This is a genomic window from Algoriphagus persicinus (assembly GCF_035156415.1).
Lineage (GTDB): Bacteria > Bacteroidota > Bacteroidia > Cytophagales > Cyclobacteriaceae > Algoriphagus > Algoriphagus persicinus.
In genome coordinates this window covers 115,344-173,014 of record NZ_JAYEEY010000004.1, presented here as the reverse complement: position 1 = coordinate 173,014, position 57,671 = coordinate 115,344, and the positions used below count along the sequence as shown (strand labels likewise).

Sequence of the window (57,671 nt, the reverse complement as noted above, 5' to 3'; positions counted from 1 at the left end):
TTTGTTAAGGAATAGTCAATAGTTATTTCTGCTTTTATAATTTTTACTAATTTGCTTAACCATTAAAACGGAAGACGAATAATGTATAAAACCTATGACACCCAAGTAGCCAAGCGCTTCACGATTTACAACAGCTTATTTCTGGATCTTCCCTTCAATGACATTTACCGCACAGGGACCTTGCTTCCGATATTAGGTACGGCTTGTCAGGATGGTTTCCAAAAAGGATTAACCCCCAAGGAAATTATTGCAGGGTTTTTCGATGAATTGATGCCTGACTCTACGGAAGTTCAGCAATCTGATTTGCTTTTTCAGATGATCCAATATGTAGAGCGACAGGTCGTTCTGTTTGACTCAATCGAAGATGCCGCTTATGAAAAGATCCATGACCTGAATGGGAAAGGGACAGTCAAAGCTCTGATTGACCGGACTGACAATGATAACAAGCGAGAAGAGCTTGTGGAGAAATTGAAGACTTTCTCTGTGCGTCTCACGCTAACTGCCCACCCTACTCAGTTCTACCCCGGTAATGTATTGGCCATCATCACCGATCTGGAGCATGCGATTCGTACGGATGACATCGGTAGGATTAATTCACTTTTGCAGCAATTGGGGAAAACTGGTTTTACCAAACGAGAGAAGCCAACGCCCTATGATGAAGCGGTAAGTCTAATCTGGTTTCTGGAAAATATTTTCTATGAAAGTATCTCAGATATCATGGTTCGCCTACTGGGATCTCTTAATATCCCTCTGCACGACTGGGAAAACCCAGGCTTGCTAAAAGTTGGATTTTGGCCAGGTGGAGACAGAGATGGCAATCCATTTGTGACACATACCATTACCGAGCAAGTAGCTGCCCGCCTCAAAAAGTGGGTTTTGAAATGCTACTACAAAGATGTCCGCAAGGTGCGAAGAAGATTGACCTTCAAGCACGTAGAAGAAATCCTGATTACTATTGAGCGTGGTCTTTACGCTACTTTGTTTGAAAATGATCCGGTCTATAAGACCAAAGAGCAATTGCTTGCCGATTTACTATCAGCCAGAGAAGGATTGATCAAGTATCACGAAGGACTTTTCTTGGATATTTTGGATCAGTTTATTCTGAAAGTTAAAATCTTCGGTTTCCATTTCGCATGTATGGACATGCGTCAGGATAGTCGCAAGCACGATACACTGATAGAAGAGATTTTCCAGCTTCAAGGCAAAGAACTTCAGGGTACGGAAGATGAACAGATTGATCAGATCATGAGTCTTACCGAACTCCCTGAGATATCCACTTTTCAAGACGAGTTTAATCAAGAAATACTTCAATCGTTTGGAGTGATAGACTCAATCCAGCAGGAAAGTGGAGAAGAAGTTCTCAACCGCTACATTATTTCAAATTGCCAGTCGCGAAAGCATCTGTTGGAAGTTTTCAAATTGGCAAAGCTGACGCTGGGCGCAGAAAAGGAAAATCTTCCGTTGGATATTGTGCCTCTTTTTGAGACGATCGATGATTTGGCAGAAGCGCCGGGGATCATGAAAAGTCTATACAATCTTCCTGAATACAAAGAGCATTTGGCATTCAGAGGGAATAAGCAAACCATTATGCTTGGCTTCTCCGATGGAACTAAGGATGGTGGATACCTTCAAGCTAACTGGTCTATTCTAAGGGCTAAAGAGGAGATGACCAGAGTCTCAAGAGAGAATGGGATAGAAGTCGTCTTCTTTGACGGTAGAGGTGGGCCTCCTGCACGTGGTGGAGGAAACATGCATAACTTCTACGCTTCTCTAGGAGAAAAAGTAGAAAACTCTGAAATCCAGGTTACTATCCAGGGACAGACTATTTCAGCAAATTACGGCAAGCAAGCTTCTTGTACTTATAATTTTGAGCAACTTCTAAGTGCTGGTTTGGAAAATCATCTTTACGGTGGTGCGGATAAGAATCTAAATACCGAGCAGCGTGCATTGATCGACGAGCTAGCAGGTGAAGCCTATGAATCTTATAAAAAATTCAAAAGCCATCCTAAGTTTGTTCCTTATCTGGAGCATGTGACTCCGCTTAAGTATTTTGGTATGACCAATATAGGTTCAAGACCATTGAAAAGAGGCAAGGGTGAAGGTCTGAAATTTGAGGATCTCCGGGCAATTCCTTTCGTGGGCTCATGGGCGCAGATGAAGCAAAATATACCAGGATTCTACGGCGTAGGAGCTGCCGTGGAGGTATTGGAAAAGAAAGGGAAATTGGGAGAGTTGAAAGAGCTTTACAACAATAGTCTTTTCTTTAGAGCACTTCTTGGCAATTCTATGCAGTCACTTACAAAGTGTTTCTATCCAGCCACTGCTTATTTGAAGCAGGATAAGAACTACGGGGAGTTTTGGGAAATTATGTATGATGAGTACCTCAGATCTATAGAGAAGCTCAAGGAAGTTTCTTCGATGGATGAATTGATGGGCGACAATAAGGTTATTAAAAAATCGATTGAAATCCGTGAGCGAATCGTACTGCCCTTGATTACTGTGCAGCAATATGCTATTCAGAAAATCCTTGAAACTGGTAAGTCCACCGAAGTACTTCAAAAGTTGATCTTAAGAAGTATGTTTGGGATTATAAATGCAGCAAGAAACGCAGCGTAAGCACTAATTATACCTTGTTAAAAAGCCCGGCTGAATTTGATTTCAGTCGGGCTTTTGTTGGTTTTAACCGCAAAGTTCGCAAAGGTTTACGCAGAGTGCGTCCTGCTTCTCCAGAAGCTGGACTTGGCTAATACCTGATATGCGGAATTGCCTCCATTGGTGTCATGACCAACGGCTTAAATCCTCAATGAACTTTCGCCGCTGTTCGTGTCCTCACGAACAGCGTAGATCCCCATTTAACTATGCTTCTTCAGAAACTGGATTTGACTTAAGTCAGTACTATGTGGAATTGCAAATTCCCTTACTACTGGTCGTGATTGCATCCACGATAATTATCAGGACCCGATCAGTGGTGCTCCAATCTTTGAGATTTCAAAACCTCGAAGGTTTTCTTTTGTCCTGATTCTCCAGAAATTGTGTTTCCCAAAATTGCTTTGTGATCCTGAAGGGATCAAACATTTCAATAGCCATGGGTGCAACCCATGGTAAAAGTATTTGAGTTTATTAAAAGAACCCCGAAGGGGGTCCAACTTAAAATTTTTTAGCTGGATCCGCGCAGTCGCTGGTGCCGTCGCTTGTCTTGTTCCATCTTCTCAATTTAAACCAAAAAGTCCCCTTTCTCCAAACAGACACAAAAACCCGGAGCGTATAGGCTCCGGATTTAATAGTATTTTTAATTCTTTCGAGTTTTTTCAAAACTACATGGATATGGAACGCCGTGCTGCTGCGAGAAAGCAAAATCAAACTTTGCGCCATAGCGCCTTTGCGGGATTTACAAAGTGCCAGCCAGCTTCGCCAAACTCTCCTCCAACGCCTTGATCTTGGCTTCTGCGTCTGCTTGCTTTTTACGCTCCATTTCTATCACCTGGGCAGGAGCACCAGCTACAAATCGCTCGTTTCTGAGTTTTTTCATCACCGAATTCAAGAAGCCTCTGGTGTAATCAATCTCCTTCTGGATATTCTCTTTTTCCTCTTCCACATTGATCGAGTCGCCCATGAGGACAAAGCACTCATCAGACTTTACTACAAAGCTGATCGAATTGGCTACTTTCTCTCCAAAGTTCAATGAAGACAGATTTGCCAGCTTATTCAAGACTACTTCGAATCGACCATATAACTCTTCGTTTTTAGCATTAATGGTTAAGTCAAGCGATTCTTTTGGCGACATTCCTTTGGATGCACGTAGGTTTCTTACCTGAGAAACGACTTCAAAGACTTGATTGGCTTCCTCGATGATCCTAGTGTCAAAAGCTTTTGTTTCAGGCCATGAAGCTAAAATCAGAGATTCTTCCACTGATCTTTCTTTGATCTGATGCCAAAGCTCTTCCGAGATAAATGGCATGAATGGATGAAGAATCTTTAGAATATCTTCAAAAAGCTCAATGGTTTTGTCGTACGTCGCCTGATCGATAGGATGTTGATATTCCGGCTTGATCATCTCCAAGTACCAAGAGCAGAAGTCTCCCCAAACCAACTTGTATGTAGTCATCAAGGCATCGGAAATTCTGAATTTCTCAAAGTGCTCATTAATCTCTACCAGCGCTTGGTTGAATCGGTTCTCAAACCATTCTATACTTGAGGTATTGGCGGAACCGTCCAGACTAGGATCAATTTCCCAGCCTTTGACCAGACGGAACGCATTCCAGATTTTGTTGGCAAAGTTTCTTCCTTGCTCCACGAGCTTATCATCGTATGGCAAATCGTTTCCCGCAGGAGAGGAGAAGAGCATTCCTGTACGTACCCCATCAGCACCATTTTGGGCAATTAGATCCAGTGGATCAGGAGAGTTGCCAAGTGATTTGGACATTTTTCTACCAAGTTTATCGCGTACGATTCCGGTTAGATAGACATTTCGGAATGGCTTTTCGCCCATGTACTCGTATCCGGCAATGATCATACGGGCCACCCAGAAGAATAAAATTTCTGGTGCAGTCACCAAGTCATTGGTAGGGTAGTAATATTTCAATTCTTCATTTGGCTTGCCTGTAGTAAAGACCTCAGGGTCAAAAACAGATATTGGCCATAACCAAGAGCTAAACCAAGTATCCAGCACATCCTGGTCCTGCTGTAAATCCGCCAAGGTGAATTTGCCGTCAAACTTCTCATTTGCAATCATCAGGGCTTTCTCAGCAGTTTTTGCAACTACAAATTCTCCATTTGGAAGGTGGTAAGCTGGAATTCTATGTCCCCACCACAGCTGACGGGAGATACACCAATCACGTACATTTTCCATCCAAGAACGGTACATGTTCTTGAACTTCGGCGGGTACAACTGGATCACGTCATCCATTACTGAGCTAAGTGCAGGCTTTGTGATTTCGTCCATTTTCAGGAACCACTGCAAAGAAAGTTTCGGCTCGATTACAGCATCCGTTCTTTCCGAATGGCCCACATTGGATTTATAATCTTCGATTTTCTCCAATTGATCAATTTCCATCAGCCTTTTTCCGATCTTTTTCCTAGCGACAAAACGATCTTCTCCCACCAGAATCTGAGCTTTTTCATTGAGTGTTCCGTCATCATTGAGGATGTCGATCACCTCAAGCTTGTGCTTCAGCCCCAGTTCATAATCATTTATATCGTGGGCAGGTGTTACTTTTAGGCAGCCCGTACCAAACTCCATATCCACATACTCATCCTCGATTATCGGGATGGCGCGGTTGATCAATGGAATAATGGCCTTCTTACCTTTTAAATGAGTAAATCTAGGGTCATTTGGATTCACACAGATCGCCACATCGGCCATAATGGTCTCCGGTCGGGTAGTAGCTATGGTAAGAAATTCAGTTTCCGATCCTTCGATCTTATAGTTGATGTAATATAGTTTTGAAGCGATTTCCTTGGTGATTACCTCGTCATCAGACAGCGCGGTTTTTCCCTTTGGATCCCAGTTGACCATACGGATGCCTCGGTAGATTTTGCCCTTTTTGTGCAAGTCCACAAAAACAGAAATCACCGCATCGCTCATTCCTTCATCCATCGTGAAAGCCGTCCGGTCCCAATCGCAGGAAGCTCCCAGTTTTTTCAGTTGCTCCAGGATAATCCCTCCGTATTTTTCTTTCCATTCCCAGGCATATTTCAGGAATTCTTCACGGGAAATGGATTTCTTATCGATTCCCTGTTCTTTCAGCATGTTTACAACTTTCGCTTCAGTTGCGATTGAAGCATGATCAGTTCCGGGCACCCAAAGTGCATTTTTTCCCTGCATTCTAGCACGACGGATCAATACATCCTGAATGGTATTGTTCAGCATATGTCCCATGTGCAAGACGCCTGTGACGTTAGGTGGAGGGATTACGATGGTATAGGGCTCTTTCGAATGATCGACTTTCGAAGAAAAAAGCTTGTGCTCCATCCAGTAGGCGTACCACTTGGCTTCGGTAGCTGTAGGATCGTATTTGCTGGCAATAGACATAATTGGAAATTAATTGAGGCGCAAAAATAGCGAAAAAGCCAATTTTGGAGGCATGATTGGCGGATCAATTGTGGAATATCATTGATTTGATGATAGACACGATCCCTGAGTGCAGTCGAAGGGTTTAGCCGCGGAGAGCACAGTTGTCTAGCTTCTCCAAAAGCTGGACTAGTCTAAAAATTTTCTTTCCTTACTTGCCATCGGGCACTATAGTTTGATGGATTCAAAACACTGACAATGCTTTGGCTTTTATATGGCTAAGCGTGTAGGTATCAAACGTGCATTTTGGAGACAAAAGAAAATGAAATTAGAAATGGGAATTTCTGGTTGGGTAAAATAGTTTTCCTCAACTTAAAGTTTGAAAACCTACCATTAGGTTTAACTTTAAATCAATGAGGATACTGACTCTAATTTTATGTGCAATAGTCATAATTGCTACAGGTTTGCCCTTGATCAATTCGGCAGAATGGTGGATTAGAATATTTGATTTCCCCAGACTTCAGATTTCAGTTTTGATCTTTCTGGCGATGATACTGGCTTATGCTTATTTAGGTTCCAAATGGACATACAAGTTACCATTGTTGTTGATTCTTGCAGTTACCTTGGTATATCAGTTACATTTCGTGGTAGTATATACCCCATTGTATAAAACTCAGGCAAAGGATAGCAATAAGCAAGATCCAGGTAACAGCTTTACCCTTTTGGTTATTAATATACTCATGGATAATGAGGATAAAGATAGTTTTCATGAGCTTGTAAAAAGAGTTAAACCAGATGTGCTTCTGATTAATGAACCTGATCAAGTTTGGGCAGAATCTATCAACAAGCTTGACGGTGATTTTCCTTACTCTATCAAATATCCACTGGAAAATACCTATGGCATGATCCTGCTATCAAAACTTCAGCTGACTGAAAGTGCTGTAAATTTTTTAGTAAAGGATAGTATCCCATCTATTTTTACAAAGATCACACTCCCATCAGGAATCAAAATTGATTTTTATGGCGTCCACCCCGAGCCACCAATGCCAGGAACCGATACCTATGAAAGAGATACAGAATTGCTTATAATCGGCAAAGAAATCAAAGAATCCAGTTTTCCAACCGTAGTAGCTGGAGATATGAACGATGTAGCCTGGTCTGGTACTTCCAAGCTTTTCAGAAAGTACAGTGAACTCGTCGATCCTCGAGAAGGCAGGGGATTATACAATTCTTTTAATGCATCTATTCCTTTGTTACGATATCCCCTGGACCACATTTTCTACTCAAAAGAATTTGGACTTTTAACCATTGCGAAGCTTGAAGATATAGGATCAGACCATTTCCCGATCTTCATTGGGCTAAATTATGAGCCCGATGGGGATAATACTGATGGTTTGGAAAAAACAGATTCCGGTGAGAAAGAGGAAGTAGAAGAAAAAATTGAAGAGGGTGAAAACGAAGGAGAGAAAGATTGATTTTGAATTGAATAGTAGTATTTTCCTTCAAATTTGGTGAGGAAAGTTGCCTGTCATCTATGGCTGGTTAATCACCAGTATATGTTCAATTTCCCTTTACTTTGCCTTTCAAAACACTAATTGCGAAGTATTTGCCATTTAAGGAATCAGATTAAAAAAGTAGAGCTTTTATCAGTAAATTATCAATACCTGATTTCCATCACTTCAAAAACTCTGTCCTCTTTAGCCAACTTTAAGATTGCCTGTTCTCCGACTTTCTTACCGATCAATATCTTGGCAATGGGAGAGATAAAGGATATTTTGTTTTTGGCGATATCTGCTTCGTCCACACCCACAATCTGGTAGCTTTGAAATTTTGAGCTATTTCCGATTTTGAGTGTCACAGTTGCCCCAAAGCGGACTTCATCCTTGGGTTGTTCGTCCAGTGGTACAAGTTTGCCTGTGGAGATCCGCTCATCCAGCAAGTTGATTTTTGCAGTGATGAAATTAGAAGCAATGCGTTTTTCCTGTTCGGTGGCAGCATCTATAGCGCCCTTCTCATCGATCAGCGCTTGTTTTTCAGCGAGCAATTCCGCCACCCCATTTTCTGTGACATAATTGGTGACACCTTCCGGCAAATCCGCTCTTGGCGGCACAAGAGGAGTCTCTTCCTGATCATCTTCTTTTACAAATCCTCTGCTCATGATTGGTGTTGTATTGTCTAAAATGAATAAGGAAGAGAATGGAAATTAAGTTTCAAAACCTTGAGAAGGTTAATAACCGCGAGGTAACTGGTTTTCAGTTGTGCGGATTCTCTAGTAGCCGGACTTATCAGAATGATAAATTCATGTTGCTAGCTAGGTGTAATTACAAATTACACCTAGCAGTCTCAAAGCTTTATTCTACGCTCAGTGGGGTGAACTCAGTTACTTCAAATTTCATAAAATGTAGTAGAGCAACCACTCTCTGAATTAGTAAGCGTTCTATTGCAACACTAATTTTTAGGTACCAACTTGGGGTATTAACAATTTCAGACGAAGTGAGTTGACCTTATTATTGCCCCAATGGAATACATCCGGAATTTGGGAGGACGGAATACAATGAAAAAAGAGCTATCGCAACCTTTAACCCTCCGTTTTATTTGGCATAAATATCGAAATAAGGCAGGTAATTATTTTTTTCGTTGTAAAGAATTGATGGCTCTTGACAAGAATTGGAATACTGAGAAGCATGATATACCACTACCTCAAAATTACTTACAGAAATCTGTATAAAGGTGTTCACGCTTATCAATATCATAAGCTTGGCGATGGGAATGGGGGTTTGTCTGTTGATTTATTAGTATGTGCACCGTGAAATAAGTTATGATCACTTTCATAACAATGCTCAAAATACCTAACGATTAACACAAACAACTTTAAGGAATGGGGAGGATTTATGCAAAGCTGCCTTTAGCACTGTTGGACTTGGACCGAAAGAGAAGGAAACTATACCGGAGATTAAGGATTTTGCAAGGGTGCATGATCTGGAAATCGACTTGGTCCTTTCAAATGCCGATAAAAATGAACCCTATCCAAGATAATCAGTTTTTTTTGCGGATTTTTGGATAGTTTAAAGGAACCTTACAGAATGGAGGTGATCTGTTTGCCTTGAACCGTTTATGTCCTTTACGATCAATATCCTAGCTGAAAGTAGTTGAGATTGAAATTCTCTTCCCTGATCCCAAAAGTTGTAAGGAAACCTTTTTAATAGAAAACGACAAAGATTAGCATGAAAGCATTTACGAAATTAAACTATGGAGGACCAGAGATCCTTAAATTGGAAGAGGTAGAAATGCCTGTATTGGAAGATAATCATCTTTTAATAAAAGTTAAGGCAAATTCGGCCAACCCGGCTGACTGGCATATTCTTCGGGGAGAACCATTTTTTGCGCGATTCGCTTTCGGGTTGTTCAAGCCTAAAAATAAAACCCTGGGAGCTGATTTTGCAGGCATTGTTGAGGCGACAGGAAATAATGTATCGCAATTTAAGGTTGGAGACAGGGTGTTTGGGGAGAATCTTAAAGGAGGTGCTTTTGCTGAGTATACTTGTGCGTCGTCAAATGTTTGTGCAGTAATGCCGGAGGGTATTGATTTCCCGGAAATGGCTAGCATACCTATAGCAGGATTAACAGCGCTACAAGCACTGATCACGCATGGAAAACTCAAAAAAGGAGAGTCGGTTCTTATAAATGGTTCTTCAGGGGGAGTTGGTCATTTTGCTGTTCAAATAGCCAAGTCCTATGGAGCTAAGGTAACAGGGGTCTGTTCCGGTAAAAATGTTGGTTTTGTTAAGACTTTAGGCGCAGATCATGTCATAGCCTATGACAAAGAAAGCATTCATCATCACAAGGGCAGTTATAATCTTATTGTTGATACACACGGGAATCTTTCCCAAAAGGATTATAAACGAATGGGGGAGCGGGGTGTTATTGTTGGATTTACCACTATCGGGCATATGATTTCTGTACTAGTAAATTCAATTTTCAGTAAAATTCCTCTGAAGCTATTTACAGCTGAAGCCAACACTAAGGATTTGGAAACACTTGCAAAAATGATTCAAGATGGTAGGATTAAAGTCCATATCGACAGAACTTTTCCGTACGATAAAATTCCAGAAGCCATAAGCTATATCGAAAGTATGCGCACCAAAGGAAAAGTTGTAATGGTTTGGGGAGATAATAGCAATAAGTAATTTGACTAACGAAAACACAATTGGGCATCAACCAGTTTTTTTGAGAGCTCACAAAACCACCCCTAAACTTTAGTTGATCGACTCCCTCTTTTCATCTGATTATCATTTAGATTTCTTAGTTAAACGCCTGCGGAATTCGAAAAACACCTGAAGGATTTAGTAATTGTTCTCTTAAGTATCGCTTGCGTCATGTTCAATTTCTTTTGTTCTTTTGCCTTGACGCAATGGGGATGGAGCGTGAATAAAATGTCCGGTGGACATTTTTAGGGAGAGGCCAGATTGCGGGTGGGAAAGTCAAGACGCCAGCAAAGCTTCACCCCGCAGGCCAGCCGCCTGGCTCGCTGCTGCGACAGCCTTACGCGCCCTAAAAACAAGCATATCTGCTGTTGCGTGTATGATGGGATATAATCATCCCCCTGTGTGTTCCCGTAGGTACGGGATCATGTGTTATAATTTGTTTTTTTAAAGGTCATAACCTTTCTCGTGACGAAAGAAACAGGATAGCCTGTCCCGTCCGCCGCGGCGGATCGGGAGAATCTCGCTTGGTTGATAAGCATCCCTTCGTCTGACGCTTTGGTCATGCTCGATTTCATTTGATGGGTTTTTAGTTTCAATCAGAGTTAGCGAAGAGATCGCCTAAGAGGTATGGAAAATGATGATTGGTAGATATTAAGGATTTCCAAATAATTGAAATTTAGATTTTTGGTGTCAAAGATCAAGCAGCCAAAGAGTTATGTGAAGTTTGAATAATTGAAATTCGCAGCCTTTGTATTTTACCCTTTTCATTTCATACATAAAGGCTAAATTTGCGATCACAACGATTTTTACCCATGAGCGACAGCCCAACCAACACCCTGATTACCTGGGTGGAAGTAGCAAATAATTCTGATTTTACCATTTACAATCTTCCATTTGGTGTTTTTCAGAACAAACGACTTAGTTCAAGAATAGGAATTGCAATCGGAGACAAGATTGTGGATTTGAGTATTCTAGATCAGGAAGGGTTTTTTTCGGATATGTTTTTGCCCGAGGGGATCTTCTTAAGTGAGTCTCTGAATGACCTGATAGGATTAGGCAAAGCGATTACCAAAAAAATCAGAGAGCGTGTACAGCAGCTGCTTTCGGTGGATAATGAAAAGCTCAGAGATCATTCGGCAAGAGGAAAGGTAATGGTGAACCGTAAGGAAGCCACGATGCTAATGCCCGTGAAAGTTGGCGATTACACTGATTTTTATAGCAGCATAGAGCATGCTACCAATGTGGGTAAAATGTTTCGTGATCCTGAAAATGCACTTTTGCCAAACTGGAAGCACGTACCGGTAGGCTATCATGGACGTGCATCCTCTATTATTCCTTCGGGAGTGCCGATAACTCGACCAAAAGGGCAAACAAAGGATCCGGAAGCTGATTTACCGGTGTTTGGGCCAAGTAAGAAGCTGGATTTCGAATTGGAATTAGCATTTATTACGGGTAAATCCACCAAACTAGGAGATTCAGTTTCCACCGCTGATGCGGAGGACTATATTTTTGGATTTGTACTTTTCAACGATTGGTCTGCCCGTGATTTTCAGGCATGGGAATATGTGCCTTTAGGCCCATTTTTGGGAAAAAGCTTTGCTTCTTCCATCTCTCCTTGGGTGGTGACTTTGGAAGCTTTGGAACAATTCAAGGTAAATAGTCCTGTGCAAGAACCGGAAGTTTTGGACTATTTGAAATGTGAAAAATCCCATAGTTTCGATATTCAATTGGAAGCCTATATTCAGCCAGAGGATGAGAAGAGCAGCAAAGTCTGCACTTCTAATTTTAAATACATGTACTGGAATGTAGCGCAACAGCTAGCACATCATACCTCGAATGGCTGCAATATCAAGGTAGGAGATTTGATGGCATCTGGGACTATTTCTGGTTCACAACAGGATTCTTTTGGTTCTATGCTGGAGCTTTCTTGGAATGGAAAAGATCCCGTGAAGCTTGATTCGGGAACGGAAAGAAAATTTATTGAAGACGGAGATACAGTGATTATGAAAGGATTTGCGGAGAAAAATGGTATCAGAGTTGGTTTTGGAGAAGTGAAAGCTAAAGTTCTGCCAGCTAAATAATTTGCAAAAAACACTATTTTTAAACCCTGGCTTAGTACAAGTCAGGGTTTTTTATTGCGCTGATTCTTTATTCTTTTTCATAGTAATTCCTAAATTGCTAAGCGTTTGAATATCAATATATTGAAATAGTTCTTATTTCTAAGATATTCTTTGGTTCCCACTTCTTGTATGTTTTTTTCGCAATTAGGTTGGGATAATATTTCTCATGTATGTCTCATTTTTTAGGAGACAAGGGTTTCTTTTCTAATTTCATACTTATCAAAAACAATGGCTAAACTTAGAAATTTATCTATTACAACCCCTATTCTTTTTGCCTTACCTCTTCGGAGTGAATGGGCAGTAAGTCCAGTTGACATCAACAAGCCGATTATGGCCGGAGACTGGGATGGTGCCGGTAGCCTCAAATTCTCAAGAGGCTTCGTTCTGGCCAAAAATGACGCAAATTTCCTTTACCTCACACTCGACGTAGTGCCCGATACAGGAAATGATGCCGGAACTAACGATTATTTTTGGCTCACTTTCGACACGAATCGAGATCGTGCCATCACTTCAGGAGTCGATGTGAATTATGGCCTCTACCCAGGTCAACCCAATAAATTGGGACGACAGAAATACCTTGGGCCGGGGCAATGGACGGGGCTGCTAGCAGATCCTTCAAATTCAGCAGTAGTGCAAGAATTCGGCCCTAGTCCAAACTCAGATGTGTCTCACAGAATCTGGAAGTTTAGGATAGAACTCAGCGAAATCAATGTGGCACTTTCCTGGCCATTGAGTACTCCGTACACCTATTTTGGTTTTAGAGTGAAGTCCAGTAATCCCGGGTTTACGACGGACTTTCCGGGTAATTTCTATAAAGATTTCACCAAACTCCGTCAGTTAGTTCTAAGCAGAAAACCAACAATTCCTTCTAAGGATTTGGGTCCATTAGTAGGTAGTGTGGGGTTGATACCAACGTCTAAAATATCTGCTTCTGGCCGTGCAACCACGGATTCAGGATATTATCACTTTGTAGAGAATGCGGCATTTGGTGGTACACTGAATTTGATAGGTAATCGTACCAAACTTCAGCAACTCTGGACAGCAGGAAATAGAAAGTACAAAGTGGAAATAGCTGCTCCCGGGGGCTCATTTTCGAAATTGATTAGTAATTGGTCAAACTACCGCTGGACAGGATCCACCTATGCGCTGGAATCATTTGCGGCCTCAGCAAATGGTTATTATCAATTGGCAAACCCGGGGACAGATTACTCGATTGATGATTTATTAATTCAGTTCCCGACTACTGCCCTTTTGCCGGGTCTATATAGAATCCAAGTGACATTCTATGTGGGAAGTAGCACAACAAATGTGGCTTCCAGCCAAGAATTGAGGGTATATATTGATAATCATGTACCATCTACTATCATAGAAAGTGTGAAGCATGGTAGCAGCGAAGTGTCTGCCTGTGCGATAGAAACTATAGGAGCAGCTCCAGACGGGTTGAATTTCCGAATCACAGCCAATGATCCAGAAGGGAATCTGCGCTCAGTAAGTTTCTATGCTAGCTATGGTGCCGGTCTCTCTACCTCAATTTATTCCGAAGGCTATACGTCTGCAAAAGGAAATTGGGCCGGATTTGTCAATAAGTTAATTCCAGCCTCTGGGAATTGGAGACCACCGCAATCCTGCGCCTATAGCTTTGTGCTGTCAGTCAGCGCTAGGACCACGAATGGTTACTCGTGGGTAGGATATAACAATACCCATCGCAATTTAACCTTGTTAATAGGGTAAAGAAGTAATAGGTTATAATCGAAAACCACTTCTGCTATGAAGTGGTTTTTTTTATAACCGCAAAGTCACAGAGTTTTTCGCATGGAACGCGGCTTAATAGAAACCCATCGCTGCCGTTGGTGTCTCACGAATGATATTGCTGTTGATTGTTATTCTGCTTCTCCAGATGCTGGATCTCATTTGCACCTTTATCATTATTTGTACAGTCAGGATTTATGAATATTCCGCTACTTAGACAGAGTTGATATTCCTCTCACTCACCACTTTTTACTTTGTCCTTTTTGGGGGATGTTCCCCCAGAGATCTTATAAATCACATAGCCTATTCCTACTATAAAGTGTAAGATTACTAATCCAACTAGGGTGAAAATAGTCATGCTACTCATTGAGAGTTTAAGCTAGTGATGTTAGAAGGACCTGATAAATTTTGGTTCTACAAACGCAGAAAGCCAATCGAATCCTCGAATGGCTTTCTGTGATACTATACAAGTCACTAGATCTTAACTAATAGAAATTGTGTCAATTCTTATTTGAAACCAATCTCTTCCAGTCCCTTATGGCTGATAATGATGGCTTCCATAGGATCTAAACCGAACGTCTGATCCTGTTCCACTAGATAGAATTCCATTCCTGATTTTTCTTTTTGTGCCAAGATTCTCTTAAAATCAATATTTCCGGTTCCCACTGGAGCAAAGTTGCCTTCATCGTTCATGTCTTTCACATGCCAAGCTTTGAAACGACCTGGGTATTTTTCAAAGTAGGCAAGTGGATCTACGCCAGCTTTAGCCACCCAGAAAAGGTCCATTTGGAAATTAACAAATTCAGGATTGCATTTTTCTAGAAGCATATCTTCGATGATTGTTCCATCTTTCATCACTTTGAATTCAAAGTCGTGGTTGTGGTAAAGAAGTTTGATTCCGGCTTGATTACATTTTTCTCCCAAGGTATTCATGATGGTGACCAATTCTTCGGAAGTTCCTTTCATACCCATGCCATCCGGTCCAAAAGTAAACATGCCCATTGGAGGCACTGGAATAACAAAATATTCAATTCCAGCCGCTTTCACGTCAGCAATCAATTGATCTGCATTTTCCATATTCACCATGCCCATGTGCGCACTTTTCACAGTCATACCAAGTGTTTCCACGTAAGATTTAAATGCTGTAGGAGTCATGCCATAGAATTTGCCGTCTTCATAATTTGCTGCTTCCACATAGGCATAACCAGCATTAGCTACAGCCTGTAGCGTGTTTTTTGGGTTGCTTGCCATAGAGTCACGAACAGTATACAGGGCTAAGCCGCCGAAATTGGAAGCTTCGACTTGAGTTGAATCTGCTGTTTCTGAAGCGTCTTCAGATCCTGTTTTACTGCTACATGCGGTAAATCCAAGCGATAGCGCGAGAAGAAAGCTGATACTCAGGTTTAAATGTTTTTTCATTTTAGGTTTGGTTTTTTTATCGCGTTCAAGTTAGCTAAATCATCTAAATATTAAATGCCTAGGCAGGTTTACTGTTTGGGACGTCTGGAGAAAATCTGTTTCTATGTAAACATAATCGCTCATTTTCGTTTGAAACAGTACACCAACTTTATTTATACGATGACGCATATCCTGAAAATTCTCGATATCCAGGCAGTAACACATGATGTGAAGCAATACAAATTGGAAAAGCCGAAGGGTTACTTTTTTATACCGGGACAAGCCACCGAAGTAGCGATCAATAAGGAGAACTGGGAAAGTGAATTCCGCCCCTTTACATTCACCTCTTTGCCTGAAGAGCCCCACTTGGAGTTTGTGATCAAATCCTATCCGGATCACGATGGGGTGACCGATCAGCTTAATAAATTGAACGTGGGAGATGAGTTAATCTTGAATGACTCCTGGGGAGCTATTCAATATAAAGGCAAGGGGGTTTTTATCGCTGGAGGAGCAGGGATTACGCCGTTTATCGGGATTTTCAGGGCTTTGGAAGCAAAGAATAAACTGACAGGGAATACCTTGATTTTTGCCAATAAAACTGCGGAAGATGTGATATTGGAATCTTATTTCCGCAAAGCTTTGGGTAATAACTTTATTTCCATCTTGGCAGAAGAGGAAATGGGGGGGCATCAACATGGAATGATTGACAAGGATTTCATCAAGGCTCATGTCAAAGAGTATAATCAGGAATTCTATGTCTGTGGACCCGACCTAATGGTAAAGGAGATCAGCAAAATTCTGAAGGATCTTGGTGCAAATCCAGAGGCGATTACTTTTGAAAAGTAACGGGTTCATTCTTTACATGCTTTTATTTTGGCCTCAATTTTTGATTTAAATTCATTCGCCAATCCTCTATAAAATTTGGGAGGATTAGATAAAATAAAATCATTTAAGCGTTGGAGTGTGACAGCCTTCGGTTCTTTCCTATAGTCAAGACTAATTTCTGAAAATTGGCGATTTACTTTTAAGTGCACTTCTTTGATAGCTAGGATTTGATCTTTGAAGGTTACTTTTTCTGGATAGTAGCCAAGCCCTTTCATTAGTTTACGTAGTTTGTGCTGATAAAGCCTGAGCTGTGATTCCGCTGGATCTAATGCTTCTACATACCATAATAACATTCCTTCTATTTGATAAAAATTGTTTATACATCGATCATCGATAAATCTCTCAAAGATCTCTTTTGCTTGACCCAATTTCCTAAGTTTAGAAAGACTTTTTAGGATGACTAATAACATGTTTGAAAACTGAAAATCTTCAATTTTCTCTCTTTTACTGACTAGAGGCAGTAAAATATCCATGGATTTTTGATGCATTTCATTATACCAATAAATGAAACCAATTTGATATTGGCATTCCAATCGAAACTCCTCCTCATCTTGATTTTCTACCTGAAAGGTCTTGATCTGATCCACATAGGATAGATCAAATTTATCCATGGCACACTTATTAGTTAGTTGCTTCAGTTCTTCTTTGCGGTTCATTAATTGAAAGTCTTTAGATTAAGAGTGTACTTTTTTATCAGTTTTGTTCATACCCAACACCTTTTTCACCAATGGTCCAATCGTCAGTCCTTGAACTATAATTGAGAAAACAACAATAACATAGGTGACAGTAAGAAATAATTCCCGCTCCATTTGAGGTTCTAGGGATAAAGCTAAGGCAATGGAAATTCCACCTCGGATACCTCCCCAGGTCATCATCAAGCCAGTTTTGGGAATGAAATTCAGTCGCTTTTTGAACATAGCTACTGGTCCTGCCAGTGCTAAATATCGGGCAAGCAATGCTACTGGAATGGCAATTAATCCAAAAATTAAGTATTCTTCCGTGGCCGTGATTACTAGGAGTTCGAGCCCAATCAGGACGAATAGAATGGCATTCAGCTGTACATCTATGAGCTCCCAAAATTTATCCACATAATTATTTGTGGTTTTGGACCAGGCAATTTTCGGCGATTTATTACCAATGAAAATCCCTGCTACCACCACCGCCAATGGGCCTGATACATGGAGGTAATGTGCTATTCCTGAAACTCCCATGACCAATGCCAGCGTAATAATCACCTCCGTTTCATAATGGTCTATCACCTTCATCATCCTGAAAGTCAGCCATCCTGCAACCAATCCAAGTCCCATCCCTCCTACAATTTCCTCAAGAAAAAGTAGCCCAACCTCTCCGGCATCCACTGAACCGACACCTTTCTGGGCAATTTTGAAGATAACGAGAAAAACTACTACACCAACGCCATCATTGAATAGGGATTCACCCACAATTTTAACCTCTAATTTTTTAGGAGCATTTGCATCTTTCAGGATTCCTAAGACCGCAATCGGGTCAGTAGGAGAGATCAATGCTCCAAATAATAAGCAATAGATATAATTGATTTCGTGACCAAAAACTAGGAATACAAAGTACATCATGGTGCCTACCAAAAATGTGGAAACAAGGATTCCGAGGGTTGCAAAAAGTGCGATGGGAAATTTCATTGTCCTTAACGAATCCAACTTGGTATGGAGCGCTCCTGCAAAGAGCAAAAAGCTTAGCATCACGTCCAGAAGTACAGTTTCAAAATCAATTGATCCGATCAGCAACTCCGCCTCCTCAATAAAAAAATAGTTAATTTTACCTAAGGTAATAATCACCAGTGTAAACACGATCGAGATAATCATCAGCCCAATCGTAAATGGCAGCTTCAAAAACTTGGTGTTTATGAAAGCAAATGCTGCCGAAAGAACAATCAGAATGGTGATAATGGTAAAAATGTCCATTGACTAGAATTGATTTTGATGGCTTATGCCAAATTACAACCAAATTATTGATTGCAACATAAAGAGCAGGCATCATTCAAACTAAATGATACCTGCTTGAGCATAATCTTATTTAAAGTTGAAAATAACAGGGAAAATGAAAACTACTAGGACTGCCCACACAAAGTAAACTGGAATATAAAGGACGATTGATTTACCTACTTCAGAACTCTCTGTTTTTCGGGTGATTGTTCTGAAAAGTTTCGAAGCAATCATCACAAGGTGGATCAGCATCAAAATATTACTGCCAAGTACTGCCATTCTATTCGGTGTGATTCCCCATTCGGATATCCTGAAGACAATGGCAGAGAGCGCAATCCCATTTACTATAATGGTGACAATGGAAAGTAGAAGTAAGATCCAGAAATCAGCATCATACTTTTTCTTGCCTGTACTCTCCGCCACGGAGAAAAATATCAAAGCCATCACTCCGATTAAAAGTATGTTGAACAGCAACAGAAATTCGCGGTCATTGTATGGGTCTTTACCCGAATAAATTATAGCTACCAAATAAACCACGAGCATCACCAATACGGCAGGACTGAATAGTTTGGCTATGATAGGAGATACTTTATTTACCAATTGTGGATTGGTCTGTGTCAAAAAAGCCGCCAGAATAGGGATTGCCGGAAGGCCAAACACTACTACATAGTCTTGAAAAAATTGTTCGATATTAATTCCAATAAGCTCAAAAAGCCCGAAAGTAATTCCCGTCAGGATACCGGAAGCAATTCCCAAAATCGCTATCATCACTACAGCATCTCCGTTGAATCGGAGGAAATCCAGACGCTTATTAAAATCACCAAGCTCATTACCAGAAAAGGCAACTCCAAGTAATATCCAAAGTAGAACAGGTAGATGTATGCATGCCAACATCAGGGTGTCACTCTCCAGGTTGTCTGGAAGTACATTGATATAGATCAGGCTGATGCCTGTAATAGCCGCAATGATGGCTAGCATTTTGGTGGATACCTTGTTTTTCCATGCAAAAAAAGCGATGAGAAATGGAAATACTATGAAGCCTATATTTCTTGGGTAAAAATAATCTTCAGAAATTGAAAAGGCTGAAGGTATTTTTGCAATCAAACCGGCAAGAAAGGAGGCGATGACTACGAAGAGTAAGTCGGCTTTGGTACCCCAGGAAATAGAATTCGATTCATAATTCAACCGTTCGTGCCAGAAGCTGGCGGAGGCATGTTCTTCCACTTGAGGATAGATTGATGTGAAAGCTTCTTTAAAATCAGCTTTATTCTTTCTGTAGAGACTTTCAAGAAAAGCGGGATCATCGATGTGATTTAAGATTTCTTCGCGCATAGTTTTAAAGGATAGATAGTTAATCAAATGGTTTTGTATTTCTGTAGGTCTATATTTTTACTTTTTCGAATATGGTCTAGGAGTCATCTAATGGATTTCCATTTCTATGAATACATTCACAGAATTCAAATCCGGTAATTTCGTTTTCAGTGTTTATAAATGTGAAATATAACCTGTGTGATGCAATGCCTCTAAATAAACTCCCATAGGATGGAGGGTAGATAATCCGCTGGCGAATCATTCTCCAAGTATTTTTCACCATTCCAGCCACTATAAAGTCATAGGCTAACAGGAAGCGGCACAGTATAGAATATATCCAGTACCATCTATTCCGTTTAATTCTGAGGTAAAATGATTCCATGGAAGCTGAAATATTGAGCTTATTCATAGTTTAAGTTGGGGCGTTTAGGTATCAGTGTAGTTAGTTAATCCCAATGTCCTGTGACGCTAAATGCCAGAACAGAACTCATCCAGAGGGCGATAAAATACATCAGTACACTGAAAATGATGGCAGCGAGCTTTCTTCCTCCTGTTGGAAACCAAATAAAGCCCATCAGGTAAAAGAAGATACCTCCTAGTATTCCTCCAAACGGAATGAAGGTAAGTGGGACAAGCATCCAGGATTCAAAGAGATCTTCCTTTGTCAAAACAATAAAGCTAAGGCATGACAGGGGGATGCTGGCTCCAATGATTCCTGCTACAATTGCAGATTTGATTTTGATGCCTTCCAGAAATTCGATAGATGTTTTCATAATGATTGTATTTTTAAAAGTACTTTGTATCTCAAAGTAGTAAGATAAATTTTTTTAGTTTTTGTTCTCCTTTATTAAATTTTCAAGGAATTGTAGATGCTCTTGAAATGCTTGTTTACCATTGGTAGTGGCCGAATAGGTGGTCATCGGTTTTCTACCAACAAAGGACTTTGAGACTGATATATATTCCTGTTTTTCCAGATTCTTAAGGTGAGAGGCCAGATTTCCGTCCGTAACCTCAAGTAGCTCTTTGAAGGAATTAAAATCATACTCCTCGTTGACCATCAAGATAGACATGACGCGCAAACGGACCACGTTTTCAAATGCTTTGTCGTAATTACTTTTCACTTTATCGGTCGTATTTGTAATACATCATAGTCCCATAGATGATATGCAGAATCCCAAAGCCAATAGCCCAAAGAATCAGTCCATATCCAGGAAAGAATGCCGATATAATTCCCAACACAATCTGACAATATCCTAAGTACTTGATGTCATTCAGGGTGTAATTCGAGGCATTAAGCAAACCCAAGCCATAGAAAATCAAAGTTGCAGGTGCAATAATTGCTAGATAGCCTTTGGTTATAATAGCGAGACAGAATATTCCTCCTACTGCCACTGGAATGAATAAGGCTAGAATAAATCGCTTACTGGCAGGTGTCCAGAATTTATGGGCTTTTTTCTTGCTTTTACTTTGGCTCATAATCCAGGCGGTCCCTATAGATAGTATCAGTACTACAATAGCGGTGATCACCAGCCGTTCCACTGCCTGCTCCTGACTGATCGAATTAATAGTAGTTCCATAGGGTGCTTGAGGATAATAGATCCATGCATAAGCCATCCCGACAGCTACCAACGCATAGGTACCGGCCAATATCCCAGAAAGCCCACTAAGGGATAGGAATCTGGTACTCCTCTCCATCATGGATTTGATTTCAGCTAACTCTTGCTCTGGTTTTCTCATATTTAAAAGTACTTTGAAATACAAAGTATGATCAAATAATTTTAAATTCTACTTTTTGTGCAAAAATTTTTCAGCAATATTTTGATTTACCTCTATTCAAACTGGGCCAGTCTCTTAAAAACTTCCTCTTTATAAGACCGGCTGATAGTGAGGGCTTTCCCTCCAATTTCCAAATATTCATGAGTATAGGAAGTTATCGCTGAGATACTTGCAATATAGGACCGGTGAAACCGTATAAAATGATTTTCTGGAAGTTTGGTTTCGAAATTCGATATGCTTTCCCGAACTACCAGACTGCAATCATTCGTGTGGATCTTAATGTAATCCGCATAACTTTCTATGTAAAGAATATCTTGAAGCGCAACTTTTTCCATTTTTCGATCTTGACGGACAAATAAGAATCCTGACTTTTCAGGAAGAATAGTGCGGCTTTTTTGGTCATGGGATTCTCTGACTTTTGTCACAGATTTCAAGAATCTTTCAAAGGGAATGGGCTTCAGTAAGTAATCTGTGGCTTCCAAGTTGAATCCTTCTATCGCATATTCCCTGTGAGCGGTGGTGAATATTACATGTATTTCTTTAGGGATGATTTTGGCGAAGGCCATGCCATCAATTCCGGGCATGTTTATGTCCAAAAACACTAAATTTATTTTCTGTTGCTGAATTACATTAAACGCTTCATTTGCATTGCTACAGCAAGCCACCAAGTCTATGAAATCCAGCTTTGCGATATAATCCCTTAGGATATCCTGTGCGATTGGTTCGTCGTCAACAATGATGCAATTCATGGTACCAGTGGTTGATGTAGGGTAGTAAGTATCTGGAGTTCAACTTCGAAATAATCATCCGATTTATGAATAGTCAATGTATGAGAATTAGGGTATACAAGTTGAAGCCGTTTTTTGATGTTTTGAAGTCCTATTCCGGAGGAGGTTAAGTTTCCTTTGCTTACTGAATCATCAAAAGTGTTTTTTAGGAAAAACATCACGTTATCTCCCTGAGTTATTAATCTTAACTCTACAAATGCATCCCTTTTTAGAGATTTACCATGTTTGAAGCTGTTTTCTACCAAAGGCAGAAAAAGCATTGGGGCAATCAAATAATTACTGGTTTCCTTTGGGAAAGTTGAGGTAACCTTTAATTTACTTCCATGTCTCATCTTTTCCAATGCCAGGTAGTCCTCTAAGTGATCAATTTCATCCTGCAAGGGAACCAGCGTTTTTTGGGTTTGATATAAAAGGTAATCCAATAAGCTAGAAAGTTTAAGAATCAACTCGGGTGTTTCAATGCGCTTTGCAATGGCTGATCCATAAATGGTATTCAGCGTGTTAAATAAAAAGTGAGGCTGAATCTGCATTTTAAGGTAAGAAAGTTCCTGCTGTTTCAGCTGTAGTTTGCCATTTAGCAGCGCAAACTGAAGCTCCTGATTGTGTAAATGGATTTTATGACTTTCTGTAAAGGAAGAAAAAAGCGAAGTAAATAAAACCACGATATATACTCCAATGATGATCAAATAAAGATTCTTGCTAAGCATGAAACCAGTATCCATGCTTTCCAATGAATTAATAAAAATGACTCCATAAAAGGAGGACATAGCAATCAGGAATACCGAGATGACAAGTGTATATGCAGTATATAAGGCAAACCAGTAATACCTTTGTCTAAATAGGTATTCCGGAATAAGGTAAAAACTAAAAACATCGACCATTCCAAGGGTGACAGGAAGCAAAAAAGCACCAAATGTAAACGCTGGACCCAAATCTGAAAGGGTGATGCCAAAGTAAAAAGTAAAGAAAAGGAGCGCTCCAATACAGATAGAAACCTGTATCAGCAATTTCTTTGAGAGTTCTATTAGGAGCTTTCTTATTTTCATTGAACTGGTCAAGGTCATTCAAATAATCTTATTTGCAAAGAAAATGCGATGGATGACCCGTTATAGCCGATGGTTAACCTAGTTTTTAAATTAACCCCCTAAATGAGGGCAGTTTAAGTCAAAAGCTTAGCTTTATCGGTCATTGATCGCAAAACTTAAGAACGGAAATATATTCTGGGTACACTTGTTCCATAATCAAAAACTATAAAATATGAATTTACTTGGAACTGTATTAGGACAAACATTCATTGGCACCATTACCGAAAGGTTTGTAGAAGGTGGATTGAATGGTATGCTACTGATTTTAGCATGTTTGCTATTGGCGATATTTTTTTCAGTCAAAGCCTTTGCTAATCTAAAGGGGGATATTGCCACCTTTATGAAGTATAAAAAAATGATCAGCCAAGTGGTACTTCTTGGTTTGGTGATTTCTTTTGCCAACAGTCTATTTGGATTGATTCAGGGATTCGACACACTTGAAGCATCTGGGGCAGCAGATCCGGCCATCATCGCTGGCGGCTTGAAAATCACCTTACTTTCGCCACTTTTTGGTCTGTTCGTATTTATTCTTGGACACACAGCAACATTCATCCTAAGTTGGATGCGAAATGAGAATGCCGAAAAAACCAAGCCTAAGGAGAACGTTTAAACAACTCTTAGGGACGCTCGTTACCTTTAAGCTGAGCGTCTCTTGTTAGAAAAGCAGCTTGAAGGTTGATTATTTTCATGCATTAAGAAAATGCTATAAGTATATCCGTTTTTCTGTCAGTAGGAATTTAAAAGCAGTATTAAGAGATGGTAAACTCTAGAATTAAAGGCCACTTCGGTCACCCGTCTTCGGTCTTCCGTCCACTCTAGCAAAGAAAGTAACATCACTGGCAGAATTGCGGATAATCATAAAATGCTATTCCTCCACAGGAACTGCCATCGTGTGATTGCCCGTCAGAAGACATTTCCCGTCAATTTCTACATAGGTACGCATAAAGTGGTAGGTGGTAGGGACAGGGCCTCTATCCACAATAGTAAATCCTGTAACTATCGCGACATTACCCGTGATTGCAACTTCCAGTTCGCTTTGTATTCGGGATCTTGTGTCGCTGCTTCCCTTTGCCGCTTGGTTTTCTGCTCGCTTTACTACCGCTTCCTTAGTGTCTATCATCGAAGCATGGTTATGCACCCAGACGAAATTTTCTGCTAGTACATTTCTAAAAAAATCAGGATCTGGATTTAGATTATTCTCTTCCCATTGGGCATCTAGGGCTTTGATAGTTTCTAGGGTCATGCAGCTTTGTTGGGCGGAAGCTGAGAAAAAGGTAAACAAACTAATGAGGGTAAATAGAGAGAGTAGTTTCATAGTGAATAGCATGTTTTCGTGTTGAGAGATTAAGGTAAGGAATTTGTCAGTGTGCCCTTCAACAAAAGTAATTATAGCCAATAAATCCTAGTTTTACCTTAAGGGAATTGTATGATTCTGGAGAAGCTCTATCAAGCAGCGGGGAATAATTCTATAATTGATATAGCTAATGAAGGCAAGTTCTTGACGGCTATAGGACTGGGATTGCGATAATGGATATTTACTTTTATATTGAAAGAGGCTTTGTTATTATTTTTATTCTAGATTTTTCTCCGATAAGTGCTGGTTAGAAATCTTAACTTGAAATGAGTAGCTGATCTATTCCTCTGAGCTGTGCTCGAAGGGCATTGGTAAGCGGGAGCTGATTATCATCTAAGGTATTTGACATGCATGACAATATGTTTTTTTGTAGATTTTAAAATAGTTATAGGTTAAAATAATCTATATGAAGCAAAACTCAGTTACTATTCTGGTTCCTGTCATTCCAGATAAGGTTCAAGATTTATTAGACCAATTGAAAGAAATTAAGCGGAATTCCCAGAAAGGGATATCAAAGGAATTTGATGCCCTGTCCATCATTCATTATGCCAGATGGGTGGTGATTGATCATGGGAAATCATGGATAAACGATGACCAAAAAAGGAATCCTAAATTACTTTTTGTTGTGGATTACGATGGAGAAGAAGCAGATATGCTCCAGCTGTTATGTGATAATTCAAGTACCATCTTAGATCTTGTTTATGTTTTTTGTGAAAATTATCCTCCATTGAACACGGTCTCGGCAGACAGTAGAGCCTCATTTTTGAAAAACAATGTCATCAAGGATGCTGCTGTCTTTATAGGAGCTCCAGGTAGAACTGTAGCGCAAATTCGTCAAGAAAAGGCACTGCGAAATTTTATTCGGGACTTTGTGGATTCGATGTCTTGGAATGGTATGCCAGCACAAGCTGTTCATAAGAAAATCAAAGACCATGTTTTAGCGAATTCTGATTTTGGATATTTAAAAGAGGAAAAAGTTTCGATGCCAAAAATCAATTACCCTGTGTTGTTTATAGTAGGTCTCATTGCGCTTTGTTTAATCCCTATTTGGCTCCCGATTTTAACGATTTGGCTTTTGATACTCCATTTTTTCTATGAAATAAAGGATGAGAATTTCACACGTAAAAGAAGTCAGTTAGACAATGAGTTTTTGAATGAATTGGAAGTCTATGAAGATTGGCAAAACCAAAATCAGTTTACTCAATTGGTAGATATGAAAGAAGGGAAGGTTCGTCTGATTTCTATTAAATTCATGTTTTTGCTATCAAATTTTTTGATCAAATTTATCTTCAATCAGGGAAAATTAATGGGGATCCCAACCATACACTTTGCTAAGTGGGTGATGTTTGATAGTAATTCTAGGGTTCTTTTTTTCTCGAATTTTGATGGCAGTTGGCAGCAATATTTGGGGGATTTTATTGACAGTAGCGGCTGGGGGCTTACCGGGATTTTTTCTAACACGAAGGTTTTTCCAAAAACAAATTTTTTAATCACCGGCGGTGCCTATCTGGAAGAATACTTTCTTGCTTGGAGCCGAAATTCGGAGCTAATAACTAATTTTTGGTACACAGCCTATCCTGAGCTTTCCATTAAAAATGTCAATAACAACACCAGAATAAGGGTGCAGTTGATGAAATCACTTTCCGAGCGTCAGGCGGCCAAATTTCTTAAACTCCTATAGATATGACAATGCTAGAACTGGAAAATATCCAAGGTTACCTTATCCGAGGATATGCGCACATGTTATACTCAAGGTTTGTTTACCTGGAGATTTCTGATGCGATTGCTGCCAAAAAATGGCTGTCGAAGTCTTGGATGGAGATGACTTCTGCTCGCCATATCTCTGATAAATCAAAAATCCCATCTACTCACTTGAATATTGCATTTACGCACCATGGACTCGGAGCTCTTGGGCTTAATGAGGAGAATTTAGCTGCATTTTCTCCGGAATTTCGCCAAGGAATGGTCTCTGATCACCGGACCAGACTTCTAGGGGATTTTGGCAGCAGTAGTCCTGAATTATGGGATTGGGGAGGCCCTCGTACTGATCACATTCATGTATGTCTGATGATATTTGGAAATGATAAGACATCAACGGATGATCTGGAAAAAGATAAAGTTGTATGTCTTAATTATTACGATGAGCTAGCGTCGCAGTTTGATGCAAATGGGCTGACTGAATTGTTTTTTATCGATGGTCAAACTCAGCCCGATAATAAAGAACATTTTGGATTTAGAGATGGGATATCCCAGCCCATTATCGAAGGATCAGGAAGAGTGGGGAACAAGGATGATGTCATCAAAACCGGAGAGTTTTTGTTTGGCTACAAAAATGAGTTCGGCGTTTATCCGGATACACCTTTGATCGTCAAGGAGCAAGGTGACTTAAACTTGCTTCCTCCTGATGCAGGAGGAAGCGGACAGAAGGATATTGGAAAGGATGGGACTTTTATGGTAATGCGCCAATTGGAGCAGGATGTCAACAAGTTCTGGAGTTTTATGAATGATAATACCAAAAATTCAGACGGCTCAATCAATGAGGCAGAAAGCTTGAAGTTAGGGGCAAAAATGATGGGGAGATGGCAAAATGGAGCTCCCATCACACTTTTTCCAGATAAGGACCCAGGACCTTTTAGTGATATCAATGATTTTGGCTATTCTAAATTCGATAAAGACGGATTAAAATGCCCCTTTGGTTCCCACTTGAGAAGAATGAACCCAAGGGATAATGTCGATGATCATGGCGGCAAAGATTCTCTAAAACTTAGTAAACAGCACCGAATAATCAGGCGTGCGCGTCTTTATGGAGAGATCTATGAAGGATCTCCCACGAACAGAATGCCAATTGGCGAGGTGGGCTTATTGTTTATTTGCTTTAATGCAGATATCAGCCGACAATATGAATTTCTCCAATATACCTGGGCCAACCTTCCGAAAAATAAGGAACTCTATAATGATCCAGATCCTGTAATCGGAGTGAAAGAGACAACTGATCTCGGAGAGGAACAGAACTTCACGCTGCAAGATCTGCCAGTGAGCAAAACTATCAAGGACTTACCAAGAGTAATCACCGTGAAAGGAGGAGCCTATTTCTTCTTTCCTTCGATAAATGTGCTCCGCTATCTATCCACTATTTAAGTCAGTTCGCTAGTTATTCCTCCAAAAAAGCTTTTGCATTATTTAACCCATTTTGAAGGTATTTTTTCAGAAAAAGGGGGACGAAAAGTGACAGGAAGATTCGTGACAGCAGGTTTTTGTAAGTAAAAGTATAGACCCAGCGAAGTCTAGTCTGATCATCGACGGTGTCAAACCACATGTGTCCGTAGGTTTTAGTGGTGAAATGCTTGAAAATATCACTGAATTCCGTGGTCTGGTAAGAATAATTAGAATGAGGGTGTACAGATATGAGTTCTTCTACTAAAGTCGCCGAGTCGCCTCTTTCTACCAGCCTATTGTCCCCGACCTTTTCCCAGTGCCCGCGCAACGTACTTACTTTTATTACCCCATAAATAGGCCCGGTCTTCAATAGCCAACTCGAAAGCTCATTGACACTAGACACGAATTTGTAGGCTTTGTCTTTGTCGCAATTGACCACCACTTCTGCCGTAGTAAAAAGGATGTGTTTTGAAGGGACTTGTTGATCTATAGTGACATGCCTATTTGGTATACGTATGTCCTTTAAGAAGTCAGGAGAGTCTTTTGGCTCAATGTTGGGTAGTTTGTTTTTGTCGTGTCGGAATTTTGCCATGGCTTCGTACACTCTTCTCCGTACTCTATTAAATGCACCTAACGGCCTGTGCACAGGGAGCGAGTGCCAGGGGTTAAAGGATAGATTGTCACCAAATTCGATTTGGGCATTCGAATCAAACACCTGTGCGTGAATCGTCAGTGTGGCGACTTTGATGTATTGGGAGCTCCATGCCACCGTAGGATCTTCTATGGGCATTGCCTCCGCATCAGTTTGGAACTGTACGAAAAAATCAAACTTAGCCTCATTATCATGCAACGTTTGGGCAAGATTATACCTTAGATAATTATAATCAGTGGTGTTTTCCACCACGATAGTGTTACTGGGAGAAGGGCGTAGATGATATTTGACAGCAGAATCTATAGTACCAAACTGATAGGGCTGGGTACTCCAGTAGGGGATGTCTAGCGGATTCTTACACGCGACCTTACTTTTAGTTGCCCGTAGTATGATAGGCCAAAGCAAGGGGTTTAGAAAAAAGAGTTTACTTTTTATAAAATTCGCTGAAGTCATAGCCTTCAGAAGTTTACTCAATTCTTTGATTGTTTTTGCGAAGAATGTTTCGCTGCTCATCAGTAGGAAGTCTTGAGTTTCAGCGAGGAGTTCGTCTTCCAATATTTTTTCTCCGGGTACGCCAAGGAGTTTGATGGCTACTCCTCGAATGTCCTTTTTCTTATCTTTTTGCGGTTTAGTATTGCCATTAGAGAAGCGAACCCAAGCGTGATAATCTTTTGGTTCCCCGGCAAATACGCCCACTTTTAATTTCTCCGGCAAATCTTTTACTACAGCAAAAGTAGCTTTTACGCAGCCATGCATTTTGGTATGAACCTGCCGAAGCATTTTTTTGTCTTTGTAGATTCTGGTGACTTGGGCTTCGAATTCCTGAAGTAAGTCATAGGCAATACGATCTTCATCTTCCTGCACATATTCATGCCCCGTTTTTTTGGGAGTTTCGGTTGGGTTTGACATGTTGTTCTATAAAATGAGTTGAAAAAAACTTTAAAAATCTAGTGGAATGTAATTAAAAAAATGAGGAAGCTGATGCAGTTTGAAATTTTATTTTGTGTTTTAAATATTGAATATTGTATTAAATTTAGTGAAATAGGTCTTCCGAAAATCCATTTTAGGAGGTTAATCCATGTACTTGGCAGCCAAAATACTCCTTTTTGATGAAATCGAGCATGACTCAAGTGTCACACAGAGGGATGATTATCAAATATGCAAGATTCTCCCGATCCGCCGCGGCGGACGGGACAGGCTATGTGACCAATAAAATCTATAAAACACATGAAATGGCAACTAATGTATTCAGCTAATGATTCTGTCACCCAGAATTCAAGATCAGCGTTGAGTACTAGTTTTGTCACTAAAAAAATCTCCCTTTCTACACTGTCCCAGATAGAAACCTTAAAAGCTAACAATGAAGCTTCCTTTGCGGGTATATCCATCCCTGGTTTTAGAAATGTTTTGGATATTGACAACAATGGTACAGAGCTTAGTTTAAAGCTTCAGTTTATAAAAGGCAAAACATTAAAAGAACATATTTTAAAGCAGCGAAGTTTAGTTGAGAAAATGAAAATTTGCGTAGCCATCGCAAAAAAGCTCGCAGAAATTCACCGAAAAGAATTTGTTCACCTTAATCTCAACCCCGACCACATCTTATTCGAGGCTGATACCAATGAGGTATTTTTCATAAGCCTGGGGCTAGCTACCCGGATCAAAAGGAAGATTGGCATTGAAAGAAGGTTGGCTTTTTTTGAAGCGGACTACGATTTTATTGCTCCTGAGCAAACAGGCCGAATCAGCACCGAAATCGGCTTTTACACAGATATATACACGCTGGGAATTGTTTTTTATTGGGTATTAACGCAGCAATTACCCTTTCAATCTAAGGAAGGCGTATCAAAAATCCATGCTCATATTGCCTTAACGCCAAAGCATCCTTCAGAATTTTCAGCAATCCCGAAGGTTTTGTCGGATATGATCATGAAAATGATTGAGAAGGATATCCAAAACAGGTATCATTCCGCTAAAGGAGTTTTGTATGATTTGGAAATGATTTTATACTCCCTTCAAAAGGACATTGATATTGAGGGTTTCTTACTGGGGACTCAGGATTCTTCTGGATTGCTAATATTTTCGGATCAACTTTATGCCAGAGAAGTACAGATCAAACAACTGAGGGAAGCTTTCGCTAGAGCTACTAAAAATGACAAAAACTTGGTCTATGTCTATGGTAATTCTGGAGTGGGGAAATCCGCTTTGGTGGAGCGCATGTATAGACCAGTAGTTCAGGCAGGAGGATTTTTTATTTCAGGCAAGTTTGATCAACTCCGAGCAGATGTTCCCTATTCTGCTTTTTCGCAAGCTTTGGGAAAGCTGGTAAATCAGATTTTGTTATTAAATGAAAGTGAACTGAATAAATGGAAGGCAAAACTCCATAATTTATTGATGCCTATTGGGAGGGTCTTGTTTGAGATTATTCCCGGTCTGGACAAATTGCTGGATAACGAGCCTGAAATCCCAAATTTGACCGGGGCAGAAGCCCAGATGCGCTTCAATTACGCGCTCAATAAGTTTTTCAAAGTTTTCTCTGAATTGGGAAAGCCAGTTTTTATTTTTATTGATGATCTCCAGTGGTCTGATGTCTCTTCCCTTGATTTGATGAAGACTATTCTCGTCAATGAAGAGCTCAATAATATATTAATCGTAGGCGCATATAGGGATAATGAAATTACGCCGGGGCATTTATTTCTTCAATTTCAAATGGAGCTGGAGGAACTGGGGATTCAGCCTGAAGAGATTTTATTGGAAAACTTAAAGGAAGAGGACGTCAAACTTTTGGTTTCAAATGTTCTAGGAAGATCTAACAGGTCCTTAGACGAATTAGCAAGTATTGTTTTCAAAAAATCAGTGGGCAACGCCCTGTTTGCCAATCAGTTTTTAAAAGCAATTTACAAGAATGAGATGTTGTTTTTTGACAGCGAGGAAGGCTCTTGGAATTGGGATTTAAACAAGCTGATCAGCTACAATGTGGAAGGAGATATCGTCAATTTGTTTCTAGAGACAATCAATGAACTTCCCGCAGATACCATTGCTATTCTCAAGCTGGCATCCTGTATAGGCAATAAATTCTACTTGCAGGATTTGGTGACTATCTCAGCACAAGAAAAAGTGAAAACAACCCAGGATTTTAATCTTGCCTTAGATTTAGATCTCGTCATTGAAAGCTTGGATGGTAGTTTTTATTTTGTGCATGATCGGGTGCAGCAGGCTATCTATTCGTTGATAGATGAGAAGGATAAAAAGGAAAATCATCTTAAAGTCGGCCGTACCCTTCTGAAAACCAGCCAAGAAAAGGGGCCAAGGGAAGGGATTTTTGAGCTAGTGAATCAGTACAATTTTGGTAAGGAATTAATCTCAGATCCTCAAGAAATCAAAAAACTTTGCGAGCTAAACAGTATTGCAGGCGAACGAGCTCAGAGTTCTACAGCCTATGTACTGGCTATGCAGTATTTCGAAAACGCGGTTCAACTCCTCACTTCAGACTGTTGGGAAACGGATAGAGATTTCACCTACGATCTTTACCTCAAATCCGCCATAGCAGCCTATCAGTGTAACGATCAAACATTGTTTGGAATGTTCACCAAATTACTTGACGCCAGAGCCAAAAGCCCGCTGGACAAGCTGAAACTAGCCGATCTTAAAATACAAAATGCCAATGTTGAAAATGACCAAAAGCGAGTAATTGAGATAGGACTGGAGATACTTCGGTCTGTTGATATACATTTGAAGCGCCATCCTAGCCAATTGAATGTGCTTTTCGGGTTTGTACGGACTAACATACGATTAGCTTCTAATTCCGAGGATAAGATACTCCACCTGTCAGAGATCAAAGACGAGGAACTGCTTATAGCCATGTCCATCATGCATCATATGGCATTGGCGGCTTATCTCACTGAGCCCAATTTGCTTCCATTGATCATGTTTGAATTGATTCGGCTTACGCTGAAATTTGGATTGGGTCCCAAGACCCCTGTCGCGTTTGTAGTCTTTGGCTACATCAATATTGCTTTTATGGGCAATATGGCAAAAGGGCTGAGAATGGGGCAGTTGGGAAATAGCGTTTTTGAAATCATCCAAAACGAAGACGAGTTTGTCTCCTTCAAGCAAGTATATGTGATGTTTATTTCCCACTGGCTCAAACACCTAGCGGAAAGCATCCCCGAACTGGAAGAGGCATTGAAAAAAGGACTGGAGACTGGAGATTTTGAATTCACCTCCATTATTGGGCAGCTGATTATTTATTGGAATTTTTACGGAGGAGAGCCCATCCCAAAGATTTTGCAGCGGGGAGAATTGCTCAGCAAGCAAATCACTCCTCTGAATCAGATCATGCAAATCAAGCGAATTGATTTGTTTCGCCAGTCCGCTTTGAGTTTAGTGGAAGGAGTCAAAGATTTTGAGGTTTTGACTGGGGAGATTTTCGATGAGCAAAAAATTGAGTTCCCAGATATCCCAGCTTTTAGCTTGTATTTTCACAATCTGTACTCTCAAAAGAAGGTTCTAAGCCTGATTTTCAATCAAAATGAAACCGCTTGGAAGTTTTGCTGCATGGAGAAATTGCACCTCATTCCAGTAAAGGGTTCCATCACGGAGATGCTGTTCTTTTATTACGAAAACCTCTGTATTACCCCGATTTTTCACGCTAGATCTACTTCTGAGCAAAAGTCACTTTTGAAAATCTGTAGAAAGAATATTAAGCTGATCGGGGGGGTGGTGAAACATTCCGAAGTGAACTTCCAGCATCGCCATGAGTTTATGAAAGCAGAGTATGAAGCTCTAAAGGGTAATTTTGACAAAGCAATTAAATCATTCACCTACGCTATAAGGTATGCTAGAATACATAAATACATACAAGATGAAGCAATGATATGGGAGAGGGCGGGAACCTATTTCAATGCTCAGCAGCAACCCGAAGCGGCACAATTCTACCTATCGAATGCCTACAAATCCTATGAAAAATGGGGTGCAAAGGCCAAACTGGCACAGATGAAAGAGACCTATGCCGGAATTATTTCAGCAGAGGAAATTGGGCTGAATGCCAATATTCTCGACTTAGATACTATCCTGAAGACCATAAAGCTGATTTCCGGTGAAATGAAATTGGAGACAATTCTCACTGGCCTGATGCAGCTGGTGAGTGAAAACGCCGGAGCAGATCGGGCATTTCTTATTACAGTCGAAAAAGACAGTAAGCTGATCAAAGCTTCAATTGATAACTCCACCAATGAGATACAGGTACTTCAAAACATTCCTTACGATGAATTTGAAGAAGTCAGCCATTCTGTAATCAATTATGTGCTCAGGTCCGGGGAGACGCTTGTGCTGGAAGATGCCACCAAGACTTTGCCTTATTCGGATGAGGATTATATCAGTGAAAATAAAGTCAAATCGATTCTGTGTATTCCGCAGAAGCATTCCGGAGTAGGTTTTTCATTATTATACCTAGAAAATAGATTGCTTTCAGGGGCTTTTACAAAGGAGCGCATTGAAATCCTGCAAGTGATGGCTACACAGACTGCCATTTCACTCCAGAATGCCATGCTTTTGGAGAGCACAAATCAGCTCAATGAGAAATTGACACAGGAAGTAGAGGTGAGAAAGGAGATAGAGGAAAATCTGCGATTAAACGAAAAAAGGCTTGAGGAGTACAATGCCAATCTGGAGTCAAAGGTGAAAGAAAGAACTTTGGATCTTCAGATGGAGAAAGAGAAATCTGATGAGCTCTTGCTGAATATCCTGCCATTTAACATTGCCAGGGAATTGAAAGAGAAAGGTTCTGCGGAGTCCAAAAAGTATGAAAGTGTAACCGTAATATTTACTGATTTTAAGGGTTTTTCGATTATAGCAGAGCAGATGAATGCGGTTGAGCTCGTATCTGAAATTGATTTTTGCTTCAAAGAATTTGATCGTATTATCGAAAAGCATGGAATCGAAAAAATTAAAACCATAGGAGATTCCTATATGGCAGCAGGAGGAATTCCGGTAGAAAACACAACCCATCCTTTCGATGTAATCAACGCCGCTTTTGAAATACGGGATTTCATCGAAAATCATAAAGAAAAAGGCAGACTTGAAAACAAACCGATTTTCGAACTAAGGATAGGAATCCATACCGGAAATATTGTTGCCGGAATCGTGGGGCTGAATAAGTTTGCCTATGATATCTGGGGAGACACGGTAAACCTCGCTTCAAGAATGGAAAGTAGTAGTGAAGCAGGCAAAATCAATGTCTCCGGCGCCACTTACGAACTTGTTAAAGATCATTTTTCGTGTACTCACAGAGGAAAAGTACTTGCCAAAAATAAAGGGGAGGTGGATATGTATTTTGTGGAGAGGCTGAAAGTGAAATAGTCAATAATTGTTATTTGGTCCTTATAGCGTTTCATATGATTATAATTGTTTTTAATTGGTCATATGGAATCTCGCATGCTTTATAATCATCCCAGTGTGTGACGCTTGAGTCATGCTCGATTTCCTAAGTCTTTTAAGGATCTTAACTTAAGATTTAAAATCTTCTTTGCTCTTGACTTCAGATCTTCCAAGTCGTTTTTTTCTTGCATAGTTTGTTTTCCCATTCTATAAACCATCTCGGCATGTCGAACTAGAGCCTTTTTATGTGAATCTTCTTTGGTAAAGCCTTTAATTGAAATCAATGCCTCCATCAACCTAATAATTACTGAAGGACTTCCTCCAGAATACTGGCGGATTTGGTTGAAAGAAGCATCTAAAACACCCTCAAAATCCATTGTATCAGCAATGATTCGAAGATTTCCGTCGGAATCATAACGATATTTTGAGGGAAATTTTGCCTGAACCAAATAGGAAAGGGTCGCTGTCAAGTTATCGATACAAGCAATGGCAGTAAAGGGGTCATTGATTCCTGGAGAGATCGCTCGACAAGCTATTTCTACCATTTGATGGATGGAAAATTCCAAATCTTGCTGTGCAGTTTTGGTTTCACCTATTACAAAATTGCTGAGGATATTATCTATTTCTTTCTCTTCTATAATCCTATTTGAAAAAAACAATCCAATATCCATGTTCTTAATCAAGAAGGCACCGGGTCTGTAATTCAGTTCAAACAATACATCATATTTGGCAACGGCTTTCATCAAAGATTCTCCGTCGATATACTGCAAATAGCCATTTTCAGGTGATTTGACGGAAATTTGAACTTGATAATTTGATACTATCTTTTTAAAATCAACTTTTCCGTTTGATTCTTTTTCATCCCCCATCCGGTCAGGAAACAACGTTTCAACTTGGTTTGAGATGAAATTTGAAATATCCGAAACCACCTTGTCTGCCTGAATGCTAGTCGCTATTTGGTGAATAAATGTGATCAAGAGAATGATATTGACAATGGCGGCAAAAATGGCGATAAGGATAGAAATCGAGGGGATAAAGGTATAATCATCATTGCCTTTGATGGCAATTAAAACAATCAGACAATAGAGATAAGTAGAGATATACGAACCCAACACAACCTGATTGAGCCGGACATACATGAATTTTTTGATCAGTCTGGGTCCAAATTGAGAGGAGGCAAGAGTCAATGCGACCAACGTAACGGAGAACACTGTTCCTGCCACGCCTATCATAGCACCTGATATGGTAGAGAGGATAGTCCGGGCAGAATCCGAACTGTTGACCACAAAAAACCGAAACCAACCGTCCTGCGAAATACTGACTGTGTTATCTAAATAGACTGATCCCACAGCAAGGAGAATGGAAGAAATCAGGATTGATACCGGCAAAAACCAAAATGTCGCCGATAGCTCTTTCCAGAAAAACAGTATTTTTTTCATGTGTTTATAATTTGTTTTTTTAAGGTCACATGGAATCTCGCAAGTTAAATAATCCCAGTGTGTGACGCTTGAGTCATGCTCGATTTTATCTGTTTATAATTGATTTTTATTGGTAATATAGCCTGTTCCGTCCGCCGCGGCGGATCGGGAGTATCTCGCAAGTTAAATCATCTCTGTCTGTTGCTTGCTTCATGCTCGATTTCTCATGAATGTCACTACCTGGATAGGAGTCTTGGGTTTTCAAGACTTTATCTATTACTTCCATATCTTACAATCCAACTATTCCCAAAATCCCTAAATATCATGAGAAATGCATTTCTGTGTCTTTTGATTCTTAACATTTTTTCCTGTAAATCTTCTTCCTCTCAGGAACCTTCTAAAGAATTTATCAAAGGTGTCTATGGCAATCCAGCAACTCTGTTGAAAGCCGGATATTCCTTTGACTCCTTAGGAATGAATGCCGTTTTTGTGAGGAGTGGATCGCTCAATCGTGAGATTTATGAGACTTCCAAAAATCAGGGGGTCAAAATTTTTGTGGAGTTCGCTACTTTGAATGGGAAGGAATATTTGACTGATCATCCTGACGCTTGGCCAATTGACGAAAAAGGCGAAAAATCACCTCCCGCGGATTGGTTTATGGGGATTTGTCCAACCCATCATGGGTTCAAAGAATATCGGTCTGAGGAATTGAAAGAAATCCTGGACAATTATACCGTAGATGGCATTTTTCTGGATTACGTACATTGGCATGCTCAGTTTGAGACCACTGAGCCAATTTTACCTGAGACCTGTTTTTGCGATCGATGTACAGAAACTTTTGCATTGAGCATCGATACGGCGATACCGGGTGAAACTATTCCGGAACGGGCAGCATGGATTCTGAAAAATATCGATCCTCAGTGGAGAAAATGGAGAGTGGATGTGCTTAATGGATGGGTGGAGGATATGGGGGGAATCCTGAAATCCCGGCAGCCTTCGGCGAAGTTAGGCGTGTTTCATTGTGCCTGGTATCCCACCGATTATGATTCAGCTTTGTACAGAACGATGGGCTTGGATCCTGTCGCCCTGGCCGAACGAGTAGATGTGTTAGCTCCCATGCTTTTTCATCACATGAAAGGAAGACCGACAAGCTGGGTAGGGGAGTATGTGACTTGGCTTGGGCAGACACTGGAAGTAGAAAAAAAGGGAAGTCCGCAAATCTGGCCAATCGTCCAATCTCATAATAATCCGGGAATTGTCAGCCCTGAGGAGTTTCGCGAGGTGATGATCCAAGGCTCAAAGTTCCCTGCTACAGGAATTATGATGTTTTCAGATCAATCACTACTGGACGATCAGGATAAAATCCGCGTGATGAAGGAGCTATATTCTAAGGATAGGCCCAAATGAGATTGATTTTTCACTTCAATTTCTCATGCAATGGAGAAAGGGTGAAATTTAGGTGTCACTCCCAGTTCACATACTTCCGACAGTTATGCTTCTCCTTGAAGGCCAAGACTTCCTGAGTTTTTAATTTGATAAGGAATTTTCATTCGATTTTAGAAGATGAAGCCGTCAGGGAATAATTTTATGTAAATAAATGCGGACATTATCGATTTTCTTCCGCAGTAATGATCCCTCTTCTGTAACTGGTCAGGTTCGGCGTACCAGTATCAATTACTTCCAATATCACATGGATTTCTTTATTACCTATATCCTTGGGTATTTTAATTCTTTGCTTTTCCCCGTTCGCTTCCAGTTCCAATGCTATCTCACCTCCATACGTTCCAGCCTCTTTGTAAATAAACCAATGATAATTCAATACCTCATTATCAGGATCTTTTGAATCCGAGGCATCCAAGTTCACCATAGTTCCAGGTTTCCCTTTTATTTTCAAGATCTCGGCACTTTTGTCATTGTTTAGTATGGCGATGGGTTCGTGATTTACGGCTGTGGGGGATTTTTTGCTGTACTGAAGCCGGTTCAGAAAAGAATTTTTTGCAGCGGGAATCCATCTTTCCAATGCTTCCTCTCGGTCTATTCCGCAGGTATGGAAATAATTTTCGGGAAACCCTTTACCCATTTCTTCAAATCTGCTGCCCCAACTTCCTTGTGTGGGGGACAGGGGGTCGTTCAAGCCCAATGTTGCACTTATTAGATAAAGGAATGCCGGCGTATCGCCCTCACCTCCATGATCGTAAAGGGCAGACATGGGGCCATGACCGTTTACTTCTTGTTGAGTCATCACGGTAAGGTATTTCCAAAAATGACCTCCATCATACAACATCCATCCCGGTTGGTACCTTTCTCCCTCGTAACTGGAAGTAACTGTCCCCATGTTTAGGCATTTCGATTCTTGGATTTTATCCAAGTCTATCATAAAATCAAAAGTAATATCCTGAAGAAGGATGCCGTAAACATGTAATTTTCCCATGAGATTTTTGAGCTCCTGCTCACCATGTTTTTCCCCAAAGCGGTAGAGTGACTGCACAAAAGTGATCGGTCCGCCCCAAGCTTGAACAAAAATTGGCCTGTCATCATCTTTCTCAAAGACAGTGACTAGGAAATCGCTTCCATCAGAATCTTTTGATTCACCATTGGGGTTTTCCCCCTCTCCAATCCAGTCAGAAAACCGAATTTCTCCCCACTCGGATTCCACGTATCTGCCTGCTATCTCATCGGAGAATTTTTTTTCATTGGTCAACCAAATAATCGGAAGCGCGCCACGGCCTGATTTTGTGACTGCATGAAGTTCATCAAAAGTGGGATATCCCTTATGATGCTGGCTTATTTGTCCATATTCCTCTCCATATGCAGCAAGAATACTTTGAATCTTTTGCCAAGGCTCAGTTTGATTATAATTATAGTCGGGAAGTTGCTGGGTTACTATGATGGCCTCCGTATCGAAAAGATGTCCATAATATAGGTACCGTACCAAAGAGTTACCGTCATCATGAGTCATGTCGGTTAGGATCACCGTTCTGAATTTCTCCTGCGCGGTGGCATCGGTAGCAAAGATGAAATATAGAATAGTAGCTATTGAGAAAACTGACCATTTATAATTCTTCATTGGTTTGGGAGCGAATTGAAATATTGAAGTATTTATGAATTTTATTAGTATCAGGCTTATTTCCCAAAAGCTTACAGCACTAATGAAAATATCACTTTCCCCATTAAGTAGGATTTCCTTTACGGTTTTGCTGATTTTTTCATGCTTGTAGGCCAACCGTAAGATGACATGTGTATCTAACAAATACCTCACAGACCCATTTCCGCAAGTTCTTCATCGGATCATTGGAGAGCCTCTTTTTTGATGGTAACTTCTTTTGTATCAAAGTACAAGTAAGTTAACAACTTGTCAAGAAAAATTCGACTTCTAGGGAGTTGTATTTCTGAGACGGGTGCAGTCTAGCCTCCGCGTTCCATTCTTTGCCAAGGGGATTTCTCTACTATTTGCTCGGCAAGAGCTGCCTAATCCGACTCATAGATCTGAAAGAATTGATTTTCTGCTTCGACCGTGCCTATCAATATAATTTCATTGTCTTTGGACAAAACCGTCGATGGATCAGGATTGATATTCATTTCCTCGCCGGAACGAATAGCGATAATGGTGCAGCCTGTTTCTTGGCGGATGGATGTTTCTTTGATTTGTTTTCCAATGAGTTGCTTGGGGATTTTCACTTTGATCAGGTCAAGTCCCTCAGCCACCATCAGAATATCACTTCTTTGAAGCAAATTCAGAATGGTATTGGCACCGAGTGAAGCATAAGAAATCACAAAATCGGAACCTGCCCGGTGCATATTTCCCAGACTCCTTTCGGAAGTAGCTCGGGTAATAATTTGGATATCAGGCCGGATTAATCGGCAGTAAATGGTAAGATATACATTGACATCGTCATCATGGGTGGTGATGATGACACACTTCGAATCCATAATCCCCGCTTTTTGCAGGACTTCCATATCTGAAGCATCTCCTACAATCGAATTTTTCACATATTTAACCCGAGTCGGATCCTTTTCAACAATCCGGTATTCCATGTTTCGTGAAGACAATGCTCTCGCGGTAGCCCTACCAACCCTGCCTGCTCCTAAAATCAAAACAGGGGCTTTTAGCTCTCTTTTTACACCAAAAGTCTTGTTGTACAATTCGATATCATGTTCGGATCCTGCCAATACCAAAACAGTACTTGGGGAAATGATCGTATCCGGTCTCGCAGTCTGGAAGTTTCCCCGTTCCCAAATTCCGACCACACTTACGCCAACTTTTTGCCGCAATGCCGTTTCTTTTAAGGTAAGTCCAATTAAAGAAGATCCGGTAACGAATGTTTCTGCAATCTGTAAATCCCCAAAACGCCCAACCACATGTGTACAGGCATCTCCCGCATTGGCTCGTCTCGAAAGAATTAAACCAAGTGTTTCTCCCAACTGAATCACATTATTACTTCCTGCCAGCTCCAATATGTCCACTGCCTCTTTGGTATTTGCAGTGGATATGATGGTCACTTCTTTGTTGATTCCTCTTACAGTAAAAGCAACATTGGTATTGAGAATGTCGGACTCGGTGGTCGCAACCAAAGCAGCTTTTTCAACCCTGGCATTCCTGTAGGTCTGCGGATCTACCAAATCTCCCAACATGACGTTTACCCCTAATTCTTTCAACCGCAGTCCTTCAGCAAGGTCATTTACTAAAACATAGTATTGGTATTTAAACCGATCTAGCTTTTTAATTAGCGCTTCTGTCACTGGGCCATATCTAGTTAAAATGATGTGTCCTTGGGTGTTTTTTGGGAGTTCTCTGGGAACGCGGGCTTGTTCCTGTGCTTTCATCCAAGGGGAATAAAAGAAATTGATAAAAGTAAATGGGAATAAAACCAACAAAAACAACATCCCCGAAAGCAGGACTACGATCGAAAATAGTCGACCCAATTCACTATGGAAAGTGATATCTCCAAATCCAAGGGTGGACATCACCGTAAGGGTCCAATAGAATCCTGTCAACCAGGAAAAGGATTGTCCCTCTCACAGCATCAAGAGATGAAAAATAACAGAAAAAACCGAAATCATCCCCACTAGGATCAGCAGGAAATTAAACAATAACCTGAGGTTTTTACGGTCTGGTTTACTCTGCAAAAAAAATGTCATCTGTGAGGTAAGAAATTTCATTCCATTTTCAGGTTTAATCTGGGTTAGATATTAGGCTGAAATAAATTAACGGAATAATTTAGTCTTCCAGTAATTAAATATGAATTCAAAGGCATAATCTAATGATGTCTGGCTGATTTTATCAGGTGACCCCAGATCACCTTTGGAATGAAATAAAATCCTGTGGGTGGACACTAAATCCTGTGTTGGTTGTGGTTTAGAAATTTGTAAAGGAATAAACGAAAGGGAGGAGGATTCAAATAGATAAATTATGAGGAGCAATGGTTAATTTGGTTTTTAAACCTTTATCAGCTGGCTCAAGTCTTATTTATAAATTTTAAAGCATGAAAATTTCTCTCCACTTTTTGGCTTTTCTCCTGCTTGCAATTGTAGGATGCAGCTCAGATGACCCAGATCCAAATCAGGGGATGTATTTTCCTCCATTGACAGGTTCGGATTGGGAAACTACCTCACTTTCCGCATTGGACTGGAATGAAAGTCAGGTGCCTGCTTTGCTTGATTTTTTGGAAGGGAAAAACACCAAAGCCTTTCTTATCCTTGTCAATGGCAGAATTATCCTAGAAGAATACTTTGACGGACACCAAGCAGCGGACACTTGGCAATGGAACAGTGCCGGCAAGACTTTAGTGGCTGCCACCACGGGAATCGCGCAGCAAGAAGGCTTGCTGGACATCAACGCTCGGGTATCCCAATATTTCGGAACGGGATGGACAAGTATGCCGATAGAAAAGGAAAACCTAATCACGTCCATACACCTCCTCAACATGACCTCAGGAATCAACGATGAGAACCAATTCGTGATCAGACCCAACTTGACTTACCTGGCAGATGCCGGTACGCGCTGGTCCTACCACAATGTATTTCAACGACTCATGGATGTGGTGTCTGCAGCTAGCGGGAGGAGGTTTGATACGTATTTTGACTCCAATCTGAGGGATAAAATCGGGATGGACGGATCTTGGAATTTTGGCCTCATATTCAACATCTACCACAGCACAGCGCGGAGTATGGCAAGATTTGGTCTACTCGCACTCAATGAAGGAAAGTGGGGCGAAGAGCCAATCGTCGATGAGGAATATTTCAAAGAAAGCATCATGAGTTCTCAAGACCTTAATCCTGCTTACGGTTACTTGTGGTGGCTCAATGGGAAATCCCAATTTATGCTTCCTAGTAGCCAAACCGTCTTTCCTGGAGCCTTGGTACCCAATGCCCCCTCAGATATGTTCGCAGCTATGGGGGCAGAAGACCAACGCATCTACGTCGTTCCCAGCAAAAAACTGGTGATCATTCGTATGGGAAAAGCCTCTGATCCAGCAAATCCAAGTTTTGCGGATTCGGGTTTTGACCAGGCCCTCTGGCAAAAAATCAATGCTGTTATTGATTAAGTGTCTTTAATAAGGAGTTTTATTCTCGGATAGGAAAATTGCTGAAGCCATTTAGTGGATTACAATTTTCATTAGTTCAGTTATACTTATCGGGAAGAGCCAACTTCCCGGTTCGGTCTCTCAGTTGCTGATACTTTTTGCATTGCCTTTCCGCTTTCTGTTTGCTGGAATGATGGGCTATTTTATTTTCATATCGATAAAGGAAAAGAAAAACTGAGGTAAGTATTCCGGAAGGATGTCAAATTTATTTTCCCCGAATAGTATAAGAAATCGAAGTGGTTTGATTTGAATTCAAAACCCTCAATAAATCTGAATTATGGCGAAGTCGTACGATTGATGAATCAGTTATGGCTTACTGATGGGGTCTTTTTTTTTGCATCTAAACCGTTTTCCTGTTGACAAACGAAGCAACCTTACAGGTAGATTTTCTTTCCTGTATCAGTTTGATCGGTATATGTAATTTGACCAGCAGACTTGTTTTTTTATGATTTAAATCAGTTTTGGCCTGTTTTCGATAAAATTCTCACAGCAATTTTTTGCTTTTGAATTTCCACAATTAACTTCGTGTAATAAAAGATAAAAATATCCTTTACTCTATATTATCATTCACCAAACCCATCTCTTTATGCTTTCAAAATCACAAGCAAGGGCATTCTTTTTGGGAGGAACGGCAGTCACCTTTCTGATCTTCATCGGGTTGACAGTGTATTCCATGTCTCCAAGTAATGACCAAACCAACCACCTCCAAATCACTGAGCAGGTGATCAAAGGCAAACACCTCTGGGAAACCAACAACTGTATGGGATGCCATTCTATTCTGGGGGAGGGGGGCTACTATGCTCCTGAACTGACAAAAGTAATTGATCGCAAGGGAGCGCCCCTCATCAAGGCCATTCTCCAGTCTCCTGTGCCCTGGGCACCTAACGGTCGTCAAATGGTGGCTTACGAAATGACTGAAGAAGAAGCTGAGGCCATGGTCGCTTACTTCGAATGGATCGGTAAAATCGACCTCAACGGATTCGAAAGGATAGTTTCTCCGCTTGCTAAAGACAAAAAATAACCATCATTATGAAATATAAATCACAACAGGTAGCCTATTGGTTTTTTGCCTTATGCATGCTGCTCTTCACTTTGCAGATTGTCTATGGTTTTGTCATGGGTTTTGCTCGGATCGGCATGGATGGACTCCATGAGTGGATTCCTTTTAATACCGCACGTGCTGTTCACACCAATTTATTGGTCGTTTGGTTGCTGACCGGTTTTATGGGTGCAGCTTATTACATCATTCCTGAAGAAGCTCAACGGGAATTGGTCAGTGTCAAGCTGGCCTATGTACAATTGATTTCCCTTGCTGTGGTGGGTGTAGTCGCAATCACGGGATACCATTTTAATATATGGGAAGGACGTAAATTCCTGGAAATCCCCCGTGAACTTGATTATCTGGTCGTTATCAACGTCTTACTCTTTCTGGGTATTATCCTCGTCACTTTGTTTAAGGGAAAGAGGCAAACGACGACCGCGATGGTTTTGACCATGGGTTTGGTGTTTGCAGCGCTCTTGTATTTACCTGGTATGATTTGGTTTGACTCTCAGGTGACGGATTCGTTTTTCCGCTGGTGGGTTGTCCATCTTTGGGTTGAAGGTGTTTGGGAACTCATCATGGGAGGTATTCTTGCATTTCTCCTGATTAAGCTAACAGGAGTGGACAGGGAAGTGATCGAAAAATGGCTCTACGTCATAGTAGGCCTTACATTCCTGTCGGGCGTATTGGGTACAGGTCACCATTATTACTACATCGGAGTCAATAAAATCTGGTTAGTTGTAGGCGGGATTTTCTCAGCACTTGAACCGTTGGCCTTCCTTGCCATGGCGCTATTTGCAGTCTATATGTACAGAAAAGGTGAAAGAAATCACCCAAACAAGTTGGCGCTTTTCTGGACCATCGGCGCAGCTATTGTCTCCTTTATCGGTGCTGGTTTATTGGGATTTGCACATACCTTGCCTCAAACCAACCTTTATACCCACGGAACATTAGTCACTGCCATGCACGGGCATTATGCCTTCTGGGGTGCCTATGCCATGATTGTATTGGCGATCATCAGTTACTCTATGCCAAACATGACGGGACGTAAGCGGCATGATAAGATTGCAGGTCACCTTGCTTTCTGGCTTTCCAATATCGGAATGCTGGGGATGGTCGTAGCGCTCGGTGTTGCCGGTGTGGTACAGGTTTACCTGGAAAGAATAATGGGTATGGATTTCATGGTTGCGCAGGAGGAAGTGAAAATCCACTTTGTGGTCATGCTGATTAATGCCACATTATTTGCGATAGGTATTGGACTGTATATCTATGAGTTTATCAAATACGGAAGACCTACTGACGAGGCTTTACAAGCTGTAGGGTCTGATGAAAGTGAGTTGGTTAATTAATTTAAAATGAACAGATGCTGAGCTATTCCCAGAATGGTTTGGCATCTGTTAACCTCAAAAAAATTGTTATGGTACTTACGGCACCCTATTATTACGAGACCCAAAAGGAATCAGAGGTTTTTTCACATGCCTTCATAAATAAAATTCCTTTCCTGCTCAAAGGTCCTACTGGAACCGGCAAATCCCGATTTGTCGAATTCATGGCTCACGAGCTTGATAAACGATTGATTACGATCAGTTGCCATGAAGAAACCTCCTCCACGGACTTGATCGGTCGGTTCATCATCAAAGGAGCAGAAACAGTCTGGCTGGATGGCCCATTGACCACGGCAGTCAAAGAAGGTGCATTGCTCTACCTTGATGAAGTAGCCGAAGCCCGTCCGGATGTAATTGTGGCTATCCACTCCCTGACAGATCATAGAAGGGAATTATTCATTGATAAGCTGGGAGAAACAATAAAAGCCCACGAAGATTTTATGCTGGTGGCCTCTTTCAATCCCGGCTATCAGAGAGGATTCAAGGAACTGAAGCCTTCAACCAGACAAAGGTTTATCGCGCTCTCTTTTGATTACCCGGAGGCAAAAATAGAAACTGAAATCCTCGTAAATGAGACAGGTGTAGACAGAGATATTGCAAAAAAATTGGTCGCAATCGGAGGGAAGATCCGGAATCTCACCGAATTGGGACTGACTGAAACTGTCTCTACCCGACTCTTAGTGGATGCGGCTAAGTTGATTCATAGCGGACTACCTAAGAGACTTTCCGTCAATGTTGCCATTGTAGAGCCATTGACGGATGATCTTCAGACTGTGCAGGCGATGAAGGATCTTTGCGGATTGATGATTTAAGGCGAAAGTAAACAAAGTTGCTATTTCCAACTGGAATTGGGTTCCTGAGGTTCTTGCATTTCTCTTGAAATACAGGCTTCCTGGAACTTGGCATATTGAATAATAAAATATGTATTCCCGCAATCTTGCCACTGGTTTATTTAAACAATTGAAAATCCAGAGGAATGGTTGATTTTGGATTACTTCGGTCTTCCAATCAGTTACTTAAAGAAAATCGCCTACTAGTAGAAAAGCGTAAATACAATTTAAAAACTTACCAATATCCTGACAACGATGGGACTGGATTTAGATGAATGGATTTTTGGATGGGCGGTCAAATACTTTAAAAAAAACCGACTTTCTGCTGAGGAGAAAATGACCCATAAGGTTGATTTGGAAAGCCTCAAACCCCGGCTGACTATTCTTGCCCGTGCGGCAACTGGAAAAGCGATTGAGATTTTTCCGGCAGAAAGGGAGGGTGGTTACAAGAACAACAACTTTTTTCTTCCAATATCCTTTTCAGAATTTCCGACTTTTGAAGAAAACCTCTCTTTTTACTTCCTGAGGATCCTTTACCTGTCAGCTCAGCAGAAATTGGGAATGAATTGGGTACAGGAAACAGATGATCTTTTACTTTCCAGAAAAAAGGCATGTGAAAGCGCCCCTGAAGTTATTAATGCACTGGAGAAGGAATACCCGATAGCTTCCCAACTTCATGATCGATTTAAAGAATATTTTGAGTCAAAAGCTTCAACTAAAACACCGGGAGACTACTCTTGGCTCTACGGAAAATGGATGTGCAATGAGTCTGAAGCAAGACAAACGGATATGCTTCAAAACTTTGATGATAAAACTAAAAATGGCAAAGAAACTCCTCCAACCACCACTTTGCAGGCAAGGGCAGTAGAGGAAGTCAAGAGTCTGACTATAGATAAGAAGCAACAGGAAGATTATGTGATGACCCACAACTTTGAAAAGGTGGAAACCGCGGAAGAAGCCAACGGAGTTTGGAGAGATTTTGACGGGAAAGATGACCTGGCAGATCATCAGGATGCCTTGGAAGAATTGAGTATGAGGTTTACGGTGCGGGTGGATGACACTGCTCACTCGGTGTATCAGGCAGAATTTGTCGAGAATACCACCATCTCCGAAAGTGCTGAATCGGATGAGAAAGGCTTTCACCTCAAATACAATGAATGGGATTGTAAGCAAATGAATTATAAGCCGGCTTTCTGCAAGGTCTATCCCCGTACGCAGATGAAAACCGATGCTCACTATTACCAAAAAACAATTTCGAAGAATGCCTCGACGCTGATGAGTTTGCGCAAAATGCTGACTTCTATCAATAATAAAATGCATCAGCAGCGGAGGCAAAATCAGGGAGAGGAGTTTGACATTGATGCGATTACGGATCTATACACCGATGTGCATTCCAAGAAAACACCTTCTGAAAACATCTATATCTCCAGCCGCAAAAAAGAGAAAGATCTGTCAATTCTTCTTTTGCTTGACATCAGCTTGTCCAGTGACGGCTATGCAGCCAATAATCGGGTGATTGATGTGGAAAAGGAAGTCTCCATCCTGTTTGGGGAAATCCTCCATGAGTTTAAAATCGACTTTTCCATCGATAGCTTCTACTCCAAAACGCGCAATTACTCCACTTACCTCACCTTGAAGGATTTTGATGAGCCTTGGCAAAGCGCCAAACATAAAATAGGGGCGGTGGAACCCAATGGCTACACCAGAATCGGAGCCGCACTCCGCCATGCAGGAGTGAGGATGGACCAGCGGAAAATGAAGAATAAATGGGTGATTCTTATCTCGGATGGGAAGCCCAATGACTATGATATGTACGAAGGAAAGTACGGAATTCAGGATGTAAAGCAGGCCCTTCGCGAGCTAAATGAACGACAGATCAACTCCTATGCATTGGCCATAGAGGCGCAGGCCAAATACTATCTTCCTCAGATGTTTGGTCAAAACCATTACCAGATTTTGACTACTCCGGTGGAGCTTTTAAAGTCTCTGGTGAAGCTTTACGAGAAAATTAAACATCAATAACTGATCGCTGAAAAAATGGATTTAATTGAAGAAAAGGCAGATTTCAGCAGCATCTTTTATCCCCCGGGAGGAATTTTGCTTTGGATTATTATATTTCTGGAGCTGATTACGTTTGGCTTGGGTTTGATGGGGCTGGTGTATTATGGAAGATTGGAGCCTGAGCTTTTCCATGCGTCCAGGCTCCACCTCAATCCTGTAATTGGCACTGTCAATACCGTGTTTTTACTAGCAAGCGGCTATATGATGGCAAATGCTGTGCATCAGATCCGTCTGGGAAATCAAGTCAGAACCCTCTATTTTCTTAAGTTAACCCTGATGGGAGGGGCGATTTTTGTAGGGTTAAAAAGCTTTGAATATTACGAGAAACTCAATTCAGGCCTGGAAATGGGGGATAATATGTTCTTCACTTTGTATTGGCTTCTTACAGGTTTTCATTTAATACACGTCCTTGTGGGCATGGTGATATTGGGCTGGATAATGTTCAAAATGAGGTCAGTAAACCCGGATATCACTGTTTTGGATTTAGAATCGGGGGCAGCTTTTTGGCACATGTGTGATTTGATCTGGCTATTGATGTTCCCCGCCCTTTACCTGATCTTTTAAATATGAAAAATCATCTTACGATATCCTTGGCTGTATTGATTGGATTTACACTGTTGACCAGTTTGGCGTTCTATGTCCATCCCGAGTTTATAAAGTTTATTCCGTTATTAATTATGAGTATCTCAGGGGCCAAGTTTTTTCTGGTTGCTTTCGGGTTTATGGAGCTTCGCAAAGCCCATATTTTCTGGAAAACAGCCACAATACTAATTTGTCTTTTGATCGTTACTATTGTCGGGATTTTTGCAATACCATAACTGAAAAAACATGAATTGCGGGTTTTATCAAACCAACAGGCCGGGCTCTGCTTTTTCCGTGTTCGTCCGGATTCGCGTAGAAAGGACGGGTTTTTAACAGTCAACGAATTTTCTGTATTTAACGGGTTGGAAGTCCGATTACTGAGTATATCCAAAACCAAACATTCCTCCTAATTTTCAAATGTTTAAAGAAAATAAAGGAAAATTACGGGCCTACACACAAAAAATACTCATGCTTAGTAAATTGAGAAAAATAACAACCTCAGGTTCAGGTAATTTGGGCGTACTAAATAAAGCCCAATTCCGTCACAGAATTGGGCTATATTAAGCCTTTAATTCCCCAATGAATTTCCAATCATTTTTGGTAATAAAGGAGTATACTTCTGTTTTGAAGCGCTAGTTTACACCTATCGGCGGTAAGGGTGCAGGTACTATGTTTTTTACGGGCTTGATAGTTTTGAGGTAAGCAAAGATGGCCTTTATCTCATTATCGGTCATATGACGGTACATTTCCCATGGCATAGGAGGTAATATAGGTCTTGAGTTAACCAAGCCTTTATATTTTCCCTCGCGTAGGACCCGAAAAAACTGTTCCTCTGTAAAGTTGCCAATGCCGGTTTCATCGGGAGTAAGATTGGCAGCAAAGGATACGCCCCATGGTCCGACCCACTCTGTAAGATCCTGAGTAACGATAAGTCCCTTACTTTCCAAGTTTTTCCTATCTACTTCAAAACTTGGCATTTCTGCCGGATGTCCGGCAAGCCAAAGAGCAGTGTCCAAATGTACAGCACCACCTGGGGCAAGTTTTTTAGGTGTATGGCAATCATTACACCCACCGATAAGCACCAGATGTTCACCCCATTTTACCTGACTTTCAAATCCATTGTAAATGGTGCTTTGGGTTGAAATATTTTCATCAGGAATGGTACTGACTTCTGCTTTTTTTTCAGAGCATTGGCTAAACAGGGCTATAGTAAACCCTGTCAAAAACATGGCAAATGAAGTTTTCATAGCGATAAGAATTTTTGGTTGTATGAGTTTTTTTTAAAAAAGCGGAATTTGAATTCAGTGATTAATTTAAGCAATAAATCCCCAAAAAATTCTGTCCAAATAAAAATTAATTTTTCTCAAACAACTCATTATCAGTGAGATTATCCGTTTTTTTTAAAAAAATAGGTTGCGTAAAAATAGTGCTTATGGCTAGGTTTTAAAGACTTAGTACAGTAGGAGGTGTCAATTCCGTATTGTTAAAGGAATGGCGTTGGAGATTGGCGTATTTGTTTTAGATAAAAAAAAGTCCGTGAACTTTTTAAAAGGCTAGGCATGTGTAAGCCTCTGATATTTTTAACCAGATTACCAAACCGGTTGGAAGGAGAAGATAGGTGTTAAATTTGAATTAACGATGTTTTATTTTTACCAATGAATTTTACCGTTCCACGGCTATGGCAAGTGCGTAGTTACAAACGACCTCTAGTCCGACGCCACTTTGGTAACTGATCTAGAAAATAGGGGACTACGCTCAGATAACCAGGATTGAACTCAGATACCTACCTGAATAAAGCAGAGGCTGTCCCTACTTTTGAAACAGCCCCTCCTCTAAAAACAAAACTACCGGACACCGAGCGACGGTTGGAGAGCTGGTCGAACCAAGTCGTGGTGAAATGCTATTAAATTTGGCAAGTGGCAGAATTGTGGATATACATATTTTGTTTTTACATGTTGCCTGTATCAATGTGCCTAGACAACATCATCTGTTTTCTTTTGAAAAAGCTTTGCAGTTAAATAGTTAAAAAGCCCTAACTGCACGAACATAGTAGAGGGTGTAGTCCTTATTGGTGTAGTGCTGGGAGCCAGTGTGGAAGTCCTGTAGCCAAGCATAGTTGGTATTTAACTGGCTGGAACTCCAATATAAGGCACTAACAAAACCGCCAACATTTCCTAATCCAAGGGCATTTCCTTGGCCAATATTTTGGTACATTAAGTTCAACTCATCTTTGCTGGGTAAATACCAATCGTCATAACCACCTAATTCTAAACCGGCACAAAGTTGAGCAGCTATACCAACGGTTAAACAACCCTCTATTATAGCTGCGGTATTTGCCGCACCGGTACCTATTGCTGTACTTGTACCTCCAATTAAAGTGTGATAACAACCCCATACTGCTGGGCCTAGGTCGCTTGTTGCAGCTATTATGCCGTGGGTCTCATTTGCCACATAGCCTGGGTCACCTGACTGTAAGATATAGGCAATTATTCCCCCTTGGTATGCAGCACCTATTGCTATTTCGGGACAAACGGGGATTAAAGCATAGCTTTCGTTGAATGTGATTGGCGTGCCTAATCCCTCTTGAACAACGCTAAAATTAACCTCATCACATCCTGCCCAGTCTTCTGCAAGCGGCACCGTATGGCTAACCGTGCTTCCTGAGCTTACCTCTGTGAATTCCACCTCACTGCCATCGATATCAATCGTTATAGTGGCTTCTGCATTTGATGGTCCGGCGCTAATGGCATACGTCACTTCCACTACAAAATCTGTTTCAGTGTTGTAAGCGGAGTAGCTTACCGATTTTGTGTTTGGGCCAACGCTTTCCATAGTCATGTCGGAGGCAGGATAGTAAATTTCACTCCCCTCTTCAATACAACCTTTAGCACACGATACAGTCGGTGCTATCCGCATGTTTGCGTTTTGCAGATCTGTATTTTGCAGAATTTGTTCGTTTTGCAGATCTGCCTCTTGTAAATCGTCTGTTAACGTATCCAGACTACATGAATACATGACACTCGCTGTCGCAAGCAACATCATACAGGATTTCAGTTTACTCCATTGAGAATTTTTCATATTAAATAATTAAAATTTTCCTACTCTGTTAAAAAGGCTGAGCGGTTTGGCCTATCGAATGATTGATTACTTTACAGTAGGATGTGTCAATTCCGTATTGTTAAAGGAATGACGTTGGAGATTGGCGTATTTGTTTTAGATAAAAAAAAGACCGTGAACTTTTAAAAAGGCTAGGCATGTGTAAGCTTCTGATATTTTTAACCAGATTACATAACCGTTTGGAAGGAGAAGATAGGTGTTAAATTTGAATTAACGCTGTTTTTTTTTACCAAATAATTCTACCGTTCCACGGCTATGGCAAGTACGCAGTTACAAACGACGTCTAGTCCGACGCCAATTTGGTAACTGATCTAGAAAATAGGGGACTGCACCTAGATTTAGAATATATCATGTGAAAAGATTCAGCCTGACATACCTAGACGGATTGCAACGGTTAATGATTTGGGCAAGATTAGTTCATATAATTCATCATAGATTTTGCATGATTACCACTCCGAAACAGATTACTTTTGCCGTATTCAATTACTAATGAATGTTATTAGATTTACTTACCGCAGTGCTTTGGAGCATTTCACCTTTTGGGGAGGCTAAAGTTGGAATTCCCTACGCCTTACTCAAGGGCGTGAATATTTATTGGGCTTTTATTTGTAGCTTTTTGGCTAATTTGTTGGTCTTTCCAATGATGAATTTCTTTTTTGATGTAGTCAATCGACACTTTTTGAAGTGGTATTATTACAAGAAGGCTGCGATTTTTGTAGGCCGCCGCACAAAGGCGGGAGCAGGAAAAAACGTCAGGAAATATGGTTTTTGGGGTCTAATGGTTTTCGTGGCAATGCCTTTTCCTGGAACTGGGGTTTATGCTGGAACTATTGCTGGGTTTCTTTTTGGATTAGAGCGTAAAAAGGCATTTTTTGCTAATGCTATCGGCATATTCATTTCATGCGTAATTGTCTGGGTTGTTACTTTGACAGCCATGGAAGGATTTAAAATTTGAAGCGCTTGAAACAAGATCTTAGCAAGATCCAACGCTGATCTTGATCAAATCCAATTCAGCTAATTCCTTCAAAAGATTTTTCAGCCTTTGGATTTAAAATTTCAACTTGGATCGTTTCCATAGATGGTTTCCTTTAGCCCGAATCCTGCATTAGGTTTCGTTATGAGGGGTTTTATTGCAACAAAATAAGGCTGTTTGGAGACTGAGGCATAGCACCGCTATGGTGAAGTCGAAAACAGCAACGTAGTAACTAATTTTGAAGCAATTAAATCCCGCAATAACTTGTGCGCCGTGGCGTAGAATTGCTAATGCAGAATTCGGGTTTAGTTGTTCTATTACTGTTGAGTTTAATAAAAAAAATCTTCCTGAGCTACGATTTCGCCAGACTTTGAGTTGAGATTCCATCAAAGGACTTCTAACAGTCTGTCACACCTTCTTTAGATAAACAGAGTCCGATAGCAATCTTTTTCCTGTTTACAGAGGATTCTATGAACCGCTGTATACGAGACCCGTAAGTACGGTGGTGAGTGAGGCGCTCCCCGCCAGAGGAATCTGGCGGAGCCGTCTACACGATTGTGTGAAGGGCGTTCTGTCGTCCGTTTTTAGTTCACAAATCTTTATCATTTTAAAAATGTTGTTAATCAAACGAGTCGAAATCTGTTGTCAATTCAAGGAACGACTGTACGTCCTGCGCAATCTTGGATTAGTTTAGTAAATAGAAAATACAATAAATCATTCCCAAGTTGAAAGCCGAATGACATATTATTGCCCCAGTTAAAGAACCTGATTTCTCTCTACACTTGTAAAACAAAATACTAACCAAGAACATACCCAAAACCCAAATTATGGTTGGGGTTATTAAAAAATCCCATTCATTATTGATAAACACCAGTCCAAAGTGTGAAATATGAGTTAAAGCAAATGCAGAACTGTCAATAATTGATGCTTTTTTGTCTCCAAGTGATTTCGCAAAACATGAATGAACAATTCCTCTGAAAAACAATTCTTCTCCAATCGGGCTAAAAGTCATTCCAACTATTGCCATGATTACGAACATAATCAATTTGTCGTTTGGCTCTATCTCTGTTGGAATGTTGTATGAGTTTCCAATGTAAACGTACCAGTTCTGAAATGTGTCATTGTAAATTAAATCTCCCAAGAAATAGAGTACAACACTAAAAATTAGGCCAAAAACGAAACTCCATACTAACCAAGAGTAATTTTTAGATTTAGCTAGTCCGATTGTTTTTTTACCATGTTTGTTCAAAAATATAAACGGTGCAATAGCAGAGACAGTCATTATCACACCGATATATCTGTAATTCGAAGTTTCATTTGCATTCAAAACCAAAATAAATCTGGGGACACAAATTATTAGAATTAAGAACAATCCGAACTTCCAGTTGAAATCAAAAAACTTTCTCCAAAATGGTTTCAATTCATTTTCCATGCAGTATTCAATAACTTTCTATTTGGGAAATCTCTTTTTTAGCTGTTGCCTTGCACATAACGAGATTCAGCTTGGAGACGGCGGGAATTTGGAGCTGTTCTCTTCCAGCCTACGCCTAACCTTTTAAAGATACTGAATTTTCAATTTACTCCGAACCGCCCGCTGTATCCAAGGTGCTGTGTGTGCCTTGAATGGTGAATATAGATCAAAAAGATGGTCGTTCCAACGGGTGAAATGCGAAGCATTCATGAACACTATTGAATGCAAATACTTAGTGAATAAAGTCCCTTAAGCGCGGGAGTTCCCGATAAAAATCGGGACAGGCTGTTACCGGAAGGTAAGCAAGTGGCAAGGTGGTTTGCCGTGAGAGGATCGAGCGTAAAAAAAACTTTCTGTGAAAGTTTTTAGCGAGGGGCCGGCTTGCAGGGTGGATGAAGCCCTGAAGTCTCAGGATATTCTATAAGTCAACCCGTACTGCCTGTCCCGAGAATCGGGATACGGTGGTGTGAGACCTGTGCGCCGTGGCGTAGGCGCACCTCGTCAACTTAACGGTTGGCGAGGCCGTCTACTCGACTGGCAGTAGTTTTTATCGCTTAAATCTATCAATTACCTTCTTTATAAATTCGGAAATGATATTGATGTCTTTTTTTATTGAATCTTTTTCAAATTGACTGACTTTATTTCTTTTAGTTTTAGCCCAGTTTACTTTCAAAGTAGCTATGTCTGAATTAATCGAATCTTTCTCGAATTGACTTACCTTACCTTTAAATTCTTCTATGAGTTTTGATACCTGAATATTAATTTTTTCCGATTGAGGTTGTTCATTCCAAGTATCTTTTATGTCTTGCCAAATGGCTTTTTGTTCATTATCCCACATAATATTATAGTTTATTTGTTATACAATTCAATAGAGTTTTTTTTATTCTTTTCATTTTCACTGCAATGTGATTCTCTGTCATTCCAGTAATTTCTGCAATTTCTTTATATTTCAATTCTTCTAAATAAAGAATGATGATTGATTTATCGTTTTCATTCAATGAAGAGATGCAAGAAGTAAGTGCGTTGTGTTTTTCTTGTTGTGTCGTATCAAGAGGAATTTCAACAGGAACAAATTGAATAGATTCTAAACGAACTGTCTTAAAATTCTTTTCCTCTAACTTTTGTTTTGACCGAAGACATACATTAAGTGTAATTCTATAAATCCAAGTGTTAATATTTGAATTACCTTTAAATGTTAAAATAGATTTCCAAATTGCATAAAGGACTTCCTGAAAAAGGTCTTGAGGCTCTAAAGGTGAAACCGAATATATTTTACAAATTCTGTAAATTTTCCCTTTATTTTCTTCAATTATCTGTTCAAACGTATTTGTTGTTGTTTTTTGCATTTTTTCTATTTAACTCTCTACTTATATTAGTGACAAGAGCTATCTAAATATGACAGATATTTCGATTTATTTTTGGATTCTCAAATTACTGCCAACACCTGTGATTACAGCACGCCTTCTACCATATTGTGTCTATATCGCCATTGTCCACAGCACTTTGGGTTGCTGTCGTTTTCAAAGTAAGAATTTCGTCGTTCAAATCAAGCGGACTTTGGGTATTATTATTTGAAATAGACAGTACATGGGTATAAATCTCGGTTGTCTTGCTATTCTCATACCCCAACAGTGCCTGAACGTATCGAAGGTTTGCCCCTTTTTGAAGCAAATGTGTAGCAAAGCTATGCCGCAGGGTATGGACAGTAGCCCACGGATTGGAATTACTTTTCTCGATAGCACGTTTGAAAACTGTTTGTATTCTTGTCGTAGAATATTGACCACCGTCCCGGCCTTACGCTCCGATATTTAGCTGTTGGGTTATGGTTTTGTGCCTACCTACAAGAATTGAAATTGGTTTCGTAGGCAGAAGACTTTCAGGCATTAATAGCTTGATCAATTTGAGTCTCAAGCTTTTGGAAGGTTATACTGTGAGCCATCTGATCCTGGAAATCTGTAGGGATTATCGTTGAATAGATTTCGAGGAAATATTTATCATAATCAAAAACTTCACTGCCTTCCGGGGATAGGATGCGTGAATAAGAAGATTTACCCGCTCCCTTGCATCCTGCGATAACCAAAAGCTGGGGTTTTCCCATTAGTTAAACTGTGGAGACACCTTATTATCCATTGCAATAGCCATCAGGAAGCTGTCAGAACACTTACAGACCTGAAAGGACGTCTTGAAAATTGCGGTTTAAAAGCCCATCCTGAAAAGACCAAAATCGTGTATTGTAAGAAAGATGGCAGAAATCTGGATGGCTATCCTGTTCAGTTTGATTTTCTGGGTTTTAGTTTTCAGCCCATAAGAAACAGATTAAGAAATGGGGGAAGCTATCTGAAGTTTGACTGTAAGATGAGCCGAAAGTCCAAGGTGCGTATCAACGGCGAACTTCGAAAGCTCAATTTCCATAACAAAACCCAGCGAGGTATTCAGGATCTGGCAATAGTGCTAAATCCAAAGATACGAGGGTGGGTAAATTATTATGGGAAAATTAGTCGCAGAAGTTTAAGGCCTGTGTTTTATTACCTGCACCACCGAATGATCAGATGGATTCTGAACAAGTACAAAAGCTTCAAAGGAAGCAAGGTCAAAGCAATTAAATGGCTTAGGCAAGTGACGGTTTCTTATCCAAACCTGTTTTATCACTGGGAACTGGGATACAAATTAGTCTAACAAAATGGACTATCCGACTGCATAATAAGAGCCGTATGAATCGAGAGATTCACTGCCTGTCCCGATAGCAAAGCGTATCGGGATACGGTTCTATGAGAGGTTTAGGGGTGGAATTCCCCTTTACCTACTCGACTAGCGGTTCGGGCTTTATTCATCTACATAAACTGCTTTTCCGGTTTCTTTGCCTTCCAAACCTCGTACATACACACGGGCAACTTCCTTTGCTGTTGGGCAATTACTGTCGTCCATTCCCATAGCTTGGGCGGTCTCTTTGACAAATGGCGGGTGTACCAGCAAAATCCTGCGTCCTTCGCTCAACTCTAACGCAAGTGCTTTAACAAATCCTTCCAATGCAGCATTTACCATAGCAATGTTGGTAGTTTCAGGCCAAGGGTTGTGAGCAAAGATACCTCCAGTAAGGATAATAGCTCCATTGGGTTTCAATGCGTCCAACGCTTTTCGACAAATATTTACCTGACCCATCAACTTGCTGTTTAATCCGATGTTAATTTGTTCGTCTGTGAGATTGGAAAATGCACCAAAACTGGCATCTCCTGCCGCACAAATTATGGCATCCACATCTTTTTTGTCAGCAAAAAATTTGTCTATGGATTCTTTGTTCTCAATATCTATGGATGGGGTTGATTTTCTAGATGTTGCTATCAAATCATAACCTTTTTCAGTAAGCTGTTGAGTAACAGCTTTTC

Annotated in this window: 47 protein-coding genes and 1 pseudogene (1 of these 48 only partly in view); 21 read left to right on the top strand and 27 right to left on the bottom strand. The window is 40.5% G+C overall.

Features of this window, described 5'->3' with window-relative positions:
- Nucleotides 1-81: 81 nt before the first annotated feature.
- Nucleotides 82-2,616 carry a phosphoenolpyruvate carboxylase gene (locus tag U3A58_RS05020; RefSeq protein ID WP_323822301.1) on the top strand — a complete coding sequence of 845 codons (2,535 nt, stop codon included), beginning with the start codon at nucleotides 82-84 and terminating at the stop codon, nucleotides 2,614-2,616.
- A 772-nt stretch (nucleotides 2,617-3,388) separates the two neighbouring features.
- Here U3A58_RS05020 and U3A58_RS05015 read toward each other — a convergent pair.
- The gene (locus U3A58_RS05015) at nucleotides 3,389-6,031 is read right to left on the bottom strand and encodes a valine--tRNA ligase (protein WP_323822300.1); all 2,643 of its coding nucleotides are present in this window, start codon (nucleotides 6,029-6,031) and stop codon (nucleotides 3,389-3,391) included.
- 392 nt (nucleotides 6,032-6,423) lie between these two features.
- On the opposite strand from U3A58_RS05015, the gene U3A58_RS05010 reads away from it, so the two are divergent.
- Nucleotides 6,424-7,485, top strand: a complete 1,062-nt coding sequence (locus tag U3A58_RS05010) for an endonuclease/exonuclease/phosphatase family protein (RefSeq protein ID WP_323822299.1) — start codon at nucleotides 6,424-6,426, stop codon at nucleotides 7,483-7,485.
- A gap of 182 nt (nucleotides 7,486-7,667) precedes the next feature.
- Here U3A58_RS05010 and U3A58_RS05005 read toward each other — a convergent pair whose 3' ends face one another.
- The gene (locus U3A58_RS05005) at nucleotides 7,668-8,168 is read right to left on the bottom strand and encodes a GreA/GreB family elongation factor (RefSeq protein ID WP_323822298.1); all 501 of its coding nucleotides are present in this window, start codon (nucleotides 8,166-8,168) and stop codon (nucleotides 7,668-7,670) included.
- Nucleotides 8,169-9,234: 1,066 nt separating this feature from the next.
- Here U3A58_RS05005 and U3A58_RS05000 point away from each other — a divergent pair.
- Nucleotides 9,235-10,197, top strand: coding sequence for an NAD(P)-dependent alcohol dehydrogenase (locus tag U3A58_RS05000; protein ID WP_323822297.1), 963 nt, complete (start codon nucleotides 9,235-9,237; stop codon nucleotides 10,195-10,197).
- A gap of 440 nt (nucleotides 10,198-10,637) precedes the next feature.
- Here U3A58_RS05000 and U3A58_RS04995 read toward each other — a convergent pair whose 3' ends face one another.
- Nucleotides 10,638-10,790 (bottom strand): hypothetical protein, encoded by a 153-nt coding sequence (locus tag U3A58_RS04995; protein ID WP_323822296.1) that lies wholly within the window; start codon nucleotides 10,788-10,790, stop codon nucleotides 10,638-10,640.
- Nucleotides 10,791-11,027: 237 nt separating this feature from the next.
- Between U3A58_RS04995 and fahA the strand changes: the two genes are divergently transcribed.
- Both fahA and U3A58_RS04985 read left to right on the top strand, forming a co-directional pair.
- Entirely contained in the window at nucleotides 11,028-12,296 is a 1,269-nt protein-coding gene (fahA, locus tag U3A58_RS04990) for a fumarylacetoacetase (protein WP_323822295.1), read from the top strand.
- A 267-nt stretch (nucleotides 12,297-12,563) separates the two neighbouring features.
- Nucleotides 12,564-14,066, top strand: coding sequence for a hypothetical protein (locus tag U3A58_RS04985; RefSeq protein WP_323822294.1), 1,503 nt, complete (start codon nucleotides 12,564-12,566; stop codon nucleotides 14,064-14,066).
- Nucleotides 14,067-14,319: 253 nt separating this feature from the next.
- Here the strand turns inward: U3A58_RS04985 and U3A58_RS04980 are convergent, their stop codons facing one another.
- Nucleotides 14,320-14,442: a hypothetical protein gene (locus U3A58_RS04980; RefSeq protein WP_323822293.1), complete on the bottom strand. Its 123-nt coding sequence runs from the start codon at nucleotides 14,440-14,442 to the stop codon at nucleotides 14,320-14,322.
- A gap of 149 nt (nucleotides 14,443-14,591) precedes the next feature.
- Nucleotides 14,592-15,503 carry a sugar phosphate isomerase/epimerase family protein gene (locus U3A58_RS04975; protein ID WP_323822292.1) on the bottom strand — a complete coding sequence of 304 codons (912 nt, stop codon included), beginning with the start codon at nucleotides 15,501-15,503 and terminating at the stop codon, nucleotides 14,592-14,594.
- Between the two features lie 129 nt (nucleotides 15,504-15,632).
- On the opposite strand from U3A58_RS04975, the gene U3A58_RS04970 reads away from it, so the two are divergent.
- A complete protein-coding gene (locus tag U3A58_RS04970; RefSeq protein WP_323822291.1) occupies nucleotides 15,633-16,328 on the top strand; it encodes an FAD-binding oxidoreductase in 696 nt (231 codons plus the stop codon).
- Nucleotides 16,329-16,333: 5 nt separating this feature from the next.
- On the opposite strand, the gene U3A58_RS04965 is transcribed toward U3A58_RS04970, so the two are convergent.
- The 9 genes from U3A58_RS04965 to U3A58_RS04925 form a co-directional block, all read right to left on the bottom strand.
- A complete protein-coding gene (locus U3A58_RS04965) occupies nucleotides 16,334-16,954 on the bottom strand; it encodes a hypothetical protein (protein ID WP_323822290.1) in 621 nt (206 codons plus the stop codon).
- Nucleotides 16,955-17,041: 87 nt separating this feature from the next.
- Nucleotides 17,042-18,307, bottom strand: a complete 1,266-nt coding sequence (locus U3A58_RS04960) for a cation:proton antiporter (protein WP_323822289.1) — start codon at nucleotides 18,305-18,307, stop codon at nucleotides 17,042-17,044.
- Nucleotides 18,308-18,415: 108 nt separating this feature from the next.
- On the bottom strand, nucleotides 18,416-19,660 hold the full coding sequence (locus U3A58_RS04955; RefSeq protein ID WP_323822288.1) for a hypothetical protein: 1,245 nt from the start codon (nucleotides 19,658-19,660) through the stop codon (nucleotides 18,416-18,418).
- Nucleotides 19,661-19,736: 76 nt separating this feature from the next.
- A complete protein-coding gene (locus U3A58_RS04950; protein ID WP_323822287.1) occupies nucleotides 19,737-20,048 on the bottom strand; it encodes a hypothetical protein in 312 nt (103 codons plus the stop codon).
- Nucleotides 20,049-20,085: 37 nt separating this feature from the next.
- Nucleotides 20,086-20,412, bottom strand: a complete 327-nt coding sequence (locus U3A58_RS04945; protein WP_323822286.1) for a hypothetical protein — start codon at nucleotides 20,410-20,412, stop codon at nucleotides 20,086-20,088.
- A gap of 54 nt (nucleotides 20,413-20,466) precedes the next feature.
- Nucleotides 20,467-20,760 (bottom strand): winged helix-turn-helix domain-containing protein, encoded by a 294-nt coding sequence (locus U3A58_RS04940; RefSeq protein ID WP_323822285.1) that lies wholly within the window; start codon nucleotides 20,758-20,760, stop codon nucleotides 20,467-20,469.
- A 1-nt stretch (nucleotide 20,761) separates the two neighbouring features.
- On the bottom strand, nucleotides 20,762-21,376 hold the full coding sequence (locus tag U3A58_RS04935; RefSeq protein WP_323822284.1) for a hypothetical protein: 615 nt from the start codon (nucleotides 21,374-21,376) through the stop codon (nucleotides 20,762-20,764).
- Nucleotides 21,377-21,468: 92 nt separating this feature from the next.
- Nucleotides 21,469-22,164, bottom strand: coding sequence for a LytR/AlgR family response regulator transcription factor (locus U3A58_RS04930; RefSeq protein WP_323822283.1), 696 nt, complete (start codon nucleotides 22,162-22,164; stop codon nucleotides 21,469-21,471).
- Nucleotides 22,161-23,249 (bottom strand): sensor histidine kinase, encoded by a 1,089-nt coding sequence (locus U3A58_RS04925; protein ID WP_323822282.1) that lies wholly within the window; start codon nucleotides 23,247-23,249, stop codon nucleotides 22,161-22,163. The genes U3A58_RS04930 and U3A58_RS04925 overlap by 4 nt, the downstream gene beginning before the upstream one ends.
- A 211-nt stretch (nucleotides 23,250-23,460) precedes the next feature.
- On the opposite strand from U3A58_RS04925, the gene U3A58_RS04920 reads away from it, so the two are divergent.
- A complete protein-coding gene (locus tag U3A58_RS04920; protein ID WP_323822281.1) occupies nucleotides 23,461-23,898 on the top strand; it encodes a hypothetical protein in 438 nt (145 codons plus the stop codon).
- Between the two features lie 255 nt (nucleotides 23,899-24,153).
- Here U3A58_RS04920 and U3A58_RS04915 read toward each other — a convergent pair whose 3' ends face one another.
- Nucleotides 24,154-24,603 carry a nuclear transport factor 2 family protein gene (locus U3A58_RS04915; protein WP_323822280.1) on the bottom strand — a complete coding sequence of 150 codons (450 nt, stop codon included), beginning with the start codon at nucleotides 24,601-24,603 and terminating at the stop codon, nucleotides 24,154-24,156.
- Nucleotides 24,604-25,048: 445 nt separating this feature from the next.
- Between U3A58_RS04915 and U3A58_RS04910 the strand changes: the two genes are divergently transcribed.
- Nucleotides 25,049-26,323: a hypothetical protein gene (locus U3A58_RS04910; RefSeq protein ID WP_323822279.1), complete on the top strand. Its 1,275-nt coding sequence runs from the start codon at nucleotides 25,049-25,051 to the stop codon at nucleotides 26,321-26,323.
- 2 nt (nucleotides 26,324-26,325) lie between these two features.
- Entirely contained in the window at nucleotides 26,326-27,780 is a 1,455-nt protein-coding gene (locus tag U3A58_RS04905) for a Dyp-type peroxidase (protein WP_323822278.1), read from the top strand.
- A gap of 13 nt (nucleotides 27,781-27,793) precedes the next feature.
- On the opposite strand, the gene U3A58_RS04900 is transcribed toward U3A58_RS04905, so the two are convergent.
- Nucleotides 27,794-29,359: an SRPBCC family protein gene (locus tag U3A58_RS04900; protein ID WP_323822277.1), complete on the bottom strand. Its 1,566-nt coding sequence runs from the start codon at nucleotides 29,357-29,359 to the stop codon at nucleotides 27,794-27,796.
- A gap of 200 nt (nucleotides 29,360-29,559) precedes the next feature.
- Between U3A58_RS04900 and U3A58_RS04895 the strand changes: the two genes are divergently transcribed.
- Together U3A58_RS04895 and U3A58_RS04890 are read left to right on the top strand one after the other, a co-directional pair.
- Complete coding sequence (locus U3A58_RS04895) at nucleotides 29,560-29,706, top strand: hypothetical protein (protein ID WP_323822276.1); 147 nt, start codon at nucleotides 29,560-29,562, stop codon at nucleotides 29,704-29,706.
- A complete protein-coding gene (locus tag U3A58_RS04890) occupies nucleotides 29,678-34,807 on the top strand; it encodes an adenylate/guanylate cyclase domain-containing protein (protein WP_323822275.1) in 5,130 nt (1,709 codons plus the stop codon). Before U3A58_RS04895 ends, U3A58_RS04890 begins: the two co-directional genes overlap by 29 nt.
- 110 nt (nucleotides 34,808-34,917) lie before the next feature.
- On the opposite strand, the gene U3A58_RS04885 is transcribed toward U3A58_RS04890, so the two are convergent.
- The gene (locus U3A58_RS04885) at nucleotides 34,918-36,264 is read right to left on the bottom strand and encodes a DUF2254 domain-containing protein (protein WP_323822274.1); all 1,347 of its coding nucleotides are present in this window, start codon (nucleotides 36,262-36,264) and stop codon (nucleotides 34,918-34,920) included.
- Nucleotides 36,265-36,567: 303 nt separating this feature from the next.
- On the opposite strand from U3A58_RS04885, the gene U3A58_RS04880 reads away from it, so the two are divergent.
- Nucleotides 36,568-37,650, top strand: a complete 1,083-nt coding sequence (locus U3A58_RS04880; RefSeq protein ID WP_323822273.1) for a glycoside hydrolase family protein — start codon at nucleotides 36,568-36,570, stop codon at nucleotides 37,648-37,650.
- Between the two features lie 199 nt (nucleotides 37,651-37,849).
- Here U3A58_RS04880 and U3A58_RS04875 read toward each other — a convergent pair whose 3' ends face one another.
- A complete protein-coding gene (locus U3A58_RS04875; protein WP_323822272.1) occupies nucleotides 37,850-39,310 on the bottom strand; it encodes a nucleoside hydrolase-like domain-containing protein in 1,461 nt (486 codons plus the stop codon).
- Nucleotides 39,311-39,711: 401 nt separating this feature from the next.
- Entirely contained in the window at nucleotides 39,712-41,238 is a 1,527-nt protein-coding gene (locus U3A58_RS04870; RefSeq protein ID WP_323822271.1) for a potassium channel family protein, read from the bottom strand.
- A 488-nt stretch (nucleotides 41,239-41,726) separates the two neighbouring features.
- Here U3A58_RS04870 and U3A58_RS04865 point away from each other — a divergent pair, with 488 nt between their 5' ends.
- The 7 genes from U3A58_RS04865 (at nucleotide 41,727) to U3A58_RS04835 (ending at nucleotide 48,963) form a co-directional block, all read left to right on the top strand.
- A complete protein-coding gene (locus U3A58_RS04865) occupies nucleotides 41,727-42,788 on the top strand; it encodes a serine hydrolase domain-containing protein (RefSeq protein WP_323822270.1) in 1,062 nt (353 codons plus the stop codon).
- Nucleotides 42,789-43,413: 625 nt separating this feature from the next.
- Complete coding sequence (locus U3A58_RS04860) at nucleotides 43,414-43,848, top strand: c-type cytochrome (RefSeq protein WP_323822269.1); 435 nt, start codon at nucleotides 43,414-43,416, stop codon at nucleotides 43,846-43,848.
- Nucleotides 43,849-43,856: 8 nt separating this feature from the next.
- Nucleotides 43,857-45,218: a cbb3-type cytochrome c oxidase subunit I gene (locus U3A58_RS04855; RefSeq protein ID WP_323822268.1), complete on the top strand. Its 1,362-nt coding sequence runs from the start codon at nucleotides 43,857-43,859 to the stop codon at nucleotides 45,216-45,218.
- A 14-nt stretch (nucleotides 45,219-45,232) separates the two neighbouring features.
- Nucleotides 45,233-46,066, top strand: a complete 834-nt coding sequence (locus tag U3A58_RS04850) for a CbbQ/NirQ/NorQ/GpvN family protein (protein WP_323822267.1) — start codon at nucleotides 45,233-45,235, stop codon at nucleotides 46,064-46,066.
- Nucleotides 46,067-46,339: 273 nt separating this feature from the next.
- Nucleotides 46,340-48,106, top strand: a complete 1,767-nt coding sequence (locus U3A58_RS04845; RefSeq protein ID WP_323822266.1) for a nitric oxide reductase activation protein NorD — start codon at nucleotides 46,340-46,342, stop codon at nucleotides 48,104-48,106.
- 15 nt (nucleotides 48,107-48,121) lie between these two features.
- Nucleotides 48,122-48,709, top strand: coding sequence for a cytochrome c oxidase subunit 3 (locus U3A58_RS04840; protein WP_323822265.1), 588 nt, complete (start codon nucleotides 48,122-48,124; stop codon nucleotides 48,707-48,709).
- A 2-nt stretch (nucleotides 48,710-48,711) separates the two neighbouring features.
- Nucleotides 48,712-48,963, top strand: a complete 252-nt coding sequence (locus U3A58_RS04835) for a hypothetical protein (RefSeq protein WP_323822264.1) — start codon at nucleotides 48,712-48,714, stop codon at nucleotides 48,961-48,963.
- A gap of 396 nt (nucleotides 48,964-49,359) precedes the next feature.
- On the opposite strand, the gene U3A58_RS04830 is transcribed toward U3A58_RS04835, so the two are convergent.
- On the bottom strand, nucleotides 49,360-49,974 hold the full coding sequence (locus tag U3A58_RS04830) for a c-type cytochrome (RefSeq protein WP_323822263.1): 615 nt from the start codon (nucleotides 49,972-49,974) through the stop codon (nucleotides 49,360-49,362).
- Nucleotides 49,975-50,749: 775 nt separating this feature from the next.
- Nucleotides 50,750-51,805, bottom strand: coding sequence for an Lcl domain-containing protein (locus tag U3A58_RS04825; protein ID WP_323822262.1), 1,056 nt, complete (start codon nucleotides 51,803-51,805; stop codon nucleotides 50,750-50,752).
- 532 nt (nucleotides 51,806-52,337) lie between these two features.
- Between U3A58_RS04825 and U3A58_RS04820 the strand changes: the two genes are divergently transcribed.
- Nucleotides 52,338-52,799, top strand: a complete 462-nt coding sequence (locus tag U3A58_RS04820) for a COG2426 family protein (RefSeq protein ID WP_323822261.1) — start codon at nucleotides 52,338-52,340, stop codon at nucleotides 52,797-52,799.
- 703 nt (nucleotides 52,800-53,502) lie between these two features.
- Here the strand turns inward: U3A58_RS04820 and U3A58_RS04815 are convergent.
- From U3A58_RS04815 to U3A58_RS04795, 5 genes and pseudogenes are all read right to left on the bottom strand, one after another.
- Entirely contained in the window at nucleotides 53,503-54,249 is a 747-nt protein-coding gene (locus U3A58_RS04815) for a CPBP family intramembrane glutamic endopeptidase (RefSeq protein ID WP_323822260.1), read from the bottom strand.
- Between the two features lie 586 nt (nucleotides 54,250-54,835).
- Nucleotides 54,836-55,126 (bottom strand): hypothetical protein, encoded by a 291-nt coding sequence (locus U3A58_RS04810; RefSeq protein WP_323822259.1) that lies wholly within the window; start codon nucleotides 55,124-55,126, stop codon nucleotides 54,836-54,838.
- Nucleotides 55,127-55,130: 4 nt separating this feature from the next.
- Entirely contained in the window at nucleotides 55,131-55,634 is a 504-nt protein-coding gene (locus U3A58_RS04805; RefSeq protein ID WP_323822258.1) for a sigma-70 family RNA polymerase sigma factor, read from the bottom strand.
- Nucleotides 55,635-55,752: 118 nt separating this feature from the next.
- Nucleotides 55,753-56,064: pseudogene (locus tag U3A58_RS04800) on the bottom strand (tyrosine-type recombinase/integrase); the annotation flags it as partial.
- A gap of 100 nt (nucleotides 56,065-56,164) precedes the next feature.
- Nucleotides 56,165-56,386 (bottom strand): hypothetical protein, encoded by a 222-nt coding sequence (locus U3A58_RS04795; protein WP_323822257.1) that lies wholly within the window; start codon nucleotides 56,384-56,386, stop codon nucleotides 56,165-56,167.
- A 128-nt stretch (nucleotides 56,387-56,514) separates the two neighbouring features.
- On the opposite strand from U3A58_RS04795, the gene U3A58_RS04790 reads away from it, so the two are divergent.
- The gene (locus U3A58_RS04790) at nucleotides 56,515-56,964 is read left to right on the top strand and encodes a group II intron maturase-specific domain-containing protein (protein ID WP_323822256.1); all 450 of its coding nucleotides are present in this window, start codon (nucleotides 56,515-56,517) and stop codon (nucleotides 56,962-56,964) included.
- A 147-nt stretch (nucleotides 56,965-57,111) separates the two neighbouring features.
- Here the strand turns inward: U3A58_RS04790 and U3A58_RS04785 are convergent, their stop codons facing one another.
- On the bottom strand, nucleotides 57,112-57,671 hold the 3' portion of the coding sequence (locus tag U3A58_RS04785; RefSeq protein ID WP_323822255.1) for a short chain dehydrogenase. The gene runs 40 nt beyond the window's last position; the window shows 560 of its 600 coding nt (coding positions 41-600); the start codon falls outside the window, past its right edge — the gene reads right to left on this strand; it ends in the stop codon at nucleotides 57,112-57,114.

What these genes read in the sequence shown, in the direction of transcription:
- U3A58_RS05020 (WP_323822301.1), top strand. Translation starts at nt 82, where the DNA reads ATGTATAAAACCTATGACACCCAAGTAGCCAAGCGCTTCACGATTTAC.
- U3A58_RS05015 (WP_323822300.1), bottom strand. Translation starts at nt 6,031, where the DNA reads ATGTCTATTGCCAGCAAATACGATCCTACAGCTACCGAAGCCAAGTGG.
- U3A58_RS05010 (WP_323822299.1), top strand. Translation starts at nt 6,424, where the DNA reads ATGAGGATACTGACTCTAATTTTATGTGCAATAGTCATAATTGCTACA.
- U3A58_RS05005 (WP_323822298.1), bottom strand. Translation starts at nt 8,168, where the DNA reads ATGAGCAGAGGATTTGTAAAAGAAGATGATCAGGAAGAGACTCCTCTT.
- U3A58_RS05000 (WP_323822297.1), top strand. Translation starts at nt 9,235, where the DNA reads ATGAAAGCATTTACGAAATTAAACTATGGAGGACCAGAGATCCTTAAA.
- U3A58_RS04995 (WP_323822296.1), bottom strand. Translation starts at nt 10,790, where the DNA reads ATGAAATCGAGCATGACCAAAGCGTCAGACGAAGGGATGCTTATCAAC.
- fahA (WP_323822295.1), top strand. Translation starts at nt 11,028, where the DNA reads ATGAGCGACAGCCCAACCAACACCCTGATTACCTGGGTGGAAGTAGCA.
- U3A58_RS04985 (WP_323822294.1), top strand. Translation starts at nt 12,564, where the DNA reads ATGGCTAAACTTAGAAATTTATCTATTACAACCCCTATTCTTTTTGCC.
- U3A58_RS04980 (WP_323822293.1), bottom strand. Translation starts at nt 14,442, where the DNA reads ATGACTATTTTCACCCTAGTTGGATTAGTAATCTTACACTTTATAGTA.
- U3A58_RS04975 (WP_323822292.1), bottom strand. Translation starts at nt 15,503, where the DNA reads ATGAAAAAACATTTAAACCTGAGTATCAGCTTTCTTCTCGCGCTATCG.
- U3A58_RS04960 (WP_323822289.1), bottom strand. Translation starts at nt 18,307, where the DNA reads ATGGACATTTTTACCATTATCACCATTCTGATTGTTCTTTCGGCAGCA.
- U3A58_RS04955 (WP_323822288.1), bottom strand. Translation starts at nt 19,660, where the DNA reads ATGCGCGAAGAAATCTTAAATCACATCGATGATCCCGCTTTTCTTGAA.
- U3A58_RS04950 (WP_323822287.1), bottom strand. Translation starts at nt 20,048, where the DNA reads ATGAATAAGCTCAATATTTCAGCTTCCATGGAATCATTTTACCTCAGA.
- U3A58_RS04945 (WP_323822286.1), bottom strand. Translation starts at nt 20,412, where the DNA reads ATGAAAACATCTATCGAATTTCTGGAAGGCATCAAAATCAAATCTGCA.
- U3A58_RS04935 (WP_323822284.1), bottom strand. Translation starts at nt 21,376, where the DNA reads ATGAGAAAACCAGAGCAAGAGTTAGCTGAAATCAAATCCATGATGGAG.
- U3A58_RS04930 (WP_323822283.1), bottom strand. Translation starts at nt 22,164, where the DNA reads ATGAATTGCATCATTGTTGACGACGAACCAATCGCACAGGATATCCTA.
- U3A58_RS04925 (WP_323822282.1), bottom strand. Translation starts at nt 23,249, where the DNA reads ATGAAAATAAGAAAGCTCCTAATAGAACTCTCAAAGAAATTGCTGATA.
- U3A58_RS04920 (WP_323822281.1), top strand. Translation starts at nt 23,461, where the DNA reads ATGAATTTACTTGGAACTGTATTAGGACAAACATTCATTGGCACCATT.
- U3A58_RS04915 (WP_323822280.1), bottom strand. Translation starts at nt 24,603, where the DNA reads ATGAAACTACTCTCTCTATTTACCCTCATTAGTTTGTTTACCTTTTTC.
- U3A58_RS04910 (WP_323822279.1), top strand. Translation starts at nt 25,049, where the DNA reads ATGAAGCAAAACTCAGTTACTATTCTGGTTCCTGTCATTCCAGATAAG.
- U3A58_RS04905 (WP_323822278.1), top strand. Translation starts at nt 26,326, where the DNA reads ATGACAATGCTAGAACTGGAAAATATCCAAGGTTACCTTATCCGAGGA.
- U3A58_RS04900 (WP_323822277.1), bottom strand. Translation starts at nt 29,359, where the DNA reads ATGTCAAACCCAACCGAAACTCCCAAAAAAACGGGGCATGAATATGTG.
- U3A58_RS04895 (WP_323822276.1), top strand. Translation starts at nt 29,560, where the DNA reads ATGAAATCGAGCATGACTCAAGTGTCACACAGAGGGATGATTATCAAA.
- U3A58_RS04890 (WP_323822275.1), top strand. Translation starts at nt 29,678, where the DNA reads ATGAAATGGCAACTAATGTATTCAGCTAATGATTCTGTCACCCAGAAT.
- U3A58_RS04885 (WP_323822274.1), bottom strand. Translation starts at nt 36,264, where the DNA reads ATGAAAAAAATACTGTTTTTCTGGAAAGAGCTATCGGCGACATTTTGG.
- U3A58_RS04880 (WP_323822273.1), top strand. Translation starts at nt 36,568, where the DNA reads ATGAGAAATGCATTTCTGTGTCTTTTGATTCTTAACATTTTTTCCTGT.
- U3A58_RS04875 (WP_323822272.1), bottom strand. Translation starts at nt 39,310, where the DNA reads ATGAAGAATTATAAATGGTCAGTTTTCTCAATAGCTACTATTCTATAT.
- U3A58_RS04865 (WP_323822270.1), top strand. Translation starts at nt 41,727, where the DNA reads ATGAAAATTTCTCTCCACTTTTTGGCTTTTCTCCTGCTTGCAATTGTA.
- U3A58_RS04860 (WP_323822269.1), top strand. Translation starts at nt 43,414, where the DNA reads ATGCTTTCAAAATCACAAGCAAGGGCATTCTTTTTGGGAGGAACGGCA.
- U3A58_RS04855 (WP_323822268.1), top strand. Translation starts at nt 43,857, where the DNA reads ATGAAATATAAATCACAACAGGTAGCCTATTGGTTTTTTGCCTTATGC.
- U3A58_RS04850 (WP_323822267.1), top strand. Translation starts at nt 45,233, where the DNA reads ATGCTGAGCTATTCCCAGAATGGTTTGGCATCTGTTAACCTCAAAAAA.
- U3A58_RS04845 (WP_323822266.1), top strand. Translation starts at nt 46,340, where the DNA reads ATGGGACTGGATTTAGATGAATGGATTTTTGGATGGGCGGTCAAATAC.
- U3A58_RS04840 (WP_323822265.1), top strand. Translation starts at nt 48,122, where the DNA reads ATGGATTTAATTGAAGAAAAGGCAGATTTCAGCAGCATCTTTTATCCC.
- U3A58_RS04835 (WP_323822264.1), top strand. Translation starts at nt 48,712, where the DNA reads ATGAAAAATCATCTTACGATATCCTTGGCTGTATTGATTGGATTTACA.
- U3A58_RS04830 (WP_323822263.1), bottom strand. Translation starts at nt 49,974, where the DNA reads ATGAAAACTTCATTTGCCATGTTTTTGACAGGGTTTACTATAGCCCTG.
- U3A58_RS04825 (WP_323822262.1), bottom strand. Translation starts at nt 51,805, where the DNA reads ATGAAAAATTCTCAATGGAGTAAACTGAAATCCTGTATGATGTTGCTT.
- U3A58_RS04820 (WP_323822261.1), top strand. Translation starts at nt 52,338, where the DNA reads ATGTTATTAGATTTACTTACCGCAGTGCTTTGGAGCATTTCACCTTTT.
- U3A58_RS04815 (WP_323822260.1), bottom strand. Translation starts at nt 54,249, where the DNA reads ATGGAAAATGAATTGAAACCATTTTGGAGAAAGTTTTTTGATTTCAAC.
- U3A58_RS04810 (WP_323822259.1), bottom strand. Translation starts at nt 55,126, where the DNA reads ATGTGGGATAATGAACAAAAAGCCATTTGGCAAGACATAAAAGATACT.
- U3A58_RS04805 (WP_323822258.1), bottom strand. Translation starts at nt 55,634, where the DNA reads ATGCAAAAAACAACAACAAATACGTTTGAACAGATAATTGAAGAAAAT.
- U3A58_RS04795 (WP_323822257.1), bottom strand. Translation starts at nt 56,386, where the DNA reads ATGGGAAAACCCCAGCTTTTGGTTATCGCAGGATGCAAGGGAGCGGGT.